We start from the raw sequence: 57671 nt of genomic DNA, 5'->3' as shown, positions 1-57671 counted from the left end.
ATAATTCCTTCATTGACATAGGTAAAGGCTAAGTATATTTACTTAATGGTTCTAATGAAAAGTTACCAATTAAAAGGAGGTGATTTTTGTGAAAAAGGTATTATCTCTTCAAGTTTTAGATTCAAAGAAAGATGTAGAACTACGCGCAGGTTCATCTTTGAGTGTTAACTGCAAAGTAGTAAGCACAATTAGCGTTGCTGTTTGCTAATTCTATATTCTCTATCGGGGGTCTATGAATATTCTTCATAGATCCCTAATTCAGTTTGCTTACATAAAGTATTAAGATACTCAGTATAATTTATTATTAATGATATGTAGAATAGGCATATTATCAGAGTTAGGAATAATAGCTAGTTCCTATATTTTCAATTACAGCTTACAAAGAGCTAATATCTGAAAAGAAAGGAAGGAAAAATATGATCACACAAAACAGGAAATCTTCAATAATACTAGTCACTATAGTATCAGCAATTCTCCTTTGTTCTTTACTAATAGTCTCTTCCCTATCTTCACTTTCTGATTCTGGACCTAATGTTAATAAATTTGGTGATGTGGGAATGTGGACATCTCTTGGGACAATATTAGCTTTTTACTTTCTACCTCTAATTATTTATATACTAGGGGTTAAATCCATGAAAATTGTAATGGCAGTTTTCTGTGGGCTAGGAATGTTAATAGTTATTACAGTGCTCTTAGTCATGGCATTTATGGACATCTTCTCTTCTAATAGCTTAATTATTTCTATAGGGGCATTTGGCCTAGGGGTTGCTGCACTTATATCAAATATTATATGGTATGTTGTTGCTTTTAGAGCAGGTACTACATTATATGAATCGTGAATATATAGACCAACATCATTAGTTGAATCCCTATTACAATATTAAATTATTACTTCACAGAAAAGCAAAGCAGAAGAATTATTAGAACAATCTAATATTAGGATTCTCTTTTAATTTTAAAACTAGTTTATTGAATGACATAAATATTAACAATAAACTAAAAATACCCTAGGAAATCAAGGGTATTTTTAGTTTATTATTGAAAATTATTGTAGCTAAATATGATATTATATCTATGAAATTAATATACATAGTCTAAGAAAGGATTTTTTTATGGAAATTCCCAATAAAGATCAATTAACTTTTATTTGTAAACAAATGGCTGATACTTTTAAGCTCCCATTTTTTCTCTTTGATTCGAAGAAAGAATTAATTTTTCAAACTTCCCCTAATTCCCCTCAGTCTCCCATTATTTTTTATGAAATAGAATACATTAAGATACTTCTCGATGAGAATATGTGTAATAACTATCCACTAATTAAATCGACGAAACTTCTTGAAAATTTCTTAGTCATTAACCTGAAACATAATGATAATTGTGAAGAAGCAATGGTTGTTGGCCCCTTTATATATGAGAAGTATCCGATTGAAATATTAAAAGAATTAATTAGTAATTTTGGTTTATCTAATGAAATAAAATCACTTCTTGCATACTATGAGTCTATTCCTTTAGTAAAAAGAATAGATTTAATGCGCTATGGAATTATTCTTTATTACATGATTTATCGAAAAGAGCTTGATTTACAACAAATGTTAAAATTAAATAAGTTGAAAATAGAAAATGTAATTGAAGATGAAAATATTTCTTTAGTTACTTCTGAAGATGATAGTAAGCATAAAAAATTACTTGAATTAATCAAAGAGGGTAACATTGAAGAGCTAGCTAATTTAATATATGTTTTAAACGAAGAATTTGAGGGTGATTATTTTTCTAATAAATATCAATTAAAAATCATAAAGAGCCTAGCTATTTCGAACGTTACTCTTGCAACAAACTCTGCAATAAAAGGTGGGTTGTATTGTGAGATCGCTTATGATTTAAGTAACATATATATTGAAAAAATTGAGGACTCAAAAGACTTAGAGTATATAAAAAATATAACAAAAGAAGCATTTATTGATCTCGTGCAACGTGTTCGTACTAGTAAAAGTGATATATACTCTAAGGAAATTACTATCTGTATAAACTTCATAAATGACCATATTTATGACATTATATCAGTGTCCAAGTTATCTAAATTAGTAAATTTACATCCTAGTTATTTATCAAGATTATTTAAAAAAGAAACAGGAATGTTAATGAATACATATATTCAAAAAGTAAGGGTAGAGGAGTCAAAAAAATTAATTACTTATTCATCGTATTCTCTTTCTGAAATTTGTAACTTGTTACATTTTGCCCACCAAAGTTATTTTACAGAAGTATTTAAAAGATTTGTTGGAATAACACCTTATAAATTTTCAAAAGCAGAAAATCGTAGGCATCTGTAAATTTGATATACCTTTAACGCACCAAAATTTCCATTAGAAGCCTACCCATAACGAACGGGTTATATTTCTACGAATTTATTTATTTCTTAAAAAACATATAAGCTATAGAACTTGACGTTATACCGACATGCTTGCAATGAAAATGTTGAACAGATTCAGCTTTTGACTGAAACAGGTCAGTCAAAACTAATATGCCGAGAAAATTACTCTCGGCTCTTTGTATATAGAGAATCATCCGTTACTTATACTTGCTTTTTTGGAAATCTCTCTATTCTACATTAATTTAATAATGACTATAACTGCTAAGCTAAAGCTTCATAATATAAAAAAGAATATGTCTTTCCGTAAAAGGGAGCTATTAATCTTCTTAAATTTCATTCACTTTGTTTTGATTTAATTCTCTTTAGGATCTAGAACATATAGGTTATCATGCTCTCCTTGCTCCTCATTACGTTCTACTTTATTCCTTATGACTTCTCTGAATATCTCCTTCATTTTATGGAAAAAAATACTATTAGACCAAAACCCAGCATTAAAAAAACCATTACCTCTTACATAATCAGCTACCCCTCATCTACTTAGGTAAGGGATCTTTGTTATTTTTTAATTGTACAGGCAAGCTTACTGCAGTAGCTACATAGTATCTAAAGAATCACGACTTCCTTACCTAATCAGTAGCTAGTTTAGTATCGCTACCCCATTAATACAAGCTGTGTACGCCTAGTGAAGCCCTTTATAGAACCTGTAAGGGAGCTGAGCCGAAGAGGCGAAGGGGGCGACCGGATGGGTTGAGCTGAAATAACTGAGACATGTAAAGCGAAAAAATAAAAAGAATGAAAGTAGGTACCAACATGAGAAAAACTCATTATATTACGTTTCGAAACTTCCTCCATAAACTATCCTCTAAACCTTCAACAAAACCTCGTCCTTTTAAAGCTTATTCGTTTGTTCCATTTAGTCCACTCGCCATGCTTGATCCCACTATTCTGACCATAGGAGGCATTGTCTTAGGAATTGCCATTATCGAACGAATATTAGAACGATGGGGTGTCATTGATCTCGTTGATCAGTTCTCAAAAGTAATGCGATTTATCTTACCTGTAACCTTTTATGGGGCCTTATTTTACTTCTTTGCGTCATTTATGTTTTGAGGAGGGATTTAGATGTTTGAGAAACTAAAACTGCGTGGAAAGCTTATTAAAGCGTTTCGTACAGCAGAGATTTACCGAGTGATTAAACGTGGAAACCGTACCTCCTATCTGTTTCCAAAAATTCATCAAATCGATAACCATCATACGTACACTCGGTACGCTTTTTCCTTACTGAATGGCATTGATCCTGAGCTTTTAAACAAAAAGAGATGGGCGTTACGCCAAGTGTTAGGCAGCAACATCGAAATAAATGGCAGCTTAAAAAACTTTAGTATTACTGTTCATCACAAAAGCCTCCCTAAGATGCTTAATTATAGTTATGAAGTCATTCATCCTTATATTGAGAAAATGGAACTTCCCGTATGCATCGGTCAAGATATCTATGGAAACCCGGTTTCATGGGATTTTGCCGATTTAGAAACCTTACTGATTTCTGGCGAAATTGGAGCCGGGAAAAGCAGTCTTATGCGGGTTATCCTCACCACTTGGGTGAAATATGCCTCTCCTGAAGACTTGCGTTTAGTGTTAGTGGATCTTAAACGAGCTGATTTGGGGCTGTTTCACGGGATTGAGCATGTGGATGCGCTTTGTTTTGAGGCCAAAGATATGAGAAAACCTTTTGCTTTATTACGAGCTGAAATGTACCGAAGAGGCGATTTATTGTTAGAGCATGGCGTGACACATATCAGCAGGCTACCTTTTAAGCTGCCTCGTATCGTTGTGGTAATTGATGAAATGTCCATCGTAAAGAGAGAAACAGATCTTGTGGAAATGATTCAACAGTTTGCGAGTCAAGGTCGTGCGTTAGGTGTTCATACGATTATTGCCATGCAGCGTCCAGATGCCGATTTGTTGAATTCCGCACTCAAAGCAAACTTACGAGTTCGGATCTCTGGAAGGCAAGCCGATGCCACAAATGCAAAGGTGGCAGGTGTACTTGGGGCAGAAGAAATCGATGCCGCAGCCAGGGGACGCATGAAAATTAAAATTGATGAGGTCAAAGAGTTTCAAGCCTATTTTTTAGATGAAGAATCTTGTAAGGAAATACTTTCACCTTATAAAACGCTCGTGAAAGATCCTGAACCAGAACTAGAAGTGGTATCACAGTCCATCTTTGGCTTATTAGAGAAGGAGGAGCAGCGATGAGTTTCCGGTTATCTCAGCGTGATAAAGACATCATAGCGTTTATTAATCAATTTAGAGCCGTGGATCGAGGTTCATTAGTTGACCTCTTCTTTAAACAACTTAAATCGCCCGTAAATGCGTGTAATAGTGTGATGGTACGTTTATATCGATTAGGACTCATTGAACGCACTCAGCAGTATTCTCCAACGGTCTATTTGCCTGTGGATGCAAAAATCAAAAAGAACTCTCAAAAAATATTACATTTCCTTTCTATCTTGGATGTCTATAAACAAATGTGTACGTATAGCACACCTAAACAGGTTATTGTCGAAGATAAGCCCACTGGAAGAAAAGGAGGCATTGAACCGGATCTCTTTTGTATTTTTAAAGGATCTCCGTTTTGGATTGAAATTCAGAGAAATCAGTATTCCGAACAGAAAATGCAGGAAAAGATTAACCTTTATGAAGAATTCTTCTTTTCAGATCAGTGGAAAGCCTTGCATTGGCAGCCTGAGGACCGATCATCCATCTTCCCTTCTGTCATTTTGGTTACGCCTGTTCGGTATGCTGTTACTTCCGACCATATCCGCATTATACAAGTACCCAGTATTCATGGGCTTATGGAGAAATACAAGAGTTCGGCAAAATCTCAAAAAGAAGCAAGAACAAAAACAGCTCCTTCTTCTGGCGGGATTAGAATTAACTTAACATAAACTATTCTAGGGTATGCAAAATTTCTAATTCAGTTATTATTAAGGGTGCAGTAAAATATTACAAAGGATAGGGTTTTACGGAGGGTACTTATTTTGTTAATTGTAATTAGAAGTACTTTGGTAGTAGCTATGAGTCTTTACTTATCCATTATTTTTCTACCTGAAGTTTTACATGTAAATGAAACTGTTGCAAAATACTTATATATACTATTTGTTGGCTTATGGTTTATCAAGTCAAATAATAGATGGTGGATTAATATGATTTCTCTCATTTTAGGGACTATAATAGGCCTTTTTATTTTCATTGCTTTACTTGAATTTACAGAAAACGTATAAAGTAGTTAAAAAGATTTGGTTCTTTCAACTCTTAAGGAAATTTAAGAGGAGATTAAACATCATGGACCTTAAGTAGAACATTAAAGTTAGTCTACAGCTATAGATTTTCTATAACTGTAGACTAATTTCTTTTTGCTTCTTTAATAAATTTGATTAATAAAAAGAATAACGTAATTAAGATAAAATAATTTAGGGGATTTCTAAAAATATTTTGATCTAGAGCAAATTGTAACAAGATATATAATGAGAATATGACTAATATTGCGGGTATTATCAACTTATTCAATGTTTAGCACCTCTCTTTGATTTGAAATACTAAGAAAACAAGAAACAAACGTTTCTGTTTTCTTAGCGTGCTGTTTATATCATTTAAAACAAGATATGGAAGCTCCCGTTAGGCCACCGCCAACTGCGCCAGCGATACCACCTATTAAACCACCACCAACAGTACCGATTCCAGGCACTGTAACTGTACCTGCAGCTGTGCCAGCTAACCCTAGAGTGCCTCCGCCTGTGATAGCTCCACCTGCAGTACCTGTTATACATTTACCTACTGACATAGTTTGAATTGAATTTTGATTATCTGTTACAGCTGCTACCCAAAATCCATCTTCAGTCTTTTTATATTCCAAATTTACAGGATTATTATCTTTATCTGTACCTGTTTTAGGTAAGGCTTTTTCAGTTCCATTGACCTCTTCTTTAATTATAGGGTTACCGTCTTTATTAAAGTAAAATTCAGCATCATGAAGTTTAATTTCAAGGACGCTATCATTTACATTTTCTAACTCAAAAGTTCCTTGATCCTCTTTCTCTGCTGCATTAGCTGTAGAAGACATCGTAGGAATTGTAATTGAGCCTAGAAATAACACAGCAATCATGACTCTTACTATTTTCTTCATATTGCTTCCCCTTTCTTTCCATAAAATTAGATCCATAAATATCTTTCAATTCATATTGATTGAATGTCTGTAAGAATATCACTTTTTAAGATAAAATTTAACAGTTGTTATCATAATTGATATAAATGTATGAATGTCATTTGATTTTTTTGTAATAACTTAAAGAAAAAAGTAACCGTTATTTTACATTTTTTAATAATAAAAAACAGTCGACTCTTACGACTGCTTTAACTAGTTACTACGAAATGTGAGGTTCTTATATGCTGCAATATATGTATAAATTCAAGATTTTTATGCAGCCTCCCTTCATTTACAATCCTCATAAGCGTTTGTATGCATGGGATGTATAAAATGATGTATACACAATAAATTGAAAAAGCGAACAAGCCTTTGTATGTCAAAGACTTGTTTTTGTAACATCTACCGGAAAGAGACGCTATGTTAACTAACTTTGTATATGATATTCACAATCTTTTAACTCAGTTCTGATATATAATCAGATAGAAACAAAATTATAATTTAGTCTATCTGAATAGAGGTTAGAAATTGAAAAAACGGTATATAGTGTGCTTGGCTGCATTAAGCGCTCTTCTAGTTATAGGATTTGTTTGGTGGTTTCTTTTTGCACCTAGTTATCTACGATTTGCTCCAAAGGGAGAATATATTTCTCAAAGTACATCTCCTAACGGTGATTACATAGTAAAGATTTATCGTTCAAGTGGTGGAGCGACCACACCTTTTGCTATTAGAGGAGAAGTGACTTATACAAATAAAGTTTTTAATAAAAGGAAAAATATCTATTGGAATTACCCTCAGGAAACAGCCAAAGTTAAATGGGTAAATAACAAAACAGTTAACATTAGTGGTCACATATTGAACGTTACAAAAGATACGTTTGATGCTAATAATGTAGATAATTAAATTCTACTCTTAAACAACAAAAAGCTCTTATGAAAGAGCTTTTGTTGTTTAACTACCTATAGTCTTGATTATGGTAACTAGATACTCACAATCGGTTTTCCTCAAAAGACACCATATATCGTTTTTTTCTAGTGGTATAATAAGGTAATTAATATGATTTAAAAAAGTTGTTTTCTACAACAATTTTTTTAAATCATATTTTTATTTCACTGGTTTTTTTATTAAATAGTGTTCTTTTTGTGAATGTAAACCAAGCGTTGTCATATGCATACCAAGGGTTTATCGCTTTATATTGATTAAAATCATAAACTGAATGTGAAGGAGGTAGCTAAGATGAGACTTGCTGAACAAATTAAAAAGATACGTAAGAACGAAAATCTTTCACAAGAGCAATTAGGCCAAAAAATGAATGTTACTAGACAAGCAATTTATAAATGGGAAAGTGGAAAAGGATACCCTGACATTCAAAATCTAATCATGTTAAGTGAACTATTTGAAATTAGTCTTGATGAGTTAATAAAAGGAGATCGTTCTTTGCAAGGTAAGATTAAAGTAAAGGGAGGAACAGGTATGTTTTCTAATCGTAGTCTTTTATCTGCATTAAACTATTTTAGTTTGTTTTTTGCCCCAATTGTTTTTCCACTTATTACACTAATATTTGGCTATAAAGAAATGAAGCAACATGGAAAAAGAGCGTTTATATCTCATTTGATACCAACTGCGACTCTTATCGTAATAGGAATTAGTTATTACATATCTGCAAAACTAGCTGGAACACAGACACCTAATTCCATATTAGTTAGTGGTGGTACTATTTTAATCATTCTGATTATGTTTGGTGTTATTGTATGGAACGTAAAAGAAGGCGTTAAGCAACTAAAAGCATAAATATTTAATCAGGAATTATTAACTTAAATAAAAGCACTCATCTTTCATTTAAGTGAGGGCTTTTATTTTTTATATGGTTCGTATAATATGTTTATATAGCCAGTTTAGATTATGTTTATTTTGAATAAGAATAGAGACGCCTCCTTCCTAGGGTTGACTAGTGACAGGCAGGCAGAGATCAATGACCTTCTATTAGTTAGTACATAGGGTCATTACGTTTAAGCGCAGATGATAATAATTAAAGGCACAACTACTGTGCCTTTTTATATGTCAAAAAAATCTTTGGATTTTTTACTATTGTCTATACTCTTTACAGTATCCATTACCTTTCTTAAGATAGCAGCACTGGGTATGTAGTTTTTATCGTTGCAAATTGTCCATATTGTTCTTCTAGAAACACTACTTTTCATTGCGAAGTCAGTTTGCTGTATACCTTCTTTATCTAACCATTTTCCGAATTTCGACCTTTTGGGATTTTTCCACCAGAACATTATGAAAACCTCCTTGATGTTAACATCATCTCCGGTATGAAAAAATATATACATAGATTTGCTCAAATTTGCTCATGAAATACAAGCTATAGTGCATATACTTAATTAAACAAATACAGCTATAGCATTTAAATAGTTTATTATAAACAAGAATACTGTCGAGATTTTTGTCATAATCATATAGCATGAATATAGTTAAGACCGCCTTATACACTAATACATAATGGGCGGTCTTTGTTATAGATATTCGTATTCAAATAGAAAAGAGCCTGATTTCTAAAATGGAAGAAAAACTATTATTTACTTCATGAATTGAAATCTTGTTTGTAGCATTTTTTATCCCCATTCTGTGAACGTAACTGTAACAGGATTAGAACGCTCTTCTTCGCGAACACTATATGTTATTTCTGCGTTCGCTCTCTCTACAATCCTTTCCACTGCTGAATTTACAGCGTTCTCGACACTGTGTTTAAAGTAATAAATCCTTTTGTTATATGCGTATATAAAATTCTTACTTACGATTAAAAAGACGACTCCAAAAGCTAGAAGCAGGTTCCTCTTGTGCCGCGGCAATTTCTAACCGACGTTGTTCCATACTCTCGTTCATTTGATTTATTAATCTATGATCTCGTTGTTCTATAAGGTTTTCCATTTTTTTATACACTGCCTCTGCCGTTTGCGCTGAAACTTCAGCTGCAACCTTTGCTGAAGTTTCTTCGATAATCCCACGAGTGTATTGCTCTAATTCTTCTCTAGTGAACGTAACTGTAACAGGATTAGAACGCTCTTTTTCACCACGAACGCTATGTGTTATTTCTGTGTTCGAACCCTCTTCAACCCTTTTCATTAGTAGCTTTGCAGTGTTCTCGACACTGTGCGTACGCTCTAATAACACCTTGAATTCTGATATAATGTTAATATCGCGTTCGTAGTAGATTCGTTGACCGTTCGTCCCCTTATTATTCCGTTCAAATTTATAACCGTTTTCCTCTAATTCAATCGCCCACTTGCGTAAAGTGTTCGGATTCAGATTTAATTTTTCGCACACCTGTTTAGCAAAATAACCTAATTGTTCGCTCAACAGTCTCCACTTCCTTTCTTTGTTACTTATTCGTTCTTATAATGATATTATCCTGTTCTTCTAACGTTCATATTATAGTAATTTCACGTTATAATAGTTTTTAAGTTGAACCTAAGTTAAATTAGGTTTTGTGAGTTTCCAAATCTCTTGGAATCCCTTCACTTTAAGTTCAACTTAAGTTAAATTTGAAGTTGTTTAAAAGCTTACTGATTGATTTCTTTAAAAAATGCCTCTGTATAGAATAACATACAGAGACATTTTAAGATTATTATATATTTGTAGCGTGACCTTGTTTAATTGTAACCTTAAACTAAGTTCCTTTTAGCTATTCGAATGTGAAAGAGAAGAGATAATACGCTCATTTGATAGGTATGTCTTTTCCTTTGAGAATAGCTTTAATCTCATAATATCAGGGTGGATCTGTACAGTGGCGGAACGATATTGTAACTCGTGATCTTCTATACTAAGGAAATCAATGTTGAACTTTTCATTGTACTCAGGTTTGAAATAATTAATTAAAGCTGCTTCCGTTACATATAAGATTTGATTATTTAATTCCAGAGGCGGATTCTTTGTAATCTCTTGTAGTTCGAGTAGATCCTCGTCTTCACTGTCTATTGCCTCTAATAACTGTGATTTGAACTCCAATAATAGAAGAGCTAGGTCTTTTTCTGGATAGTCACGTAAAATAGCTTCTTCTACCTTCTGTAACGTAGGATCTGACATTAACTCTTCAGCAGGAAGACGCTCTCCATATTCTCCAAATGCCTGTCCAATATAAACAATCTCTGTATCTAGGTAATACTTTGAATCCTCACGGTAGACATGAAGGAGATTTAATTCGACAGGGCCTTTTTCCCAACCTGTGAATACCATCGCTTTACGTGGCTTCTCATACTCAAATTCAAATTTTCTGTGATCAAATTCTGGCATATCATCCGAAAAAATAGAAATGTCCAGTGTCTCTCTTGAAGTATGTTCTCCTGTCCCAACGATTACGTCAAAACGTATATAATCTTCAAAGAATTGAACAGAATCTTCATCTATATTTAATTTTGGGATGAGTGTAGCCACGTAAATATTATATCTTCGATCATCTGGCGATAAATAATCTAGATCAAAAGGGTAACTCATGCTTAGATGATAAGCCCATGTTTGGAGTCCAAACTCTGACATATATTTGGTATTCATAGCTACCTCCTTAGATCGTACGTTATTTTTGATGGTCATAGACAACCGGAACGTTGTCCATTTTCAAGGTTTTGGCCACAATATAACGACGATAGCCATCCTTTAAAACCTTCGATCCTTTCTCAATCGTTAACGGCTTGTCAAGGTGTCCTGTACGTTTCACAAATTCAATGACTTCTTCTGTTTTCACAGGGTTGGGACGTGTCTTTAAGAAGGCTTCAGGAACGATAATATCGTCAAAACTCACGACATCCTTTGTCCCTTTTGGCTGAATAGGTTTCTGCTTCTTTTGTGGTGCAGCCTTTTTCTCTTGAACAGGTGTTTCGTTCATTTCTGGCTGTACAGTTTTCGCTTCTTTTGCTACAGGCTCTTGTTTTTCTTCCTGCTTACTAGCTGCAACCTCTTGTTGAGCCTTAGAAACCTCTTGTTTGGCTTCTTTCTTATCTTTTGACTCATTGGCTTCTTTATCGTTTTTATTCGGGAGAACGGTAATCTGAAAGCAGATGATCCCAATTTCCCCAGGGCACTCGTCAATGGGAATATCTAACGTTGGTTCCCCTTGAATCAAGATTTTCTCATGCATAATACTCTTTTTTGTTAGTCCGGTTTTATTAAAGGCTTTCTTCGCAACAAACACGGTATACGAAATAAACGTACTCTTCTTCAGTCCTTTAGGAGCAGCAGGTGAACCTTTTTCACGCATATCAAAGGCAACGTAGCGATCGTATTCTCGTAAAGGTCCTGTCGCAGATCCTGTTATTGTCATTTTATGTGGCATCGTGATCTCCTCCTACGTAGGTTTATATATTGATTATTTAGAAGTATGTTCTAAATAATAATACTCTTAGTAAACATCTGCTTCCAAGGGATTTCTTCACTTTTGAATTAGGAAACTGAGCTTTTTAACTGGTCCTGTTGGTGCAATAAAGCTTGTTCCTGTGGTGTTAAGGCTTGTCCTAGATCCTGTTTTAGCTGCGCCATTTCTAACGAACTGTACGTAGAACTGTGCTCTTTGAGTAAGTTTTCTTCTTCTGGCGTTAGTTCTTGCCCTAAATCTTGCTTTAACTGAATCATTTCAAGCTGTTGATCCAAAGAAATAGTTTCTTCTTGTGTACACTCATTTTGCTCCTGTTCAGCTTGTAACCAAGCAGGAACCAATTCCTTGCGGATGATATGTTTAGGCGTAAATAAAGCTGTCTTAGCTTCAGTATGTATGTCTAACTCAGATGTTTGTTGTTCTGTATTCCCTTTTAGTAGATTTGTAAATTGATTGAATGCAATTTGATAAACAAGACGGCACATTTCATCCAGTGATAGGGTAGTACCCTTGTGATTCGCTTCATGGACATATTTATCTAAACCAACAATGGTTGTATAAGCAACTTCATGTACGTGTTCTTTGACAATCTCAATCTCTGTATCTCGTTTTACTGCTTTTGCTGCATTTTGAATACGAGCATAAAAATCTTTTAGTTGATGACCATATTTGCCTGCGTAAACTTGATTTACTTTTTTAGGCACACCTTTGATATAAGCAAATGACTGTGAAGCAGATATTAAATGATTAGTTAAATGATTTTTAGGTAAATCAAGGTTAATAAAGGGTGACGATGCTTTTTCGTCTTCTAAGCTTGGTGTATCAACGTTTTCAGCACTTCCTGGACTTGTCACAGGAGTTGTCACAGGAGTTGTCATTTCTTCTTGCTGAAGCGTTTGGATGCCAGTTGTGTCATGGTCAAAAAAGATTTCCTCACAAATTTGATCAAAATTCGTATGACTTTTAAGGATAAACACATAGCTATCAGGATGAGCACCTGTTGTATCTTCTTTGATATAACGGGCCACGATCATAAACGGTGTTGCCTTTAACGATTTCACAAAGCGAGAAACGGTACTTTGGGATACATCAAATTTTTCCATAAGTGTTTTGGAGTGAATCGCTTGAATGCCTGTGGCAACAAGGTTATAAATCACGTAATCTAACATTTCCATCCGTTTTTTAGGGAATACTTTATGTAGGGCTTCTTGTTGTTGTTTAAAGTATGTACGAAGGGTTTCTAAAAACACTTCTTTCTTTTTACGAAGGGCCGGCTTTTCTTTCCATAACCATTTGAATCGTCCGTTGAAGGTATTTACATCGGGTAAATAGCAAGTCAATATCTTTGTCATTTGTTCATCTTCTCCTTTAAGGAACACAAAAAAGACATTATCTCCCTTGTAAAAGGAAAACAATGCCTCAATTAAGATAAACTAAGCCCTTGAAATAGCTGTCAATTTCGTATAAAATAAAACCATAAGTTTTATTTTGTACAAAACTAACTCTATTAACAAGAGACTTCGACAAGTGTTTTCCCTACCGGGTTTAGGGGGAACGGTTTAAGAGTGTTAGCGCACTACTTAAACAGTTGAAGTCTTTTTTCTATCCGCACGTTTTTGTTAATTCAATTATAGCGTTAAGTAGTCTTATAATTCAATAAAAAATTAGCAAAATATATCAAAACAAGTATTTTTAGCTACGATCCGTTTGTTATTTCTTTAGGAGTCGACTTCATCATAGCTGAATTTGTGGAATCAGGGGAGGGGTATTTTTTTACCCCTCCCTAAATAGTTAAAAATGTGTTATACTACTGCATTTTTATAACGTTAAAGGCTTGGTAATTCGTACACTTTTAATAATAAGGGTAAATAGCTATTCTGGGTAGGGTGATTTTTTCTAATCCTTTTTTGGTAGAGGGGGTGAGAAAAAATCACCCTATTCAATATGCTCATAATATGATACGGGTAGCTTTTAACTATAAAAGCAGAGGGATAGTTTTGGCTTCAAAGATCGTACAGGAAATTCTTATGCTTTGTATAAGCTTCTTTAATGTCTTCTGAATAGTTTTATGCTTTCTTTATCCCCTTAGAAGCTCACAAGGGCTGTTAAAAGTGTCAGCAACGAACTATATAGTTTGCTATTGATAAAACAAACGTAATGTATCTATCAAGACATAGGTATGAAAGCTATTTTTACTCATCAATGGCCTTTTTGAACTTAGCTACTCCAAATCTTCATTTCACTATACTATAGAAGCAGAAAAAGCAGGTTAAGGCCTGCTTTTATAAACTCTACGATTAATCTTCAAATAAATGGTCCATTTCTTCTGCTGCTTCCCGTTTTCTTTTTTCCCTGAACTGCATTTTTTCTTCTTGAATTTTGTGTAGCGCAACTCTTTTGGCTTTCTTAGTAGCTTCTGTTTCATTGAACTGTGTGGACTTAAACTTTTGAATATTTAAATGGTCGTATAAATTATTAACGAGTTCCATTAATACCCGAGTGTCTATCTGTGTGTTCTTTGTCGTTTCTTTTATCTCACTTAACTCATCGTCTAAGTATTGGTAAAACCCACTTGCTCTTTTCAGGTAAGCCTGACCTATTGCGTCAATTGTAGCAGCGTCTAAAAATGTTTCATCAGGCTCATTATTTTTTAATCGTTCATATTTTCGAATGATATCTGCAATGGCATCCCCTGGAAAACGATAGCCTCTTTCTTTCATATGTTTATGAAGATATTCATCAGCCTCTTCACTTAAAGAAATCATTCTTCTGTGTTTGCTTGCTGTCATTATTCTTCATCCCCCCAAAAGAGTTTATTGAATGTGCGATCCATATTTGCCATCGCATCTGAGCATCTTTGCATGGTATCTATCGTTCGATCATACAGATCATCAATAGCTTGTTCTTGCTTTTCTACTTCTTTCATAATGAATAATGTTTCAATTTGTTCTTTCAAAAAAGCTTGTCGAGAAAGGCCTTTTTCTTTGGCTAAACGATCTACTTTACTCACAGCAACCGGACATACATTTCTCACTTTAATCTCCATGTTTGTTCTCCTTTTCTGTGTTTTTATTGCATCACCATAAAAAACGTAAAAAACATCTTGAAGAGCATAAGGGGTTTTTGCCCCCACAGGCTGTGTGGGGTTAGGCAGAGCCTAACAAAACCTTGGGTACAAGGAAATGTTTGCAAGAACCCCCTCAGCGCACCCTCAAATTGAAGGACAGTCCCTTCACCGCACCTTCAGTGATCACAACATTTGTGCTAGAAACCCCTTCACCGACCCTTCATAGTTGATAAATGTCCCCTCAAGGGTCACTTCATTTCGAGGTGTTTTTTGATAAAAATAAGACAGAAGCAAACGATCTTTTTTATTTCTTTCGCACGTTCATGGTCAAAACGGCCATCTGTTTTTGCTTACAATGCAAGTGATTTACGCGTGCTTTTTTACCATCTATGAATCAATTTTTATTCTATAAACGATTACCGTTCTAAAAAAATACACGTTCACAAGATGTCGGTATTTATTTTTTTCATGTTTACATGAGTTAGAAAAACATTTTATAAAAAGGAAAATGAAAAGCCAAGACAGAATGAAAATTGTGATAAAAAAAGATGCGATTCAATCTAATGATGAAAGCATTCAATTCTATGAAGGTGACCAAAAAAGTCTATAAGAAAAGATCCAAAAATTAAGTGAAAAGCAACAAGATTTAGCCGTGAAGTGAAAAAACACATGTTAACAGTAGGTCAACATGTGTTTTTTTGAGGTTCACAGTAGGTTCACATCATTAATTTTTCATGTTCACAGTAGATTCACATAGAGGAATTTAGGTCAACAGTAGGTTCACACTTTAGAGGTTTTCGTGATATCACGGTTTTGCTAGGCTCTGCCTAGCCTATCATCCCGTGTGATAGCAAAAACCCCTTATGCTCTTCTCTCTTTTGTAGTAGGGAACCACAATCTACAGGAAAGGAATAAATATTATGGATTTGTTCTTAAAAAATATTGATCCAATTGTGGTTAAAAAAATAGATGAAATTGAAAAGAAAAAAAGATTTCTTGCAAGGACTTCTTTAAAAGTCAGTTTAGAAAGGAGGGAGGTACTGAGAGAGAGAAAGGATTATGACAAAGAAAGAAAAGAGAAATCATAAAATAGATTCACAAAATTTTTTGCACGGAATAGTGGAGCACATTCTAAAAAAACGGAGTACAACACAGGAAATGGAACGTTAAAAAAAGCAAAAGTTTGAGAGCAAGAGAAGGAATGAAAAGTCCTCTTTTTCCATACTACGATGGTAGAAGGGGGGAAGAAGTAGCAAGCAAAATAAGGCGAAGTTTTTTTAGTTATAGAGGATCTATATTTATAAATTCATAATCAATCAATCGAATAGTATAAAGACTTTTTTCTCTTTCCAGCTTGCGAGCAATGCATATAATCATTACAGAACTCACAATGGGTTAAATCATCCTTTATAATTGGGAGATTAACAATACTCTCACAATAAGGACAAGGTGGTGTAATCACTATAAATCTCTTCTATGTTTTAAAATAGGAGAGCATTAATACTCTCCCTTAAAACTCACGATTCATATTCCTTTTCTTCATCAATCCATCTATCTTCAGTCAATAGCCCACACTTAGGACATTTATATTTTGGATCTAGTTGAGTTGTTATTGCCTCAAAATTACAAGGTTCACATAAATGAATTAAAAACAAGTATTATCACACTCCAAATAAATAGAAACCACATCATCTTTATAGGTTTCATAAGTGATAATAACATCTTTTCCATCCTTTTATATTTATTTTGCACATCCAATTATTTATAAAACTATTCGGATCCAACCAGTAAAAAAGCGACTGCTCATTGTTCAGCAATCGCACCCGACTGTGGAAAATCTCATCTATATGTCTTATTGAACTAAAGCACCCTTTAGCTAAACAAGCAGCAATAGTTATTATATTTGTCCTAAATCTTTAACACATATATCGAATAATTTGTTCGATTTGTCGAGTTTACTTTAACGCAACCCATTCATAATCATTTGAGTGAATTGAGGGCTATATTTTATCAAGTTATCACTATTGATCGCTTGACTCTTCAGTCCCTCCGTGAAAATATGCATAAACATCAATAAAACCTCATCAGAATATGCGGGATTAATTTTCCCTTCTTTACGCCCTTTTTGAAACAGTCTTAAAACTAATCGATCACTTGTTTCTTGTGCATCCTTATCAAAAAAAGTCTGTTCACTTGCAAATTGCTGCATCACATTATGAAAAAATATTGATGTCGTACTTTGGATTTCTTTCATTTTATATTGCGTGAGTTCCATATACGTTTGTTCAAAAGATAAATCACTTTCAATCAATCGTTCGTATTCTTCATGAATAGAGGCAAATGAATTCTGTAACGCAGTATTTATTAAATTATCTTTTGTATTGTAATAATTAAATAAGGTTACTTTACTCACACCCGCCCTTTTTGCAATCTCGTCCATGGTTATATTTGAAATGTCCTTTTGATTCAGCAATTCAAGCGTAGCTTCTTCAATAATTTTCATTTTCTTTTCACGCCTTAGATCAAAGCCATTTTTTTTCGTCATCTTCTCACCACATTTTTTCCGTTTTTTAATTACTTTCTACATATATATAGTATTTCATTTTTTGAACTAATTCAAACATTTTAGTTAAAAATAGTTTGAATTAATATAGATATGAGCGTATATTATGAACTATAAATGTGTTTTTAGTAAAAAATTCGTAGAATAGGGGATGAGACGAATGGTTATAGCAGAAATTAAGGGGCTACAAAAAAAATATAAATCAACCCCCGCCTTAAAAAATGTAACGATGGAATTAAAAAGAGGCGAAGTATTAGGTTTTATAGGACCAAATGGAGCCGGAAAATCGACGACCATCCGCATCCTTCTGGGTATTATAAAGTCTAGTGGAGGAACAGCCAAAATCTTCGGGAAGGATGTCTGGAAAGATTCGATTGAAATCCATAAACGACTTGCCTACGTTCCGGGTGATGTAAATCTTTGGCCAAATTTAACAGGTGGAGAAATTATTGATGTTTTTATGCGACTGCAGGGAACGAAAAACGATGCACGACGCGATGAATTAATTCAAAAATTCCAACTGGATCCTAAGAAAAAAGCACGGACTTATTCAAAAGGAAATCGCCAAAAAGTTGCCCTTATTGCCGCGTTTGCTAGTGATGCAGAACTTTATATTTTTGATGAACCAACTAGTGGTCTTGACCCTCTAATGGAAGCTGTCTTTCAAGAGCAAGTAGAAAATTTAAAGAATCAAGGAAAGTCCATCCTTCTTTCCAGCCACATCTTAAGCGAGGTAGAGCGCTTATGTGACCGCGTAGCGATTATTCGTCAAGGAGAAGTAATTGAAACCGGAACATTAGATGAATTAAGACATTTAACCCAATATCAATACAAGGTTACGACCCGTGACGTACCGATTGGATTAAAACAGGTGAGGGGTGTGCATGACCTAGTGATCAATGGTAAAGAAGCTGTTTTCCAAGCTGATAGTGATCAAATTGAGTCCATTCTAGAAGCAATCATTCCTTACCATGTAACAAAGCTCGAGAGTGTACCGCCGACTCTTGAAGCGTTGTTTATGCGCCATTACACTGGAAAGTAGGTGAGAAAAATGAAAAATCGCTTTAATATGACTGGAATGCTCTTTCTTCATACATTACGTAGAGATTGGTTAAAGCTTCTCATTTGGGCAGTGGCCTTAAGTCTTTTCACAGGCGGCTTTGCGAGTGCAATGTATGAAATCTATGGAAAAGACCCTGCTGGATTGATGGCTATGTATGAAACCTTAAAGAATCCAGCAATGATTGCCATGCTTGGACCAACATCAGCTGCTGCCGAAACGTATACAGTGGGAGCAATGTACGCACATGAAATGATCCTCTTTACGTCACTCGTATTTGCCATTGTATCGATTATGCATGTAATAAGTCGAACAAGAAAAGAAGAGGATGATGGAACAACAGAGCTTATTCGTTCTTTTCAAGTTGGTCGACTGGCCAACACGACAGCAGTCGTTATCGAAATGTTCCTTCTACATTTGGTCATAAGCGTTCTTTCTACAGGCTTGCTACAAGTCCAAGGTGTACCTGGAATGGATTTTCATAGTAACTTATTATATTCCTCTTCATTAGGTATGCAAGGGTTCTTATGGGCGATGATTGCACTCATATTTGCCCAATTAGCTGCTGGAGCTGGAAGTGCAAGGGGACTGAGCTTCTTTACTCTCGGCTTTTTTTACATTCTTCGAATGGTAACAGATATGAAAGCACCAGATGGTTCTTGGTTCAACCCGTTAGGGTGGAGTTATCTAGTAAATGTTTACATTAGTGATAGCTGGCTTCCAATCGTCATTGCTTTTGTTGCCAGTATCGTTTTCATTGCAGTTTCTTATCTTTTGGAACAAGTTCGAGATATGGGAGCTGGATATTTACCAGAACGCGCTGGTCATGCACATGCAAAAGAACGTATGTTGAGTCTTCCTGGTCTTGTATTACGACTGCAAAAAATATTTATTATTGGCTGGCTTTTTGCCCTCTTTATATGTGGAGCTATGTATGGGTCCATTTTTGGAGATATGGATGATTTTGTAAGTGGGAATGAAATCATGAAGCAAATGTTCCTTCATAATTCAGATTACACCATACAAGAACAATTTATGAGCGTTCTCTTCGTGATTTTATCTCTATTGACTACGATTTTTATTGTAGGAAGTCTCATGAGGCTCGTAAACGAAGAAAAGAAAGGGCGCTGGGATCAGCTTTATGCCACTAAATTAAGTCGCACCAAATTTTACTGGTACCACATGATAATAGCTTCCATACTAGGAGTGGTTGGACAATTTTCTGCAATATTAGGGCTCTATTTGGCCCAACGAAGTGTCATGGAAACACCGTTAAGTTTCTGGGAAATTACTAAGGATGGGATTGTGTGGATACCTGCGATTTTCTTCTTTATCGGCATTTTGTCTGTCCTAATTGGTTGGTTGCCGCGCTTTACGATGATTATTTGGGCTTATCTAATATTTGCTTTCTTTATCAGTTATTTTGGGCAAATGATGGAGATTCCAGAATTCGTAACCAACCTAGATGTATTTAGCTATATTCCAAAAATTCCAATTGAAGAATGGAAATGGGGAGCCATCTTCCCCATCAAATTATTGGCTCTCTTCATAATCGTTATTGGTTTCATCGGCTATAAAAAACGGGATTTAGTAAGTGAGTAAAAAAGAAAAGGATTTTAACGAAACCACTGAAAAAGTGATCGTTTGTAAAAAATTAAAGATTTTAGGGATATCTAAATGTATCCTCAAGCAAGAAACGGGCCTTAGAAGCAACTCTAGAGGTCCGTTTTTTTATGACTATATAATGAAGAACATATCTATTTGTCGACAATACAATAATCCAAAAAGGTACACCTTTTTAGACTGTGTAGAATAAAATAAAATAACGTCTATTTAGTTAATAAAATAAGCCTTTATATACGTATAAAAAAGCTATTTACCTTTATAGACAATATGTCATACTCAATTTTAGTTACTATAATCACGATTATCAGCAGTTTATTTCATATTTAGCTTTCTGAATAACATCTGTTATAAATGGTGCTTTTGCTTCTGTATACGCAACCCGATCAAAAGTATATTTTTGAGCCAATTTAAGTTTTAACTGATTATATTGATCACGTATATCTGTATATTTCCTTAGATAATCTCGAAATAAAATATTGTTATTCCATTCTTCACTTTCGTATTTATATATGTGTAAGTGATGTGTTCCAGCTCGCCATAATCCCTTTCTAAAAAACCTTCTATTTGGAAATTCCCTGTGAAATACATGCTCATATCCAATATTACTTAGTGGTTCAATAAAATCGTCTACTTCTTCTAAATTACGAACTCCAACCATAATGTCTAATATTGGTTTAGCTCCTAACCCTTTAACAGATGTACTTCCAATATGCTCAATTGAAATAGCCTTATTACTCATAATACCTCTTAAAAACTTTTGCTCTTCCTTAAAAGATAAAGCCCAATTGGACGTATATTTCTCAATAACTACTTGTTTATCCATATGTATGTCTCCTTATTTCTCTTTTGAATATAATACCAATTTTAAATATATCAAAAGAATTTAAGTTATCGGAATACAAGTAATAAAAATAATACATGGTCCTTACCAGGTGGAGGAGTAGAAAGAGGGGAAACTCTAAAACAGGCAGCGATTCGAGAAACAAAAGAGGAAACTGGATACGACATTGATGTAGACAATATCGTTAGCTTAAATGAAGCATTTATAGATCATCATCATGTCTTTTTTGTTGTATTTAGAGGTCAAATTATAAAAGAACCAAAGCAAATCCCAGAAGAAGAAAATATCCGAAAGGTGGAATGGGTTGATCTAAAAACAGCAGATAAATTAATGTCTTATTACCCTAACGGTATCAGTAATCTAATTAGTACAACTGGTGCCCAATACATAGTGCAAAGATAAAGATTAGTTCTAAAACTACATTTAATCCAGTGTATATCATATACAAAGTTAGCTCATGTTCTAGGAAATTAAAAAGCTAGCGAATGCTAGCTTTTTAAAGAACCTATCTTGAAATAACTGTTTCCTCTTGTAAAAATAACTGATTAAGAGTTTGTGTAATCATATTCGCTGTTTCTTTTTTATTGGCACACTCGTGTATGTCATTATTTTGATTAATTATATAATGTGTAGCTGAATTAACATGTAAAGAATCAGAAGTATTCGCCACCATTAAATTAGCCTTGGAAGTACCCATTCTTATTTTAGCTCTCTCTATTAGGGTTTCTTTATCTACATCACTTTCCAGCTTAAATCCCACTAGTATTAAATTAGAATTCCATTCTTTGATTTGTTTTAAAACTTTAGGTGCTTTCTTAAAGTGAATAACTGGGGGATTATCGCTTGATATTTTTCCATTCTGGGGAATAAGGTTCCCCTCTTGGTCCAACATCTTGTCTACTATCCAATCCGATCCTGCAGCAGTCATAATAACAGCATCTATCTTTCCACTTAAGATAATGGCTTTCATTTTGTCTTGAAGATCTACTATTCCTTCAAAGCTTTCTAACTTTAAATTCCCTGAATCCTTATCAGAGGGTTTTTCTGCAAAATAGCCGTGTAAATATATAACCGTTGCTCCTTGTGCTAATGCGTCCTCTGCGATCATTTTTCCTATTTTACCTTTAGCTAAATTAGTGTGTCCCCTAACCTCGTCCCATTTTTCTATACATCCACCACTAGTAATAAGTATATTTTTACCTAACATTGTTTTTCCCCTTTTTTAATTCTATTTTATTACATAAGTAAATATTAAAGAATCCATACCTAAATTAGAATACATAAATGTCATCAAGGGAACTTTAAAGGTTATTTTACAATATTTTCATATGAAATCATTGACATTATTGGTACCTAGTACTAATATCAAATTATATATCTTGGTATAAAAGAAGGGTGAATAGTATGAATTCAACTGCGCGTATTACAGCTATTGGTACATATGTACCTGAAAAAAGACTTACGAATGATGATTTAGAGAAAATAGTTGATACAAATGATGAATGGATTGTGCAGCGAACTGGCATGAGGGAAAGAAGAATTGCTGATGAAAACGAATATTCTTCTAACTTAGCTATTAAAGCAATTGAAAACTTAGTGGAGCAATATCAGAAAGAGTTGATTGATGTAGATTGTATTGTTGTTTCAACAACAACACCTGACTATGCGTTTCCAAGTGTGGCCAGTCAGATACAAGACTACTTCGACATTCCTCAAACAGGTGCTCTAGACTTCAACGCTACTTGTGCCGGCTTTACATATGGATTACATATGGCAAACGGGTTTATTACATCTGGACTTCATCAGAAAGTTTTAGTCGTTACAGCAGAAACTTTATCAAAGGTTACAGATTATACGGATCGTACTACTTGTATCTTATTTGGGGATGGAGCTGCGGCTGTTTTAGTGGAAAAAGATGCAGAGCGTCCAAGCTTTATAGCTACACACATTGGGACAAATGGAAAAGGAGGTAAACATGTATACCGTACAAATTTATCTACTACTATGCATGGGCAACCTTTAAGTGCTAGTGGCAAGATGGTTCAAAACGGAAGAGAAGTGTATAAGTGGGCAGCTCGCACAATCCCCTTAGGTATAAGTGAATTACTAAATGAAGCTAATTTGCAAAAAGATGAAATAGATTGGTTTGTTCCACACAGTGCCAACTTACGAATGATTGAGTCTATATGTGAAAGATCAGACTTTCCACTAGACAAGACTTTGACTAGTGTAGAATATATGGGTAATACTTCTTCTGTTTCAATTCCACTAGCGTTGCAAATAGGGATAAATAAAGAGAAATTAAAAAATGGAGACGTCCTCTTACTTTACGGGTTTGGAGGAGGCCTTACACATGCAGGGCATATTATTAAATGGGATTTAGCAAAGTAATAAGAATTCATGAAAAGCTCTTTTTTACTAATTAAGGGCTTTTCGATATTCTAAAAATGTATACTCTATACAAAATTAGTTAACATAACCATTATTACAGGAACCAGAACAAGTAAAACCCCTTTTCAAAGAACATTGTCTTGAAAAGGGGTTTTTACTTATAAAATCTTTTTAATTTTTAATACTTGTTTCGAAATAATGAATGAAAAAGTTGCTGCTATGATAGAACCTAAAAATGTATAGTTGGGAGATTCATTTCCATAGATATTGACGGTTGAACTACTGAAATGTTGTGAAGCTTCAGGTACATATGTAAGTGTAAGAAATAGACCTAAAACAGTTTTAAAAGCAAACAGTAACCCTATAAAGCTAAGAATGAATACGACATAGCTTTTCAAAATAGTGCCTCCTTTAGTTCATCCATCTTTCATTCAACTCAATTTAAATCCAATTATAACATTATTTTCAAAATATTAGTATAAAAACCACTTACCATAATGTAGTTTATAGTCAGTAAATAAAAATAAAGTGGTTATTTACTTAAGATGCTAATATAAATAAAAAAACTCTATTAGAAGATGGCATAATGCGACTGTTTATTGCATGCATAGTAATTATTCCGCAAGCAAACTATATAAGAAAAATAGGAAGGGTTACTCTATGAAAAAAAGCTTAATGACTCTTTTTTTATGTAGTATGTTTACAGTTATAACCTCTTTAGGCAGTCCCACGAATCTCATAACAGTAAAGGCAGACAAGGCCATTCCCTCACATGCAAAATGGGGAAGGATTGCTATGCAAAAAGCCAACGAAGAATATCCTAATGCCAAAATTTATGATTACCTTCATGTAAAACGACAAGAAAAAGGACAATACTCACTTGAAACATTTAAATTGTGGCTTAACGAAAATAATAACAAGTTTGAAGTCATGGTTCACATTAAATTTGAGACAACTACAGAAAAAATCTTAAATGTGAGGATAAAGAAAAACATTTCTTCTAGTATTGCTGCTCCAATTCCTGCTAAGAAATACAGTCATATTGTTTATTATTATACAGAAGAAGGAATCTTATATAATCAACAATTTCAACGGGCTTTTGAACAATTAGAAAGACCAGACATGATAAAATGTAAAATTTCATTAGAGCAAAACGGTCAAGAAAGTGAAGTAGTATTTGGAGTAAATAACGTAGAAAACGAGAATGGGAAAAAATTACACACACATATGAAAAGGCATATAAATGACCTTATCAAAAGAGAGAAATCTAACTCCAAGAAAATAGTATCTATAAGGGTTCTTGAACTTTCTTATGAATACAACGAAAGTGAGAAAGAAAACCCTGGAGGTGGAAAAGCGATAGACATTTTATTCAAAGGTTTAAAAGATACCAAGATTAAAAAGTTCAATAAAGAGAGAAGAGAAAAAGCACTAAAAGAGTTTTTTAACAACCGTTAAAGAATGATGTTAAGGTACTGAAGATTGAATAGATACAGGGCGAATAAAAAGGGCACCTCAAATGAAGTGCCTTTGATTAAAACTGTATACTAAAGCCCTTAAACTCATGGATTCCTGTACCAAATGTAATAAGTTCTTTTTCCCTTAAAAATTCAACTGCATATTTTACTTCTTCTAAAATCGTAGGCTTAAGACCCAGCGTATTATGAGAACCAAAAATCATATTAACATTTTTTATGTTTGCTATCTTCTCTAATGAATTCACTAAATCAACAGGACTCGTTGAAGGATAAAATGCATAAATAGGAGTTTTATCATAAAGTAAGTCCCCCGTAAATAGATATCCATTTATAGCATCATAAATAGATAAATGTCCTGGAGAGTGTCCTGGAGTATGATAAATAATCAACTTTCGATTCCCTAAATTAATAACATCTTGATCTTTTAATAATCCAGTTGGAACTCCTTGAAAAGGCTTATATGTTTCAGGGTTAAATGTTTGAGGTGTGGGAAGTGTAATATCTCGATTAATGTCTTTTCTTATTTGCTCTATAGGCAACCCTTGAATACCATTAATTAACCAATCTTTATCTCCTTCATGAACGTAAATTTTATCAAATTCTCCATGACTCCCAATATGGTCGACATGAACATGAGTAGTAATAACCTCGATTGGTAGATGGGTTAGTTTATCTGTAATTCTCTTTATACTATCAATTCCAAGACCTGTATCTACAAGTGCAGCCTTCTCTTCTCCAATAAGCAAAAAAGAATGGACTTTTTCCCAATGTCCATATTCACTAATAGCATAAGTCTTGTCATCAATTTTTTGAGTTGTAAACCAAGGATCTTTAATCATAAAAAAACCTCCAACATAGTGACTTACTACCAAACTTCTCTATGCTTGTAATTATGTCCTCTTAAAACCTTCAATCACCCATAAAATAGAGTGCATACTATATAAAAAATCAGTTTACATAACCATTATTCTCAGAAACCATAAGATAAACTTATGGTTTCTTTAATTTTTCTGTAATTTTCTTACATGTCTATTATATATAAAATTAAGATGAAGAACTTATCTAATATCTTAATTTTAGGAGGGATTGGATGTCTTTTACTTTTAAAGCAATTGATCATATCCAACTAGCTGCTCCACAAGGTACTGAAGAAGAAGCAAGAAATTTTTTTATTAAAATATTAGGATTTAAAGAATTAGAAAAACCAGAAAACCTTAAAAAAAGAGGGGGAGTATGGTTTGGATTTGCTAATTACCAAGTTCATATTGGAATAGAGAATCCATTTTCACCAGCAAAAAAAGCACATCCAGCATTCGAGGTCGAAAATATCAACATATTAAAAGATCATTTAAGAGCCAATAATGTCCATTTTATTGAAGATGATAACCTTCCCGGAGCAGAAAGATTTTATATGAACGATCCTTTTGGTAACCGATTAGAAATCTTAGAATGGAAATAATCTGAGGGTGTATACGATATACACAGCTCCCTCTATAAATTGAGTAATATCAAGGGTTTATAGGAGAAAAATAAAGCCTTTGCTTTTTAGCAAAGGCACAATCATCTTAATTAGCTGGTTCTTTAGGATTTACTGAACTAACCAAGCTTTAAAAAACTTATCATTCTTTAAATTAAAGTAATGCTTAGTAAATCGAATAAATTCCTTTGTATCTACTTCCTTATACTTATATTCTTTATAATAACTTCTTAAAAATTTCTCTGCTTCTTTTTTTCCTCCTCTCTTCTCAAATAACTTCCATAACATTACGTTTGATTTTCCATAAACATATGAACTACTGTTATTACCGTATTGGTCTAGTGGTAAATTTACTGGAAGAGGTTTAAGATTCTCTATTTGTCTGTCCATCAATTTATATGGTATATCCTGCTCTGACTTAGAGAACAGATACAAAGTTGTAGCAAAATCAGCAAATCCTTCGTCTAACCAAGCATTATGATAAGGATCATTACTAATAACACCGTAAAACCACTGGTGAGCTATTTCATGCACCACCATTCTCTTCAACGATTCATCACTAACTGAAGCATTGTAGATTGAATGGGCTGTTACTACACCTGGGTACTCCATTCCTAACTGATCTACTATAATATCTAATTGTTTGAAGGGATATGGACCGATATTTTTTTGAAAATAGTCGAGAGCAGATGAAGCTTCTGTGCTTATTTCTTTATACAACGTATCATCTTTATTTAGTCCTAAAACTCTAATGTTTACATTCCCTTCATTTTTTTCGGTAATTAAAGGATTCTTCAGTAATGCTATGAAAATTTCTTTAGTGTTTTTAACTTCAAAAACACCTTTTTTCTCACTTGGGAACTTGTCATTTTCACCTGTTGAAACAATTGTATAATCATCAGGAATGTTATATGTTACCTTAAAATCACTAAATGCAGTATGGTAGGTTTCTCCCTTAAAACGATATTCTTCCTTATTCCATTTATGGTCTCTATAGGTTGCAACCATTGGGTAGAATTGAGCCAAATAATAATTTTCATGACTTTTGGTAAACCTTAAGCCGTTCTCAGGAAGAGTAAAATCATAGTTGAATTTAACTTTTATTTCTTTACCTTTCTGTAATTCTTCTTTTAGAGGAACATTTAAGGTATCTTTCTTTAATTCAAAACCGGACGTTTGCCCATTAACACTAACTTCATTTAAATGAATAGTGGATGGTTGATCTAATTGAGAAGAAATACTTTTTGTAAACATATTTGGAATAAAATAAAAAACGATATTTCCCCATGAATCTTCAGAAATGTTTTTTATAGTTACGGTTGATTCTAAGTGAAATGTTCCTTCTTCATTCATCGTTAACTCCATGTCATACTTACTGTCACTTCCTGATGCCACACTTTTCGGAGTAAAACTTATTTTATGATCTTTTTCAAGTGAACTAGAATTCACACTCTCCATGTTTTTAATAGTTCCTAGGAAAATTACAGGTATTAAAACTAAAATGAGTATAAGTAATAAAATTAACTTTTTGCTTATGACAACCACCTCTTCTTTTTATAAGTGCATTATATTCTGGTTATTCAACACCAATATTTTGTATACCTTCCATGAATTTGAAATAACAAGTCTGTCTGAATAGCGAAAAAGAGTTGCTAATCTTAGCAACTCTTCTCACATCATTAAGTTATAGTATCTAAGGGCAGTTCATATAAAAGAGGATATTGGAACCAAAATAAAAACAGAGCATTGATATACAAGGGCTCTGTTTTTTCTTTTAGGGGTTGCGTCAGGAAAATGCGGATTTACAATGCTAAGGAAATGTCACCTATTAAAAAAGCCGATTTCCATCCAAGGAATCGACTTTTTTAGTTATTCTTAATCAACTAACGCATCCGTTAGCTGAAAAAGGAGTCAATTTACGAAAAAAAGACCCATAAAGCGAAGGCACCTATTACAATTGGAATGATGGATGACAGGATAAGAATTATTTTTGCTGCGATGTATGATTTACTCGCTATTTTGTGAAAAAGAATCATATCCTGTTCTGACCAAGAAGCATAGGTATCATTTCTTATCCATTTCCACTTCTTAACTTCCTTCCAATGTTCCTCTTCCGTATATTTTAACAAAACCAATATGAAAAAGATTATTCCTGGAATTAAAAACAATAATCCAACAACCAAAGCATCCAATCTTTCTCCTCCTAAAAGGCTGTAATACACATCATTTTATCAGAAAACAATCATTTAGCCTTTAGGTAGAATATGGACATTCTTCTTCAACAAACCTGCCCCGTTAGTTTAAGTCACTATCATTCACAATTTCAATAGAGTAGAACCTATTGAGACACATTCAAAGTACCTCTAAATTAGGCTATATAATGTCTCATAAGACTTGTATCAAAATGCTTATCGTTGTAAATGCGCATTTTCCTGACTCTACCCCTTTTAACCACTGTAAAACTCATTTTTAGTTTTATCCCGAGTACGATTGGAACTAATCTTAGAATCAACAAAAATAGAAAAAACTAATGTAAAAGTACATAGACCTAACAATAACATCAAACTTTGATATCCTATTTGATCAAGTAAAAAACCAATTATCACAAGACATAATTGCATAATTGTTCGATCAATCATTGTCTTAAAGGAAAAGAATCTTCCATGGATATCTGAGGGCACTTTTTGTTGAGAATATGTATATAATAGAGGGTTAAACATACCATACGCTAAACCAAATAGAGCGAATGCCAAAACTGTTATATAGACATTTGATATGGATAATAAAAGTTGGGCTATTCCCATTAAACAGCAAGCAAGCAACAGAATTAAAACATGCCTTTTATATCGTTTTATTATCCTTTTGATGAATAGTCCCGCAACTAATATACTTGTACCTTCTACAAAATAGAGAAGTCCCATAATAAAACCAGGCCGGCCTTCGCCCACTTCAATAACAAATAAATTAAATCCTGAAATAAAAATGAGAGGAATAATAGATACTCCTAGAACAATTTTTATTGAATGATTTCTTAGAATAATAGGAAAGATATCTTTAAATTTAGTCTTAGCCTTTTTAACATTCAGCTCTAAGTCTTCAGGAATAATAAGCAAAAAGTTGATGAAATACAAAGTAAGATAAGCAATAAGAGCAATTAGAAACAATACATGTAAAGGCGCAACAGTTAGTAATAAACCTGCTAATACAGCACCAAAGATCCTTGATAATGTAATGATGTTTATATTAATTGCGTTAACCGTAATCAAATCCTCTTTATCAACTATTGAAGGCAAAATCGTCTGTATTGTGGGATTGAAAAATGACGCAGAACAACCAATTCCTATGCTATATATAACCATCCAATAAATTGATCCTGTATATATAGCAATTAACATGGCTATAACAGAAACAATCCTCATTATCCCCACTAATTTCAAGACTTTCACCTTGGACGTCACATCTATATAACGTCCTGCATATGGACCTATGATAACACCTATAATCCCTCCAATAACAAGAAAAAAAGCCTGGAGAACATGAGATTTAATATGCATTTGTAAGAATTGCAAATTACCAATTGTACCGAACCATATCCCGAGTTGAAACACTAACTGACTTCCTAATACAATACTTAAATTTTTATTCTGTAATATAGTTTTAAAGAAATTCACTTCTACCCCCTAAATATAAAATTCCTATTAATTCCATTTTATCAAAAATTAGATTTTAAGGCATCCTGTATACTGTATTCAATTTTAGTTTACATAGTTCATGTTCTAAGAAGCTACAATAACAACAAAATTCAAAACTTCCTTATAGGAGTATCGTGAGACGAAGGCGAATTTACAACGACAGTCCATTAAAAAGTCGATTCCTGAATGTTATCAGAAATCGACTTTTTATTTTATCTTGTTCAACTCAAGCACCATTTAATTAAACAAGAATCCTTGTACATATTACATTTATATCAAAATAAGGAATTATTTACGCTGGTTAGCAGTATCGAAGAAGAGTAAATGTTGCTTTATAATGTTAAACAGAAAGGCGTGAAAATACATATGAAATATTTAACCATTGGCCTTATTATAATACTTTTAGTTGGAGGAACTATTTATATGTTCAACAAAAAAAACAATACAAACAGCTATGAAGAAGCACCATTTGCAGCTGGAATGAATTTTAATCTTGAGGAAGTTGATCCTTTTTTAAAAAATTTATCATCCTCAGTATTAGATTCAGATTTTAGTCAAGACGAAATCAATACTATTCAATCTGCAATTGGCACAATGAAAAAGGACAACGAATTAAAAGAAATTGGAACTTTTGATGTTATTTATAAAGGTAAACCGACAAAAATACGTATCACAGCTGAAATTCATATTGAAGATGATGCAAAAGAGGTTGTTCTATATATGTATAGTATTCAAGAATTAGTTGACATTATAGATGAAGAAATGCTGAAAACTGAAGACAAAAGAGATATGTAAGTATAAAGAGATGTTGTAATTCACATCTCTTTCTTTAACTCCTCTCCCTTTTAGACAATAAGAAAAAGGATACAACAATACCTTACTCTTGAACTCAAGCACGATTAGCTCAAGAAGCTATAGGATATAAAATTTTAGTTAACATAACCATGATTATATTTAGTTTATTTTCTTCCATACCACTAAGTAAATCTAAACTTACTTTATTAAAAATAACGTTAATTATTACACACTTTGTAGAAAAACCCACAATTTGTCGTCATAAAGAGTAAATAGTTAAACTAATTATTTTTATAAAATACTTTACTATTTACTCATATATTCAAGTTACTTTTATATAAGTTATAAATAACCTGAATACGTTATATTTCTAATTAATACATCAGTTTAAAATGAAAAAACTGAGTGATTTAATAAATTCCATTATAATTCTTCCATACAACCTTTATTTCTAACCTTATCGTATTGAAATATCCTCCCTCACCTAAAATGTAATATATTACTAATGAAAACAATAAAAAGCATATTGTACACTTAATGGGTATGTAAGTAATATTTTATGGAGGTTTTAAATTGAAAGCTACTGGCATCGTTAGGAAACTAGACAACCTGGGAAGAGTAGTCTTACCCATCGAACTAAGAAGAACATTAAATATTAAAAAGAACGAACCTGTTGAAATTTTTGTAGATAATGAGAACATTGTGTTGAAAAAATATTCACCTAATTTAGCTTGTAAAGTGACAGGTGAAGTTTCTGAAGATAATCTAATCTTGGCAAAAGGAAAAGTAATTCTAAGCCGTGAGGGAGTAAAGCAACTGCTTAAAGAGTTAGAAGTAAAGTTATAACTCAAATATGAAGAATGAGAGCAGACTCTTTTCGACTTTCATACCTTGTCTTTTAATTAAAATGTCTATCCGATCATTTTGAGCAAGAATACTGTAAAGTATCTTCTATGATAAATATGCTAAAAGAGATGGGAAAACAATTAACTTTAGCATGGTTGGAAATGTATAATTTTTCATATCTTGAGCAAACTACTAAAGTCAACGTGATCTGTTCTTTATAAGAATAGATTATAAAAAGCCACTAACGTATCAGTGGCTTTTTTTCGTTTTAAGCTGTATATGCTATTCATTCTTAGTTAACGTAAAACACGTTATGTATAAATCATTTATCTAAACACAGAAAAAAATGTCAAAATAGTAGAGGAATGTCTTTTTTATTATAAAAATATACGATTAGAGTATTACTACATATTCTGCTTGTGGCCCTTTTTGACCCATATATTCTACATAAGAAACTTTCTGTCCTACTTTTAAAGATTTGGTGTTATGAATAGAACTAAAATAAACAAATAGGTCTTCACCACCATTATCAGGTGTAATAAATCCAAAACCTTTTTCATCATCAAAATATTTTACTGTGCCTGTTTTACTTTCCAATATAGATAGTCTCCTAAAAACTTCATTTAATAATTAATTATATATGAATACAAAAATAAAATTCTTTATGTAACTAAAAAAAGCCCCATACGCCAGTGGTTTTTTCTATTTTGATGATGAATACCCTATACATTTTTAGTTACCATAATGTTCCTTATAGGAAATGATACATTTAAAGAAGCCTCTCTTATTTAGAAAGAGGCTTCTTTTGATTTTGCACTATAAAACTTCTAACATCCTTAATCGCTAAACAAACATCATTAGGAGTATAATAGATAATGAGAGTAAAATGAGTTTTTAGCTAGGAGTGGGAAATACCAGTGAATAAGAATGAACAATTACGTACCTTTTTATTAAACAATGCCAAACGATTAACGGAAGAATGGTACGATTCATTAGATAAAAACAACGCTGTAGGGGTGTATGCTTCTACTGACTCTAAAGTTATTCAAATATTAAAAGAACAAAATTATGAATTTCATTTATATGTTTGTAATGTATTCATAGAAGATGAAAAAACTTTTTTTGAAGAATTTGAAGTGTGGATTCATAAAATTGCAAAAGACAATGAGCATACCAGAACACCGATTTCGTCTATTATTAAAGAGTTTATGCGTGTTCGAGAGCAATATCGCGATCTTATAAATGAATTTGTATATACATACGAAGGGCACATTGAATCTACATTGATAAATGCATGGGAACAGCATATAATTCGAATCTTTGACATGACAATTTTAAAATTTGTCACGGCATCTGAAGAAACAGCTAGCATTCAATTAAAAGCACATCAAGAAATGATTCATGAATTAAGTTCACCCGTTATTGTAATCAAAAAGGATGTAGCTCTTTTACCATTAGTAGGAGATATTGATACAGCAAGAGCAAAGATGATTTTAGAAAGTACATTACAGCAATGTGCTGATAAACATATTGCTCACCTTTATATTGATTTATCAGGAGTCGTAATGGTGGATACAATGGTAGCTCATCAAATCTTTCAATTAATTGATACGCTTAATTTATTGGGTGTAAAGTCTACTTTATCGGGTATTCGACCGGAAGTCGCTCAAACGGCTATTCAACTTGGTCTTTCATTTGAAAATATACGAATTAAATCAAATCTTGCTCAAGCATTAGAGTCGGATATTAGCATAACAGCTCAGTAAAAAAATCAAAAGCCAAGGAATTTAATCCTTGGCTCTTCATCTATTGTTGTATGTAAAATATAAATAACTGTAATGGCGTTATCTAGTATGGTAGATAATGCGAAAGATGGGGTAAAGTACTAAGCTGGATTGGGATTTGGAAAGAAACATGTCTTCTTTAGATATGTTTCTTTTTTCGTCTGAAAATCAATAGCCAGCACTTCGAACAACCTAAAAAGGGTGGCTATGACCTATTTTCTAGTGATTATTTTTCGAACTATCTTTACGTTCACTAATAGGATCAGAAAGATAACCGGATAGACCATAGCTGAATACAATAAGCCCCAGCCATTATAATAAAAAAAATCCGTTTTAACGGCAAACCATTCAAACACAACTGAAAAAATGGTCCAACTTAAAATATAACCTAATTTTTTTCTTGAATTTTTAGTAAAGGGATAGAAGTTTAAAAATAAAAAGCTAATAGATGGAAAATACATAATAATGGCTAAGAGTGACAGCCATTGAAAGCCTTCTTGAAAATAACCATATAGATTATAATGTAAATCAAGAATCACGTCTGTTGTCATTCCATAAGCGTAAGCAAAGAAAGATGTCGCATATATTTCAATAGGAGTTAACTTCTTAGGAACAAAGAATGCAAGTAAATTAAAAATTATAAAACAAATAAAAATAGCAACCATTGTCAGTCACCTACCTTTAAACCGTGTAAAAATTAATATATTTTCTATCATTCCACTTTCACTACATTTTAATCCCTTTAAAAGAAGTCATTGTAATAATCATTTGCAGTGGCTTTTTATTTGCTCAAAGGAAGGTTTATGACATGTGTATTCTATTGCACTCAAAAATTATTGAACTTATACACTCTATTATTTTAGTAGAGCAGCAGTAAAAGACCATTGTTCTGGGAGATAAATTTTCAACCCTTATTAAAAATAGAAGATTAATTACTGAAAGGCTGTCAATACTAGTACGGTTACATACTATTTTGATAGAGAGGGGAAGGCATGAGAAATTTCACGAATAAAAATTATGCACGGCGCTTTAAAGCTGATGTCAATTCCTTTGGGACAGTTATTATCCATCGAAGAAACCCCTATATAACTGCCTGTTGGTCTATCGCTTTCCCTGGATTCGGGCATCTTCTTCTAGAAAAATATGTTCGGGGAATGCTTTTAATTCTATGGGAAGTATTTATTAATCAGCAAACACAATTGAATCGGGCTATGGTTTATTCCTTTACAGGTGAGATAGAATCAGCAAAAGCAGTTTTAGATGTGAGGTTGTTATTTTTATATATACCAGTTTATCTTTTTTCCATTTGGGACAGTTATCGAACGACGGTCGACTTAAATAAAATTGCTGTACTCGTTGAAAGAGAGAATAGCCCGTTTAATACCTTTAGTATCAATGCTATAGGAATTAATTACTTAGAAAAGCGCAATCCACTAATGACCTTTTTATGGGGGTTGACGATTCCCAGCATGGGACAGCTTTACCTTCATAGGATTATATTATCTTTCTTTACGCTCATATGGACAGTCGTCTTTATTTACTATTCCCACTTGTTAGAAGGTATTCATTATCTTATCTTAGGAGATATTGAAAAGTCGACAAGCGTGTTAGATGCCCAATGGTTATCCTATATCCCTTCCTACTATTTTTTTACTATATATGAGGCGTATACGAGTACGGTGGAAAACAATAAATTATTTGAAAAAGAACAGAAAAACTATTTAAAAAGTCATTATCAATCTCCTAATTTTAAACTAAAAAAGGGACAGAAGGTGATGTGAATGCAAATTTTTGCAACGTTTGAACATTCAACTAATATCGAACTCGCAATTAGTGAATTAGAGCAAAAAGGGATTAATGATTTATTTGCGGTCCCTCTTGATAATCGAACAGAAGAGAGAAAACTTTTTGATACTATTCATCGCTCAGACGGCGTTTCGTTGAGCCAAACAGGGCTATTTCTTGCGGTTATCTTTTCAACGATTGGTGCAAGTAGGGGCTTTATTTTAGATTGGGGCCCCATTTATTGGGGATTAATTGGTGCATTCTTTGGCTTTGTTCTAGGCTTTTTATTTGATTTGTTTATTCAAAAAAGGGTTAAGAAAAAACAAAGAGTTCTTAGAGGCAAAGCATCTGAAGTCATTATCATCGTACAATGTGAGGAAAATCAAAAAGAACAAGTAGAACACATTCTTTGGGGACATTTAGCTCTAGGTGTAGCTATAACCGCATAAATACTACCTAATCAAGATGCAATAAAGCAGCAAAAGATGACAATAAAAAAACAGAAAAAACTATCTCCTTTACGCCAAGATAGTTTTTTTCTGTTTTTAGCTGTATATGGTATGCAAACTTAGTTAATATTGTCATCGTTCTAGCTACATACAAAACATACTTAGATATGGTATGGTGAGTAAGAAGATTCATTCATTAATGTAAAGGAGCTAAAATATGGATACTAGCATAGCTAAATGGATTCCGGTTCCTTATTTTCAAATCAATCAAGAAGGTACAATTCTAAATTCTTCACACATAACCCATTCACATTTCCCTCCCACATCTAATATATGGACTATTATTTATAAAGAAGACCGGCATAAAGCTATATTAATGCTGTCACAGAGTACTAATTCTCACCCTGTAACAAAACATCTAATTTTACAAACAAGCAACAAGTTATTTGGGAATTTTAAATGTACGATTCAATGGAAAGATGGTATAGGTCACCTGGTATGTACAGAAGGAAAGAGCATTAAAGATCTTACACCTTTATCTGTTCAAAACTCTTTAGTGAACACCCAAAAACGGTTAGAAGAATCAGAAAAACAGTTAAACAAAGTTGCTAAAATATTAAATATAAGAAAACACTAATCCTTTGTTTTTTTTCTTACATGAATTTTATAGGCAATCAAACATTACGTCTTTAGTTTTAAAGAAAAAAATACATCTTTGCGAACATAACTAGCTAATTAACAATAAAAAAGTCAGGGGTACCCCCCTGACTCATAATATATGGGTTTCCGTAAAGAATATATTTATGTCTAAAATTATTCTTTTGGAGGAAACCATGTATGACTAAGCATCACACACAACTTACCTCATCCGAAATAGCTTCTATTTGGACAGGTTACATGAATGATAGTATGTCCAAATGTATATTGAGTTATTTCCTAAAACAAATAGAAGATGAGGATATTCGTCCAGTTATTCAATTTGCATATGACATTTCGATTAAACATTTAGAAAAACTGACGAATATTTTTAAGAAAGAGAAATTACCCATTCCAACAGCTTTCACTATGGGACATGATGTTAATCTGAATGCACCACGCCTTTTTACAGATTCTTTTATGCTCACATATATTAATCACATGGCGAAGGCAGGCATGTTAGCATACAGTGGGTTTGTTTCAATGAGTGCTCGGGAAGATATCCGAACGTATTTTATGGCAGGACTTCAAGAGGTATCTGCTTTGTTCAATCAAAGTTCAATTGTTGCACTTTCAAAAGGAGTATTCATTCGATCTCCCTATATAGCCTATCCCACAACAACCGATTATGTAGATAGTAAACAATATTTAAGTGGTTTCTCTTTTTTTAGTAAACAACGACCATTAAATTCAATGGAAATTTCTCATCTATTTATGAACATTCAAACAAACCTCATAGGTGCGAAGCTTTCACTGGCATTTGCCCAAACATCCCCTCGAAAAGACGTTCAAGATTGGATGATAAGAGGGAGTAAAATCGCAGAAAAACATATTCAGATTTTCACTAAAGCTCTTCTTAATAATGACATACAATCACCTATATCATCAGATATTGCTATTAGTGATTCAACAATACCAGCATTTTCAGATAAGCTTACCATGTTTCATATGAGCTTTTTAACTGCAGCAGGAACAGGAAACTATGCAACAGCAGCTGTAGCAAGTCAAAGAAGTGACCTTTTTTTGAATTATGAAAGATTATCGTTTGAAATTGCTCAATATGCTAAAGATGGCGCTGATATCATGATCCGTCATAACTGGCTTGAACAACCACCTGGAACAAAAGACAAGGAACAATTAGCTAAGAAAAAAGAATAAAGCTATCTATTTAGAGCAGGCCACTCAAGATGCTATAAAGCATCCTCTCATAGAACCCAATTGCATAAAGTCCAAAAAACAGAAAAAACAACCTTTAGGGCTTAAAGGGTGGATTTTCTGTTTTTTGAGCTGTATACGATATACATGTTTAGTTAACGTAATGGATTTTATCGGAAATTACATGCTAAAAGCTTTTTTATGAAGAAAGAATTCATATCTATTAATGAGTTGGTAAATATTATCCAAGAGGTGATAATTTGGATAAGAATAAATTAAAGCTTACATCTTCCGAAATAGGAACACTATGGGGAGAGTATGTAAACGGAACGATGACAGATATAGTAAATAGATATATGTTCTCTATTATTGAAGATGAGTCAATAAAGACCGTTTTTGAAGATGCAATTAAGACCTTCGCAAAACAAAAAAAACAAATTGTAGCTTTTATAGAAAACGAAGGGTTTCCAGTACCAATTGGATTTACTGATTCTGACCTTAATAAAGGTACCAAGAGGTTGTTCACGGACATATTCTGCTTGAATTATTTACATATTATGACGTTACATGGCTTGCTAGGACATACAACCTCATTAGGTGTTTCTGTCAGAGAAGACTTACGCCATTTCTACGATACATGTGATACTGATGCAAAAAGGATGTATCATCAAACGATTGAATTATTACTTGAAAAAGGGGAATTTCAGAGAGACCCCTATTTTTACCCAGCTAAGAATCCTGAATTTATTTCTAGTCAGGATTTCACGGATGGTTTTTTCGGGAAAGGAAGACGTTTAACTGCAATAGAAATCATAAGTATTTCTTTCAACCTTAAAAAAAGCATTATGGCTAAAACCCTTTCTATTGGATTTAGTCAGGTCGCTCAATCAAAAGAAGTAAGAAAATTTTTAGAGGCTTCGGAGAAAACAGCTGATGATCAAATACAGTCCTTTTCAAAAATCATGCACGCAGATAATTTACCCATTCCCAAATCGTGGGAAACAGAAGTAACAACTTCAACAGATTCTCCTTTTTCTGATAAACTAATGATGTATCATATTGGTTTTTTATTCCAAGCTGCACAAGCGTATCACGGATCAGGTTTAGCATCAGCCATGCGAACAGATCTTGTAACAACTTATGAAGGTACCATTCTCAAAAATCTATTGGTAACAAAAAAATGGTTTAACATTATGGTGAAAAATAAATGGTTAGAACAACCACCACTTGCTCCTAACAGAAAAGAAATTGCAAAAGAAAAATGAGTAAATTCTTATATATTGAGCAAACTACTCAAGATACGTGAGGTATCACTTTTAATACCTTGATACGTTATTGAAAAACTCCTGGCCAACAGCAGGAGTTTTTTCTCTTTTTAGGCTGTATATCATATACAGATCTAGTTTACATAATCACCGTTACAGGAACAAATCCTCCTTGTTTTAAATAAAAATCGTCAATATAACTAAAACTATAGATATTTAAAATAAGAGGGTGCAGATAATGAGCTTAGATCGTTGGCTATTATTAGCTTCTTTATTATTTGGAGTATTCTTGATATGGAAGTTTATTCCCAGAGAGAGAGCAAGAGAAGCTTGGATTATAGGTTTATTTCTTCAAGTTATTACGTGGGTTTCAGGACTTTTTGTTGTAGAAATGAGATGGATTAGCTACCCAGTAGCATTATTACCACGGATAAATGAAGTAAATAGAGCTAGCTTTAGTTTTGAATTTTTCTTATTTCCTGTGGTAGCTATTTTATTTAGCTTGAATTATCCTTCTAAACAACCATTATGGTTCAGATTTCTTTATTATACGGTTATCATTGGTTTTTTCACGCTTATGGAAGTCTTATTGGAATGGAAAACAAACCTTGTTCAGTATCATGAATGGAAATGGTATTGGACTTTTATCACGGTATGGGTGTCCTTATTTTTAAACCATCAATATTATATGTACTTTAAAAAAACATGGTTAAAAGGGTGAATTATGAAGAAAGAAATTATAATATTAACTTTTTCATGGATAGTAGTAATTAGCCTGTATTTCTGGAAAGTTCCTTCTCGCTTAAAAGGAAGAGCTCAAATTGCATTCTTACTTGGGCAAACTATTGCATGGATCTATGTTTTTTTATCTGTATATTTTAAGCGTGTTGAATTTCCATTCAGAGAATTTCCCTATGCAACAAAATTAAGTTTTTCTCTTCATTATCTGATTTACCCAGCTTTTGCTATGTTTTTTGAAGTAACATATCCATCGTCAAATAGCCGAACAAAAGTTATTCTTCATTATGCTTTTTTTGTTGTTATAACCAATCTATATACTTTTTTCATTGGACATTATACAGAAATTGCAAGGCCACTTAAAAATGAGTTTCTGAATATCCCTATATTAGCTTTTTTGTTATTTGTTGCGCATCAATTTAATAGGTGGTTTCAAAAAGGAATGAAAGAAGCAAATATCTAACTATATTTTTATGTCTACGCTGTATAAACTTAGTCAATATAATGTGATTTATCAGCAATCAGCATATTAAGAAAAATCTTATATTACTAATAATTACTTTCTAAGAACTTCATTACCTTATCCAATTTTGAAGTTCTTAGAACGACTTTCTTGTCATTAAGATTAATAAAAAACGGCGAATTCTTTATAATTAAGTTAGGATATTCATTCTTTACTTCCTCTAAGGAAGAATAATATCTAACTTTCTTTAAACCAGTTATCTTTTCTGGATCATCAATTTCTTCTCACACAACTAAAATAGAATACTCTTCCCCTTCAGATAATAATTCCTTTGGAATAGAGCTTGCATATTCTTTCTTCCAAGTTAAATCTGAGCATGCTGCGCATAAGCTGATTATCAACGTCATAAAAGATAAACATAGCCATTTTCTCATAGTATCCCCCCTCTCTCTATCCCATATATGACCAAAAAAGAATTAACATAATAGGCATTATCAAAAATAAAAGAGAATGTAACAATTACATAAAACATAAGCTAGAGTGTCATATAGAAGGGGGGAATTAAAGAGTTATGCAGAAGAACAATCAGGAACAAGAAAATGAACTAAATACTACTAGAAAAGAAGCAACCAGCAAAACGCGTTTAATTAATAATCAATTACGTAGAGAAATTAACTGGAAAAATTTAAAAATAGAGCAAGATTTATCTGAAAGAAACACATTAATTAACGTTCCATTTCCCATTATCTACAAAAAAAATTCCCTGTTCCCTGTATGGGATTTAAGCAAATATTCTTTTTTGTTACAGAATCCATTACCGGATACAGTTCATCCAAAGCTTTGGGAACAGGGAAAACTAAATCTTCATTCTGGATTATATAAAGTGACTAATAGGATTTATCAGGTGAGAGGTTACGATCTTGCCAATTTAAGTTTAATAAGAGGACAAACTGGTTGGATTGTGATTGATTGCCTTACTTCTAAAGAAACAGCAGAAGCCGCACTTCAATTAGTAAATGAGCGTTTTGGTACTATTCCCATTAGTACAGTTATTTTCACTCATTCCCATGTAGATCATTATGGAGGAGTTTTAGGAGTTTTACATAAAAATGCTGAAACAGAGATAAAGGTTTATGCTCCAGTAGGTTTCATGGAATCAATTATTGAAGAGAATGTAACTGCTGGAGTAGCCATGACTAGACGAAGTCAGTATATGTATGGAGAATTCTTGCCTCATGATGAAAAAGGTCTAATAGATAATGGAATAGGAAAAACAGTCTCTATTGGTACTACTACTCTCATTAGCCACATTCAAGAAATATATCCCAGTAGCAACCAACCATATATTGAAAAAGAGATTGATGGAATTAGAATACAGTTCCAACTTACTCTAGGGACAGAAGCCCCTGCAGAAATGAATATTTATGTTCCAAGCGAGAAGTCTTTATGTATAGCCGAAAATTGCACGGTTACACTTCATAATCTGTACTCTTTGAGAGGAGCACAAGTGAGGGACCCTGTAGCTTGGGCCAAATATCTACAGCAAGCAATTGACTTATTTGGTGATGAACTGACCAGCTTATTCGGTGTTCACAATTGGCCTCGTTTTGGTAATAAACAGTGTGTAGATTATCTGGAAAAACAAAGGGATATCTACCAGTACATTAACGATCAGACGTTAAGATTAATAAATAAAGGTTATACCATAGAGCAAGTCGGTAGATTAGTAAAACTGCCATCCACGTTAAGTAACGAATGGTATAGTAGTTCATTTTATGGAACAGTAAATCATAACTCCAAAGCAGTTTATCAAAAATATATGGGGTGGTATAACGGAAATCCGGTAGATTTGAATAATCTATTGCCCGAAGATTCAGCAAAAAAATATGTAAGCTATATGGGAGGAGAGGATAATGTAATTCGGAAAGCGAAAGAAGATTTTCAAAATGGTGAATATCAATGGGTAGCAGAAGTCATGAAACAGGTTATTTTTTCAAATCCGGACAATACAGATGCTAGATTATTGTGTGCAGATGCCCTGGAACAACTAGGTTACATTGCGGAATCTGGTCCCTGGAGAAACGAATATTTAATGGGCGCCCAAGAGTTACGTTTAGGTAATAAACCCCTCCCTATTTCAATCATTACAAAAGAAGTATTGGATATATTACCCCTTAAAGATATTTTGTATTTGTTAAGTATAAGAGTTCATGGAGTAGAAGCAGGGAACTATGATTATAAAATAAACTTTGTTATTCCAGATCGAAAAGAAGTAGCATCAACAGAATTGAAGCGCGGAATATTCCGATATTTAAAAAATGAATTAAGTAGAGATGCAGAGGTAACAGTTACTATGTGGAAAGAAGCGTTATATAGACTAGTGAATACTAATGATAAGACTAATGAATCCCTTGTTATTGTTCAAGGAGACAGAGAAAAATGGGGTTTGTTCTTAAATTTACAAGATGAGATAGACCCAAATTTCAATATTATGACACCTCTCCTACACAAAGAAAAAAACTAATAGTTGAGAATTATCGCTCTTCTATCATTTCCACTAAATCGCGAAAGCTGAGAATGTTTCCATTTCAGCTTGAAACATAGGAGCAGGAATTCTATAATATAAATTATTAAAATAATTAAAAGCTGTAAAAGTTTGTTTACAGCAGGTGGATTTTTTGTTTAAATTTATTATTTTACATTTCGCCACCCATCTCATATTTGAGATGGGTGGCTTTATTGTGTTGTATGGAGGATTCAATAATGAAAATGTGGAACTATGCTTTACTTGTTTTTCTTGGTGGTTGTTCTTATGGAGTGGTATCAACGTTTGTTAAATTAGGGTACAGCAAGGGATTTAGCCTATATGAAGTAACAGGAAGTCAATATCTTTTCGGTGCTATCATGCTGTGGGCTATTGCAATCTTTGTTCCAAAGGACCGTTTAAAATGTAAACAATGGCTAATTTTGACCATAAGTGGCATACCAATGGGACTAACTGGTATTTTTTACAATCAAGCGCTTAGCTATATTAATGCTTCATTTGCCATCATTCTTCTACTGCAATTTACATGGATAAGTATGATTCTGCAATATATTTTTACTAAGAAAGCACCAGATCGAAAAAGCTTAATGTCAACAGTAATTATTCTTCTCGGTTCGGTCCTTGCTTCTGGCTTTTTGAAAAGTGACATCATTTTTTCGTTTGCTGGAATCAGCTGGGGGATGCTTGCTGCTTTGTCATTTGCTTTCTTTATTTTTATAAGTGGGCGTACAAATATACGGGTACATCCTATTTATAAAAGTGCCATTATGACAACAGGAGCGTCATTGCTTATATTTATTTCGTTTCCACCGGTATTCCTTATAAACGGTGCACTTACAAATGGGCTGTTCATGTATAGTCTTCTTACCGGGTTGTTTGGTTCACTGGTTCCGCCTATTTTATTTAATATTGGCATGCCTAAAGTAGGCGGAAGTTTAGGAACCATTCTAAGTGCATCAGAGCTCCCAATGGCCGTAATTATGTCTACCATTGTTCTCCATGAAACCGTAACTTTCTTCCAGTGGATCGGTGTCGTCATCATTCTAGGAGGAATTGCTTACCCAAACGTTCAGAGTCATAAGGCTACTTATTCAATAAAGAAAAATGAATAATATTTAATATGTTTACCAAACTAAGAAAAATATAATAAAACGCATCACGTATATACTTCCTATTCTAATAATAGAAAAGCTATCCTGCCAACAAGCAATGTTCGCAAAGGGTAGTTTTTCTACTTAATGATACATATAATATTCAATTCTAGTTCACATTTTAACATTACAGATAGTTAGTAATTTTATAAACAAACACAATAGGTAAGATAAAGTAACTACACCTTTCCCAAAAAAATTAGCTATATCATCATCAATGTTCTTATATGAGCCTCGTTTCTTCTGTTAACCTGTTGGTATCTTTTTAAACCCTATATAAGATATAAGAACTTTATTTTCCTAACTATTATATACATCGCATAAAAATAGGTGGATATGTACAGATTAAATAATAAAACTAATTTAAAGGTGAATATAATGTCTTCCTCATCAAATAAATCTTCTCAAAATATTTCAAAGAAACTTGAAAAGCAATTTGAAATAACAAGCGATTTTGAGAAAAGAACCATTTTTAAAAACAAAATTTCAATTTTTTATTTAAATACAATTGTAGATAAAGATCAGATACAAAACTATATTATTGAACCTTTACAGCAAACATGGGAAATAGCTAATGAAGATAGTCCATCTACCCAACAAATAAAGACTATTATTTATTCGGCTTCTCTGAAAGAAACTCATTCAATTGAAGAAATAAAAGATGCTTTGGTTAAAGGAAATACATTTCTCCTCATAGAGGGAGAAACAAGTGGATTACTTATACCTACAACTAAATGGATAGAGCGAAGTTTAGAAGAAACATTAGGAGAACGAGCTTTAAGGGGACCTGCAGTAGGTTTCACAGAAAATCTAACGACAAATATTAATATACTAAGGCGTATTATTCAGACACCACAATTAATCATTGATACAAAGCCATATGGAAAAGTTTCAAAAACAGATATATCTGTCGTTTATATAAAGCACTTAGTGGATCAAACTATTTTACAAGAAGTACAGCATCGTATTTCTACTATAGATGTAGACTATATATTAGCTTCGAAAATAGTCGAAGATGCTATAGAAGGAAAGCCTAAAACTTTTGCTAACCTTGTTATGACAAAAGAGCGTGTGGATACAACCACTTCAGCTCTTTTAGAAGGTAAAGTAATTGTATTAGTAGATGGGGCTCCTTATCCGATTATAGCCCCGAGTTTGTTTGTTGATTTCTTTCAAGCCCCAGACGATTTTCATTTAAAGACAAGACGTTTTGTCAATCGATTAATTCGCTATTTTGGCTTTATTAGTGCCATTCTTATCCCTGGTATCTATGTGGGGTTAGAAAAATTCCATAGTGATAAATACAGTAAAAAAATCCAAGAAGATCTATTTAACCATGGAGAATTATTACCTACGTTTTGGGAAATTACCATTTTTCTTATTTTATTTCGCATATTAATTGATATTGGCTCACGTGCTCCAAAAGGGACAGCTATTATCGTCACACTACTAGCTACTATCTTTGTTGGTGAAATGTCTGTTTCTGCTAAACTTATTCATCCTGCAAGCTTAGTAGTAACAGGAACGAGTACTTTTCTATCTACTTTAGTTATTTATCGAGGACAGATCGGACTATTGTCCTTGAGGTATTTATACCTTATCACTTGCTATTACTTTGGTTTACCAAGTATTATGGTCGTTTCAACCATAATTATTCTATATCTTGTACAGTTAAAGTCAGTAGGTATACCATACTTATCACCCCTTATCCCATTCAGATGTGATGAATTTCAAGATATATTCTTTCGTGGAAACTTACGTAAACTTCAAAGGAAGTCTCATGACTTTCCAAATGTTGAATGAAGAAAACATAAACTCTTGATATTTCAAACAAACTACTCAGGATGCAAGCGATGGCATCGAAAGAACATTCTGTTGATGTAAAGAGAAAAACTCCTGTCCAGACACAGCAGGAGTTTTTTCTCTTTTTAGGCTGTATATCATATACAAAGGTAGTTAACATAATACCTCTTCAAGGAACCAAGCAAGCAAAAGAACCCTTGCGGCAGTAGGGTTCAGCTAAGGATTCTTTTGCTTGAGTATGCAACTTTTTATACATCGTTGATATAACGGGGTTTCCTTGGATAAGTGGATAGGATGTGATGTATAAAAAGTGTACATTTTATTCATATGCCATAGAATGAAAATACTTTACTTTATTATCCAAATTATTTATAATTTACAAGTCGATTAGTAAGCTAATCACCACTTACTGAAAAAGCTATCTTATTCCATAAGATAGCTTTTTATTTTTAGCTTTTATAGCATGCTTTTAGTAAATTCGAAAATAGAAGGGAAAAAATATCTGATTACTTCTTAATTTTGTACTTTCTAAAAGCTTTAACAGGAACTTTAGGTTTTTCAAAAAATTCGTGGTCATGATAAGGCATTCCTACCAAGTCCCAATCAAATTTATCCTCTACACAAGAAATAAATAAGTCATATCCCTCATTATCAGAAGGTGATAAAGTTGTTCTTATTTCTCCATATTTTAAAGCAATATCAATAGCATTACGCATTTCTTCTAGTGCTGTACGATTGGCTACGATAAAAGCATCTCCGTGCCACATATCTTGACCGTATATATGACATATTGGCATAGGCGTGTCTTCATCATAATCACTATTTATAGTCTTATTTAATTTTTCAAATATGATTTCAGGGGAATCGGTATCTAAATATGTATCCATTCCAAATTCCCAATAACCTCCTTGAACGCCTGCTACTCCAAATTGAGATGTAAATTCATCATATAATTCGTTATTTTCTACAAAGAGATAACGATAAGGATCTTCCCAATCATCAACTATGTAAAAATAAATTATTTGTTTTTCATTTTTGCTATAAACAAAACGGTAAAGGGTAGTTTCTAAACGTTCACTTTCTTCTAACTTAAATTTAAATTTTCTAGCATTCTTTGGTTTTAGTACTTCATCTTGAAAAGGTGTATATGGTATATAAATAGCTGTAAACAATTTTGCATTTGTCATTTTAAATCCACTCTTCTCCATGTTCACGAATGAATTTAATATCATTCTGATAGTGTTCAAGATGCCCTTCATCTATCATCTTTTGAAAAGCAATGTCACCTTCACCGGCTTTTCTTGTAATTGTTTTACATAATCCTTCTAATCGTAGCAATACCATTTCTAAATAATCTTCTTCAAATTCCTTGCCATAAGCCTCAAAAAATAATCTAATTCTTTGTTTTACGAGGTTAGCGTTTTGTAGTGAATGATAATAAACTTTTTCACCCGTTTCAGAAAGATAAAATCTACTTAAGGGGACACAAGTGTAAAGTGTATAAGCTATGTCCCACAGTCTTGGACCAGGTGCGGCCACATCAAAATCAATAATACCTACTGGAATCTTGCGATTAAAAATAACGTTATATATGGCAAAATCATTATGACAGATTATTTCAAATGGTTTTGGGGTATTATCTATTGCTCTCCAATCGTCTTTAATTGGAAAATCACTCACAGAATCATGATAAAGGCGGAGCATTTTTCCTATTTCTATTAAGGTATCATCAGACCACATGTATTCTTTTAAAGGATAATTACCAGTTTCTCCATCGATAAATGAGAGTACCTCTCTTCCTTTCTCATCAATACCTAAGAATTTTGGTGCATAACTAAAACCTTTGCTTTCCAAATGTTTTAATAAATCATGAATTTTGTGGCTCTCTGGCTTTAATTCTCGTCGGACGGTATCTCCCGAACGATAAACGTTAGAGACATTCCCTCCTGTTAGTATTTCTTCGTCTTTATGGTTTGTCATATACATATTCCTCCCTGATATAACTTTCTATGACTCATAAAACAAATCCTTTTTAACTAACATTTGTTACAAGTAATTCAAAAGCACAATTAAAATCACGTATATTAGCTCTAATTGGAAGAATAATACTCTTATCTTTTAGTTTGGAGGAATCTATAATGAAGAAAGCACATATCTTACTTGTTGGTAGTTGTTTATGTTCCATCATTTTTGGTTCTGTTAATACTTACGCTTATACACCAGAAAAGCTTCCTACGTCTCAATCATCAGACCACTGGAAAGTAAAAATAGACAAACCCGATGTTAACAACTTGAAGGGTAATGATGAGTTTAATACCTATAGTATCGATGTGAGAAATTTAGGTGCACAGGTTTATGACGCTACGGTAGAGATCTATAGGGATGAGCCAAATACAAATACTAAAGCAGAATTAATCACATATAAAATACCTGATTCACAGAATTTCTTCCATCATCAAAATCAACCTATTTCGGTTGACTCAAAAAAGATTGAAGTAGTTGTGACATGGAAAGAAGAACCCTTTAGAGTTACGAAGGACGGAAAGAAATATCCTGCACGAAAGTTTAAACAAGCATTTTTATTTCCACAAAATTAAACTTAAAAGCCCTCTTTGTTTAAAAGAAGGCTTTTATTTATTTACTCTTTATTTAAGGAATTACCATTTTAGGAAGGAAAATATGTATAGAAACTTCAATCTCTTAGATGTAGTGGGATACTGTATGATTTTAAATGCTTAAACTCAATAAGTTTTATACTATCTTTCTCTGATAAAGAAGGACTTATTTGAAATGTGAAACGATCCTTTCCGACAGAGTTATGAGCCCCAATTGATGGTTGCGTTTCAATAGTAATTAAAAAATTAAATCCACGAAATCCATTTAGTCTTTTTACTTTCACCACATTCATATCATAGGGGTAAACAGCAACTCGTTGTTTTAACTTCTTAAAATAATATTGATTAGCTATTTCTTCAGTTTTCTCGTTTAATATAACCATTAACATATCATTATACATTAAGGCTCTTGAATCCTTAGCTGTGTCGGTTTTCTGTGAGATAGCATAAGACATTGTTTCCAACCCAGTATTGAGCAAAGAGATAAAACAAATAGATATCATCAATCTTTTCAACATAGATTTCTCCTGATGTTTTAATTTTTCTTAGTGTCTCTTTGCTCAGGTAATCTATACAAAATCAAATTATAAACAAAGGTATATTTTTATTAATCTTTAAAGTATATAATGCAGTATATCGTTTATTTCTGATTTAACTTGTGGAGGGAATTGTGTATAAGATCAAATGTATTCCAGTTTTTATGTTTATCATTTTGTTCCTGCAAGGCTGCGAAGACTCATTAAATAAAAAAAGTAGTCGTGAACAAGAAGAAACTACCTTAATAGAAGATATAGAGAAAGAGGAAGAGGCCATGACAACCGTCTATGATAAAGCTAAATGGCATTATGAAGGAGATTTCCCGAGTAACTTGAGTGAAAAGCAGGCATTCGTTCATACTGGAATGTATCTCGGTTGGATTATTGAAGAAAACTTATATAGCAAAGAATTTGAAGAAGAAGCTGCGCAGGAAATTATAAAGTTTAAACAAAGGAACATAACCGGAACTGAAATATATATGGAATGGGATGGCGTCTTTGCCAGCGATATGCTGAATGCGGAAGGAAGGGCCTTTACAAAAGATTACTTTGATTTCGATAAAGGAACTTATTTAGATGATTATGAAGCTATATTTCCTCATATAAAATCCCTTTATGAGGTACAAGATACGTGGAATAATTATGAGGCGATTAATACAAAGATTAATGAGAGTTTTGATACTTGGAAGCATACAAACGAAGAAAATAAAGGTGATAAGTTATTTACGGTTGATTCATATATAAGTTCATTAAAGAAAATACTTGAACAAAATGAAGATAAGTTAATTAACAATATCGAAAAAGTACATACTTTTCATTATTATAAGGGCATTGATTTACTGGACTTTGAAATCTTCATTCAGCCATTTGATTTGTCTATTAGGATGTTTTCTATGGACAATGAAGCGAACGAAGTTTTCTATGAAGGAAACGATCGTGCCATTTTTTCAGGTAGTTATGAGCTACTTGAAGAGTTTGAATACTATGAGCTAGCCGACGAGCATTCAGATGAGTTTTGGGATTTTTATGAACAAAATGAAGAAGAAATATCTGCAACTGAGAAAGAATTGATTTCAAACTGGTTTATTTCTTGTTGGAATAAAGTTGGCGATAATGGAATAAAGCTGCCTGTTTATCTAGACTTTCATGATGATATAGAATCTTTTGATTTAAAGAAGAACGAATGGATCGATAGTGAAGACAAATGGTCTGACGAAAATAGCAACTAAATTCATTGTACACGTAAAAAGAAGCCAAACAATTGTAGTGGCTTCTTTTTAATATCAATACTCACATTCTAAAAAACAAAAAAATATATGTTCGTAAAAGTATACTTTTACGAACTCTTATTATTTATATGAAATCTATCTTCTTTAATGTTCGTTTAAGTTTTAAAACAAATTACGAACGTATTATAAAACATTGACACTTTTATGAACGTTTTTATTAGAGTTATAGGTGTATAAATGAATAATAATATAAGTGTGTAAATTAAGTAATGTTTTTGTGATTTATCATCAGAGAGAGTAAATAATAGAACTATTATTTTATAGATCATTTTATTTATTTACATGAAAGCATAAAATTTATTTAATCAAATTTACATATAAAGGATAATAAATCTGTAGATAATACCAATATTAAATAAAATAAATTTTTCAATATCAGACTCCGGACGTATAGAAATAAAAAAGAAAAAATGTTAAAATCTTCTATGTAAATTAATGGATTTAAATAGGAGGTATGTTCATGAAAAGGTTTTATTTTTTATTTATAGCAATTTTATGTATATCCACATTTCTGTTTGGATGTAGTGCAAAAGAAAAAGATATGAAGAATGATTTAGACGTAGGAATGGATCAAACTCAGAAAATTGAAGTTGCATCAGCAAAATCTCCAAATTCAGCTTTAACTGTAATCGATAAAAAGGAAGATATAAATAATTTTATAAGTAAATTAAAAGTAAATGAATGGAATATTGCTGAGATTCCTTCAAATGCTACTGAAAATAATATTTATAAGTTATATCAAAAAGAAACAGTTAAACTAGGGGATGGATCAAATAAAGATAAAAAGAACCTTCAAAAGGTAGCTACAATTACAACTTATAAAAGTAGTCCATATATTAATTTTCAAACTAAAGGGTTAAACTTGAATCTTAAAGTTCCAAAAGATGTAGCTAAATATCTTTCTAACCTGGGTCATTAGAAAGGTTAATTATACATAGAAAGTAAAGTCATAGCTAATTACTAAAGTTCCTGTTAATAACGAACAATTATAACCGTTCATTTGTACTAAAAAATTTGAACTTTGGATATCTTAATAAATATTTTTCATGTATTAAGTGGTCTTCGTATATCGAAGCAGTTTAAAATTATGAAACAATAAGAATAAAACATTCTAGGGTATCTCTCTTGTGCTAATTTTATCTTGGTAAATTACTTCTTAAACTTATTGAAGGCTGTCTAGTTACTACTTGTAATAAGTATATTTTTCATAAAAATAAAAAGAATCATTGGCAAGATTGCCAGCGATTCTTTTTATTTGCTAACTAATTGAAGTTCATTAGTTTGCCACTCTAGAGAAAGTTGTTGTTTAACGAGGTCATTGTAAAGAGAATGAGATTCTAACAATTCCCGATGCGTACCCATTCCTGTCACTTTACCATCTTCTAAGATTATTAGTTTATCTGCATTTTTTATAGTTGCTAAACGGTGCGCAATTACTAATGTCGTTCTTCCCTTCATCAAAGATTCCAATGCATCTTGAACAAGTTTCTCTGAATTGCTATCTAAATGTGCAGTAGCTTCATCCAATAATAAAATTTCCGGATCACGAATCATGGCCCTCGCAATAGCTAACCTCTGACGTTGCCCACCTGATAGTCTAACTCCTCTTTCCCCTACCTCTGTTTCATATTGCTTTGGCAACGATTCTATAAAACTTTTCAAATTTGCGTTAGCTACAGCCTGTTTCACTTTTTCTTCTGAAAATTCTTCCAAACCATAAGTGAGATTTGAAATAATAGTCCCCGACATAATTGGGGAATCTTGTGATACATAAGCTATCTTCTTTCTCCACTCAGATAATTTTATATTCTCAATTGATTGCCCCTTGTATACAATCGTTCCCTGAGTGGGTTTATAGAAACGTTCGAGAAGAGAAAAAAGTGTTGTTTTCCCAGCACCACTCGGACCTACAAAGGCAGTTGTTTGACCTATAAGAGCATCGAAATTGATTGCTTTTAAAGTTTCTTTTTCCTCAGAATAAGAAAAAGATACATCTTGGAATGATAATAAATAATCTTTGGCATTGATACTAACTGAGGTATGAGTATCAGGTTCTAAATCTGCTAATAGAATTTCATTTAAACGTTCACTTGCCCCTAAAGCTTTTTGAAAATGAGTAAAAAAGTTAGCTAATTGTGAACAAGGCACAGAGATTTGAAATAAATAAAAAATGATAGCCACCAAGGCACCAGCAGATATTTCACCTGAAGCAACCCGACTGCTGCCATAACCAAATATCGCTACCAACAACACAAGCATGATAGTCATTGTTAGTGGTTGAATAACAGCAAGAATTTTTCCTTCCTTTAGCCCATATTGAAACAGCAAAGTCATTCTATACAACCCTGTCTTCTTTTCTTGCTTCTCTGCTAAAGATGATTTTACAAGACGAATATCTGATAATACCCTCCCTAAATCTCCTTGAAATAGCGCTGTTTCATCTTGAAGCGATTTTGATACTTTATACATGTTTCTTCCTAGAGGCGCCATTAAGAGAACTGCAAGTGGAACGGCTGAAATCATTAAAATTGTCATTTTCCAATCAATAATTACTAGTAAGACCACAGATCCAACAATAGAAATAATACCAGTGACAAAAGGAATTAAATGTGACGTAATAAAGTCTTTGATTACTAATGTGTCATTGGTCATTCTACTCATCGTCTCTCCAGAAGAATTTCGGTCAAAGAATGATATTGGTAAATGTAAAACTTGTTTCCACATAGTTTCACGTAGAGTAAGTACCACACGTTGACCAATGTACGTCATTGTATAAACAGCGAACCCAGACATAACCAATTGGCCTAAAAAAACAATTGATAAAAGCATTATAGTCTTTGTATTGAGACCATGAAAATTCATCTTATCTACAAAATCTTTAGTAAGGAGAGGAACAATCAGAGAGAATGCCGTTTCTATTAGAATGAGTATAATTGCTAAGGTTAGGATCGATTTTGCTGGCAAGAAGCTATGAATAAATTTTAAAAAGCTTTTTACTCCTATTTTTTTTTTATTATTGTGACTCAACTTCTTTCTCCTTTCTACAAATCTACGAATAGGTTAACTATGTATATAAGTTTTAAAAATACAAATGGATAATTAAATAGTTTGAATTTCATAGTTACTTTAACTATATCTTTAGTCTACATTAGTTACTTAATTTTCCATTTTCAATTCCTAATATTGTATTATAAGGTTGATCGTCCCAAAAATCTACAAAAAAATACATTTTTATAAATTTTATAATATTTTCCGAAAAATCTGTTGACTTATTCATTGGGTATATTATACTTTATTTGTAAATTAATAACTTGTTTAATTTTGACATATTAGTTCTAAATATCTTTTTTATCCTTATTTAGGTAATAAGAAGAGTGGATGGTGGTGTCAATAGTTGGATAAATTAAACAAATATGATAATAATTTACTACAATGCTTAGGTAAGATAGAATTTTGGGTTAATGGAAAGCGATCTTTAGGAAGTGCAAGTATCTTAAAATCTTTGAATGCCCCAGTTATCGCAACTGCTGCTCATTGTTTATATGATTGGGAATCTAAACAGTTCTATGAATGTATAAGATTTTTGCCGTATTCCGAAGATTTTAAGGTTGCGTTTAAGCCAGTATTAGCATCAATCCCTAAGGATTGGGCTCAACATGGAGTAGTAGATTATGATACTGGCTTTTTAGTACTTGAGTCAGAAGCTTCAAATGTAATTAACTTTGAAGAAAAAGGGATTCCAGTCGCTTTTAATATGTCACGCAACCTAGAATATGTTATATCAGGTTTTCAGAACGTGTTATTCCCATCTAAAAAACCACTTGTTAGTAAAGGAATAGCCTGTACAGATTCATTTAAGAATTCGTCGCTACAAGGAGTAAGAAGCAAAGGGAAGAGTGGTATGTCTGGAGGTCCTTGGTTTACAGAATTTGAGGGGAGATATATACAAAATTCTAATTCTAGCCTTAGCATGAAATCGGTAAAAAATACGCTTTGGGGTCCTTACTGGGGAAAAACTATTGAGGCTGCTTATCAAGTAGCTTCTGGAGAAATAAGTGAGGATTCTACGGTAATGGTTCACAAGTATTAATTAATCTTATGAAGTAAAAAGGAGAGAAGAAAAATGTCTTATCATAAACAAATGTCTAATATTCTTCAATTGCAAAAAATGAAAAACTCATCTTCATTAGATCTTACTTCAAACTTAAGTATGGCATGTAAAGAAAAGAGTACTATTAGTTTGTTCTTATGTATTCCTAACCAGCAATAACTTTCTATTAATTTTTTGAATATAAAGGAGAAGAGAAAATGTCTTATAACAAACAGATGTCTAATATTCTTCAATTGCAAAAAATGAAAAATCCATCTTCATTAGATCTTACTTCAAACTTAAGTATGGCATGTAAAGAAAAGAGTACTATTAGTTTGTTCCTATGTATTCCTAATCAGCAGTAACTTTCTATTAATTTTTTTCAATATAAAGGAGAAGAGAAAATGTCTTATAACAAACAGATGTCTAATATTCTTCAATTACAAAGTATGGATATCACAAGAAATTCACTAACTAATCCTGCTATGTCAACTTCAAGTGCATTTGCATGTTGGCCAAATACAATAGCAAGTACAATGAGTATTGCAGTTTGTTAAGTTTAATTAATATATATAAACAGACCTTTTAATTTATTTGATTGATATTTTTCTAGGTTAATCATTGGAGATGGAAAAAATGGATATGAGATATTTAAGGTATGTTACGCCTGGAGAAAAATATTATCAGCCACCTCAAAAGAAAGCAGATGAATCAGCTTTAAAAGTTTCCACTGTACCAAATTCTTGGAGGAAAAAGGCCGATGATCATTGGACTTATTATTTTCCTAGTAACATCATCCTGCCAATTCAAGGGTGGAAAATTCACGTTACTACAAATTCTGATGAAGCCCAACGTACATTAGAATTAGTCTCTAATTTTCTTTTTAGCGAATCTATACCTTTTAAACATGTATCTAATCTTTGGGAGCTAGTTTTGAAAAACTCAAAGTATGGTGATAGAGGGAGCTCGGGTAAATTTATTACAGTTTATCCTAAAGACGAAGAACAATTTATATTTCTGTTAAATCAGCTACATAGAGTCTTAAAAGATATACCTCAGGGTCCTTACATTCTGAGTGATAAGCGATGGCTTGACGGAAATGTTTATTTCCGATATGGGGCCTTTGGGGAGATGTATGTCCATGAGGGCGCAGCTAAGATTCCTGCAATTAGGACACCTAATGGAGAATATATTCCTGATTCTCGAGGTGCGTACTATGTAGTACCCGATTTTATTCAGGAACCAAAAGTAATCCAAGAGATGACAGAAGCACAAGAAAAAATACAAGCAGAACGTTCCCAACTTGATAATTATAATATTGAATCAGCTCTTCACTTCAGTAATGGCGGCGGGGTATATCTAGCTAGCCATACGGGAACTAATAAGCAATTTGTACTTAAAGAAGGTCGCCCTGGATCAGGTCTTGATGGGCAAAATAGAGATGCGGTAGCCAGATTGAAACAAGAAGCTCTCATATTAAAACGTCTAAAAGGATTGGATTGCGTTGCCGACTACAAAGAAATATTCCAAGCTTGGGAACATACTTTTCTAGTAGAAGAGTATTTACCTGGAACAACGTTGAATACATGGTTAGCTGCTTATTTTCCTTTTTCTGATGAACAGGACTCAGCATCATATTGTAAAACGGTTATTAATATTCTAAAACAGTTAAAACAAGCCGTTAAAGATATTCATTCGCGTGGAGTTGGTATGGGGGATTTACAACCATCTAATATCATTATATCAGAGTCAGAAGATGTCAAGATTATTGACTTTGAATCTGCAAGCGATTTAACTGATGCTAAACATTCGGGCCTTATGACACCAGGTTTTACCGGTTCGGCAAAGTCTACTAGAGAACAAGCCGATTGGTTTGCACTTTTACGTATAGCTAGACATGCTTTTCTCCCTATTGGGCCTGTACAGGATTTAGCCGAGTGTATACTAAATCAACATGATAAATGGATTGCTAAACAATTTGGCCAAGAAGCTATCGATATAATTAATGAAATTCACCATGAATGCAAGAGAAGAAACGTAAAACCAATGGATAGCGTCCTTAGCGCCCCTAGTAACTACCTTGAAAAAAGCGATCTTCCAGCCATAATTTTAAAGATTAGAGATGGCATTGTTCACGATCTTAGTGAGGAAAAGAGACTTTTACCTGGAGATATTCGACAATTTGAGTCATCTAACGGGCTACTTAACATCCTAACAGGTGGTTTTGGAGTGATAATGGCTCTGGCACGTACAGGTGATTTGCCTGATAAAGCCAAAGAATGGGCTAGAAAGTTTGGCCAAGAAGGATATATAGAGCAATTAGATGACGGACTCTTCTCTGGAAAAGCTGGTGTTGCTGGAGTCCTTTATGAAATAGGAATGAAAACTGAAGCTAAGGATATATATGATTCTATTCAAAGTCATTTAGATTTAGAGGACATCTCCCTCTCAACTGGGTTAGCAGGTATAGGATTAGCATTTTTATCAGCATCGACTTTACCAGATTTCGAGTACCTATTTGATAAATCATTAGCTATCGCTTATCGACTAGAAGATCTCCTTGCACAAGATATTAAAATAAGACCAAGTGACATTGATGCAATTCCAATTGGATTAATCGATGGATGGTCTGGAGTATCTTTGTTCTTTAGTGCTCTATATAACGTTACAAGTGACAAACAGTGGTTAACTCTGTCTGCTTTGGCTATAGACAAAGATATGGAACAGTGTGTTCTTGAAGAATCTGGGTTATATCAAGTAAAAGATGCTTCAAGATTTGTACCTTATCTTGCCGGCGGAAGCGCTGGAATTGGGTTGGCAATGATTGAACTAAGAAATTTACTCCATGAGAAAAAGTGGGAGAGGGAACTTAGTGGTATTGGACTTCTAACTAGATCAAAGTGTTTTTATAGTTCAGGTTTATTTAGAGGATTGACAGGTCTTATTGTTACTGCCAATGCAATTGATAACGAGTTTAATCTCCAGGGAAAAGAAAATCATATAGACAAATCTTTGGAAACACTTAACCTTTACCTTCTTGAAGATGAAGGAAGATTTTATGTTCCGGGAGATTATAGCTACAGAATTTCTGGCGATATTTTCTCTGGATCTGCTGGTATGTTACTTGCATTACAAGATATTAAATCCAAAGGAATGTACTCTTGGTTACCTCTACCAGAGATTGCGAAAATAATTCCTTCATTAAATAACCAAAAGTTAAGTTTATTTACTTAATAGTTCTAATGAAAAGTTACCAATTAAAAGGAGGTGATTTTTATGAAAAAGGTATTATCTCTTCAAGTTTTAGATTCAAAGAAGGATGTAGAACTACGTGCAGGTTCATCTTTAAGTGTTAACTGCAAAGTAGTAAGCACAATCAGTGTTGCTGTTTGCTAATTCTATATTCTCTATCGGGGATTGCGAAAATAATTCCTTCATTGACATAGGTAAAGGCTAAGTATATTTACTTAATGGTTCTAATGAAAAGTTACCAATTAAAAGGAGGTGATTTTTGTGAAAAAGGTA

At 33.0% G+C, this 57671-nt stretch carries 59 protein-coding genes and 1 pseudogene; 37 read left to right on the top strand and 23 right to left on the bottom strand.

Annotated elements, in window-relative coordinates:
- Positions 1-88 precede the first annotated feature (88 nt).
- The 7 genes from AC0C45_RS27750 to AC0C45_RS27720 all read left to right on the top strand — a co-directional run bounded on the left by AC0C45_RS27750 (position 89) and on the right by AC0C45_RS27720 (position 5655).
- Positions 89-208: a class III lanthipeptide gene (locus AC0C45_RS27750; protein ID WP_220457412.1), complete on the top strand. Its 120-nt coding sequence runs from the start codon at positions 89-91 to the stop codon at positions 206-208.
- A gap of 208 nt (positions 209-416) precedes the next feature.
- Positions 417-839, top strand: a complete 423-nt coding sequence (locus tag AC0C45_RS27745) for a DUF5391 family protein (protein ID WP_472929167.1) — start codon at positions 417-419, stop codon at positions 837-839.
- 273 nt (positions 840-1112) lie between these two features.
- Positions 1113-2330, top strand: coding sequence for a helix-turn-helix domain-containing protein (locus tag AC0C45_RS27740; protein WP_472929166.1), 1218 nt, complete (start codon positions 1113-1115; stop codon positions 2328-2330).
- 851 nt (positions 2331-3181) lie between these two features.
- Entirely contained in the window at positions 3182-3481 is a 300-nt protein-coding gene (locus tag AC0C45_RS27735) for a hypothetical protein (protein WP_472929165.1), read from the top strand.
- A gap of 12 nt (positions 3482-3493) precedes the next feature.
- Entirely contained in the window at positions 3494-4627 is a 1134-nt protein-coding gene (locus AC0C45_RS27730) for an FtsK/SpoIIIE domain-containing protein (RefSeq protein WP_472929164.1), read from the top strand.
- A complete protein-coding gene (locus AC0C45_RS27725) occupies positions 4624-5319 on the top strand; it encodes a hypothetical protein (protein WP_472929163.1) in 696 nt (231 codons plus the stop codon). Before AC0C45_RS27730 ends, AC0C45_RS27725 begins: the two co-directional genes overlap by 4 nt.
- A 93-nt stretch (positions 5320-5412) precedes the next feature.
- Positions 5413-5655 (top strand): hypothetical protein, encoded by a 243-nt coding sequence (locus AC0C45_RS27720; RefSeq protein WP_328179325.1) that lies wholly within the window; start codon positions 5413-5415, stop codon positions 5653-5655.
- A 365-nt stretch (positions 5656-6020) separates the two neighbouring features.
- On the opposite strand, the gene AC0C45_RS27715 is transcribed toward AC0C45_RS27720, so the two are convergent.
- Positions 6021-6557 carry a Pathogenicity island protein gene (locus AC0C45_RS27715; protein ID WP_472929162.1) on the bottom strand — a complete coding sequence of 179 codons (537 nt, stop codon included), beginning with the start codon at positions 6555-6557 and terminating at the stop codon, positions 6021-6023.
- Positions 6558-7103: 546 nt separating this feature from the next.
- On the opposite strand from AC0C45_RS27715, the gene AC0C45_RS27710 reads away from it, so the two are divergent.
- Complete coding sequence (locus tag AC0C45_RS27710; RefSeq protein ID WP_263034871.1) at positions 7104-7478, top strand: DUF5412 domain-containing protein; 375 nt, start codon at positions 7104-7106, stop codon at positions 7476-7478.
- 333 nt (positions 7479-7811) lie between these two features.
- Positions 7812-8366: a helix-turn-helix domain-containing protein gene (locus AC0C45_RS27705; protein WP_049817095.1), complete on the top strand. Its 555-nt coding sequence runs from the start codon at positions 7812-7814 to the stop codon at positions 8364-8366.
- A 263-nt stretch (positions 8367-8629) separates the two neighbouring features.
- Here AC0C45_RS27705 and AC0C45_RS27700 read toward each other — a convergent pair whose 3' ends face one another.
- From AC0C45_RS27700 to AC0C45_RS27670, 7 genes are all read right to left on the bottom strand, one after another.
- A complete protein-coding gene (locus AC0C45_RS27700; RefSeq protein WP_029714515.1) occupies positions 8630-8857 on the bottom strand; it encodes a helix-turn-helix domain-containing protein in 228 nt (75 codons plus the stop codon).
- A 511-nt stretch (positions 8858-9368) separates the two neighbouring features.
- Complete coding sequence (locus tag AC0C45_RS27695; protein ID WP_394549344.1) at positions 9369-9938, bottom strand: MerR family transcriptional regulator; 570 nt, start codon at positions 9936-9938, stop codon at positions 9369-9371.
- Between the two features lie 321 nt (positions 9939-10259).
- Positions 10260-11129, bottom strand: coding sequence for a hypothetical protein (locus AC0C45_RS27690; protein WP_472929161.1), 870 nt, complete (start codon positions 11127-11129; stop codon positions 10260-10262).
- 22 nt (positions 11130-11151) lie between these two features.
- Positions 11152-11907 carry a ParB N-terminal domain-containing protein gene (locus AC0C45_RS27685; RefSeq protein WP_472929160.1) on the bottom strand — a complete coding sequence of 252 codons (756 nt, stop codon included), beginning with the start codon at positions 11905-11907 and terminating at the stop codon, positions 11152-11154.
- 107 nt (positions 11908-12014) lie between these two features.
- Complete coding sequence (locus AC0C45_RS27680; RefSeq protein WP_472929159.1) at positions 12015-13298, bottom strand: replication protein; 1284 nt, start codon at positions 13296-13298, stop codon at positions 12015-12017.
- A gap of 945 nt (positions 13299-14243) precedes the next feature.
- Positions 14244-14735 carry a hypothetical protein gene (locus AC0C45_RS27675; RefSeq protein ID WP_472929158.1) on the bottom strand — a complete coding sequence of 164 codons (492 nt, stop codon included), beginning with the start codon at positions 14733-14735 and terminating at the stop codon, positions 14244-14246.
- Complete coding sequence (locus tag AC0C45_RS27670; protein WP_472929156.1) at positions 14735-14992, bottom strand: hypothetical protein; 258 nt, start codon at positions 14990-14992, stop codon at positions 14735-14737. Before AC0C45_RS27670 ends, AC0C45_RS27675 begins: the two co-directional genes overlap by 1 nt.
- A 941-nt stretch (positions 14993-15933) precedes the next feature.
- Between AC0C45_RS27670 and AC0C45_RS27665 the strand changes: the two genes are divergently transcribed.
- A complete protein-coding gene (locus AC0C45_RS27665) occupies positions 15934-16101 on the top strand; it encodes a hypothetical protein (RefSeq protein WP_172802909.1) in 168 nt (55 codons plus the stop codon).
- A gap of 872 nt (positions 16102-16973) precedes the next feature.
- Here the strand turns inward: AC0C45_RS27665 and AC0C45_RS27660 are convergent.
- A complete protein-coding gene (locus tag AC0C45_RS27660; protein WP_034656270.1) occupies positions 16974-17558 on the bottom strand; it encodes a TetR/AcrR family transcriptional regulator in 585 nt (194 codons plus the stop codon).
- Between the two features lie 178 nt (positions 17559-17736).
- On the opposite strand from AC0C45_RS27660, the gene AC0C45_RS27655 reads away from it, so the two are divergent.
- Positions 17737-18618, top strand: a complete 882-nt coding sequence (locus tag AC0C45_RS27655) for an ABC transporter ATP-binding protein (protein ID WP_201773242.1) — start codon at positions 17737-17739, stop codon at positions 18616-18618.
- Positions 18619-18627: 9 nt separating this feature from the next.
- The gene (locus AC0C45_RS27650) at positions 18628-20238 is read left to right on the top strand and encodes an ABC transporter permease (protein WP_472929155.1); all 1611 of its coding nucleotides are present in this window, start codon (positions 18628-18630) and stop codon (positions 20236-20238) included.
- Between the two features lie 328 nt (positions 20239-20566).
- Here AC0C45_RS27650 and AC0C45_RS27645 read toward each other — a convergent pair whose 3' ends face one another.
- Entirely contained in the window at positions 20567-21085 is a 519-nt protein-coding gene (locus AC0C45_RS27645; RefSeq protein ID WP_472929153.1) for a GrpB family protein, read from the bottom strand.
- Between the two features lie 45 nt (positions 21086-21130).
- On the opposite strand from AC0C45_RS27645, the gene AC0C45_RS27640 reads away from it, so the two are divergent.
- A complete protein-coding gene (locus AC0C45_RS27640; RefSeq protein ID WP_472929168.1) occupies positions 21131-21505 on the top strand; it encodes an NUDIX hydrolase in 375 nt (124 codons plus the stop codon).
- Between the two features lie 103 nt (positions 21506-21608).
- On the opposite strand, the gene AC0C45_RS27635 is transcribed toward AC0C45_RS27640, so the two are convergent.
- Positions 21609-22310 carry a phosphopantothenoylcysteine decarboxylase domain-containing protein gene (locus tag AC0C45_RS27635; RefSeq protein WP_472929151.1) on the bottom strand — a complete coding sequence of 234 codons (702 nt, stop codon included), beginning with the start codon at positions 22308-22310 and terminating at the stop codon, positions 21609-21611.
- Between the two features lie 197 nt (positions 22311-22507).
- Between AC0C45_RS27635 and AC0C45_RS27630 the strand changes: the two genes are divergently transcribed.
- Positions 22508-23494: a beta-ketoacyl-ACP synthase 3 gene (locus AC0C45_RS27630; protein WP_472929150.1), complete on the top strand. Its 987-nt coding sequence runs from the start codon at positions 22508-22510 to the stop codon at positions 23492-23494.
- Positions 23495-23652: 158 nt separating this feature from the next.
- Here AC0C45_RS27630 and AC0C45_RS27625 read toward each other — a convergent pair whose 3' ends face one another.
- Positions 23653-23892, bottom strand: coding sequence for a hypothetical protein (locus AC0C45_RS27625; protein WP_472929148.1), 240 nt, complete (start codon positions 23890-23892; stop codon positions 23653-23655).
- A gap of 262 nt (positions 23893-24154) precedes the next feature.
- Here AC0C45_RS27625 and AC0C45_RS27620 point away from each other — a divergent pair, with 262 nt between their 5' ends.
- Positions 24155-24952: a DUF3889 domain-containing protein gene (locus AC0C45_RS27620; RefSeq protein ID WP_472929146.1), complete on the top strand. Its 798-nt coding sequence runs from the start codon at positions 24155-24157 to the stop codon at positions 24950-24952.
- Positions 24953-25028: 76 nt separating this feature from the next.
- Here AC0C45_RS27620 and AC0C45_RS27615 read toward each other — a convergent pair whose 3' ends face one another.
- Entirely contained in the window at positions 25029-25811 is a 783-nt protein-coding gene (locus AC0C45_RS27615) for an MBL fold metallo-hydrolase (protein WP_472929145.1), read from the bottom strand.
- Positions 25812-26062: 251 nt separating this feature from the next.
- On the opposite strand from AC0C45_RS27615, the gene AC0C45_RS27610 reads away from it, so the two are divergent.
- A complete protein-coding gene (locus AC0C45_RS27610; protein WP_472929143.1) occupies positions 26063-26431 on the top strand; it encodes a VOC family protein in 369 nt (122 codons plus the stop codon).
- A 129-nt stretch (positions 26432-26560) separates the two neighbouring features.
- Here the strand turns inward: AC0C45_RS27610 and AC0C45_RS27605 are convergent, their stop codons facing one another.
- The 3 genes from AC0C45_RS27605 to AC0C45_RS27595 all read right to left on the bottom strand — a co-directional run bounded on the left by AC0C45_RS27605 (position 26561) and on the right by AC0C45_RS27595 (position 30120).
- The gene (locus tag AC0C45_RS27605) at positions 26561-27907 is read right to left on the bottom strand and encodes a M1 family metallopeptidase (protein WP_472929142.1); all 1347 of its coding nucleotides are present in this window, start codon (positions 27905-27907) and stop codon (positions 26561-26563) included.
- 458 nt (positions 27908-28365) lie between these two features.
- On the bottom strand, positions 28366-28641 hold the full coding sequence (locus tag AC0C45_RS27600; protein ID WP_062687347.1) for a hypothetical protein: 276 nt from the start codon (positions 28639-28641) through the stop codon (positions 28366-28368).
- Positions 28642-28896: 255 nt separating this feature from the next.
- Positions 28897-30120: an MFS transporter gene (locus tag AC0C45_RS27595; protein ID WP_472929141.1), complete on the bottom strand. Its 1224-nt coding sequence runs from the start codon at positions 30118-30120 to the stop codon at positions 28897-28899.
- Between the two features lie 444 nt (positions 30121-30564).
- Between AC0C45_RS27595 and AC0C45_RS27590 the strand changes: the two genes are divergently transcribed.
- Both AC0C45_RS27590 and AC0C45_RS27585 read left to right on the top strand, forming a co-directional pair.
- Positions 30565-30936: a hypothetical protein gene (locus AC0C45_RS27590; protein WP_472929140.1), complete on the top strand. Its 372-nt coding sequence runs from the start codon at positions 30565-30567 to the stop codon at positions 30934-30936.
- Positions 30937-31509: 573 nt separating this feature from the next.
- Positions 31510-31782: an AbrB/MazE/SpoVT family DNA-binding domain-containing protein gene (locus AC0C45_RS27585; RefSeq protein ID WP_321998969.1), complete on the top strand. Its 273-nt coding sequence runs from the start codon at positions 31510-31512 to the stop codon at positions 31780-31782.
- 393 nt (positions 31783-32175) lie between these two features.
- On the opposite strand, the gene AC0C45_RS27580 is transcribed toward AC0C45_RS27585, so the two are convergent.
- On the bottom strand, positions 32176-32379 hold the full coding sequence (locus AC0C45_RS27580; protein ID WP_430136447.1) for a cold-shock protein: 204 nt from the start codon (positions 32377-32379) through the stop codon (positions 32176-32178).
- A 320-nt stretch (positions 32380-32699) separates the two neighbouring features.
- On the opposite strand from AC0C45_RS27580, the gene AC0C45_RS27575 reads away from it, so the two are divergent.
- The gene (locus AC0C45_RS27575) at positions 32700-33548 is read left to right on the top strand and encodes an STAS domain-containing protein (protein WP_472929139.1); all 849 of its coding nucleotides are present in this window, start codon (positions 32700-32702) and stop codon (positions 33546-33548) included.
- A 230-nt stretch (positions 33549-33778) separates the two neighbouring features.
- Here AC0C45_RS27575 and AC0C45_RS27570 read toward each other — a convergent pair whose 3' ends face one another.
- A complete protein-coding gene (locus tag AC0C45_RS27570) occupies positions 33779-34231 on the bottom strand; it encodes a CBO0543 family protein (RefSeq protein WP_472929138.1) in 453 nt (150 codons plus the stop codon).
- A gap of 327 nt (positions 34232-34558) precedes the next feature.
- On the opposite strand from AC0C45_RS27570, the gene AC0C45_RS27565 reads away from it, so the two are divergent.
- From AC0C45_RS27565 to AC0C45_RS27535, 7 genes are all read left to right on the top strand, one after another.
- Positions 34559-35347, top strand: a complete 789-nt coding sequence (locus AC0C45_RS27565) for a hypothetical protein (protein WP_237894458.1) — start codon at positions 34559-34561, stop codon at positions 35345-35347.
- Positions 35348-35800: a hypothetical protein gene (locus tag AC0C45_RS27560; RefSeq protein ID WP_472929137.1), complete on the top strand. Its 453-nt coding sequence runs from the start codon at positions 35348-35350 to the stop codon at positions 35798-35800. It abuts the gene before it with no gap.
- A gap of 217 nt (positions 35801-36017) precedes the next feature.
- A complete protein-coding gene (locus tag AC0C45_RS27555) occupies positions 36018-36437 on the top strand; it encodes a hypothetical protein (protein ID WP_472929136.1) in 420 nt (139 codons plus the stop codon).
- Positions 36438-36637: 200 nt separating this feature from the next.
- Complete coding sequence (locus tag AC0C45_RS27550) at positions 36638-37654, top strand: DUF3231 family protein (RefSeq protein WP_472929135.1); 1017 nt, start codon at positions 36638-36640, stop codon at positions 37652-37654.
- A gap of 257 nt (positions 37655-37911) precedes the next feature.
- Positions 37912-38916: a DUF3231 family protein gene (locus AC0C45_RS27545; protein WP_472929133.1), complete on the top strand. Its 1005-nt coding sequence runs from the start codon at positions 37912-37914 to the stop codon at positions 38914-38916.
- A gap of 238 nt (positions 38917-39154) precedes the next feature.
- A complete protein-coding gene (locus tag AC0C45_RS27540; RefSeq protein WP_472929131.1) occupies positions 39155-39637 on the top strand; it encodes a CBO0543 family protein in 483 nt (160 codons plus the stop codon).
- Positions 39638-39640: 3 nt separating this feature from the next.
- The gene (locus AC0C45_RS27535; RefSeq protein ID WP_472929129.1) at positions 39641-40117 is read left to right on the top strand and encodes a CBO0543 family protein; all 477 of its coding nucleotides are present in this window, start codon (positions 39641-39643) and stop codon (positions 40115-40117) included.
- 284 nt (positions 40118-40401) lie between these two features.
- On the opposite strand, the gene AC0C45_RS27530 is transcribed toward AC0C45_RS27535, so the two are convergent.
- Positions 40402-40551 carry a hypothetical protein gene (locus AC0C45_RS27530; protein WP_472929127.1) on the bottom strand — a complete coding sequence of 50 codons (150 nt, stop codon included), beginning with the start codon at positions 40549-40551 and terminating at the stop codon, positions 40402-40404.
- Between the two features lie 137 nt (positions 40552-40688).
- On the opposite strand from AC0C45_RS27530, the gene AC0C45_RS27525 reads away from it, so the two are divergent.
- From AC0C45_RS27525 to AC0C45_RS27515, 3 genes are all read left to right on the top strand, one after another.
- Entirely contained in the window at positions 40689-42641 is a 1953-nt protein-coding gene (locus AC0C45_RS27525; RefSeq protein ID WP_472929125.1) for an alkyl/aryl-sulfatase, read from the top strand.
- A gap of 239 nt (positions 42642-42880) precedes the next feature.
- Complete coding sequence (locus AC0C45_RS27520) at positions 42881-43774, top strand: EamA family transporter (protein ID WP_472929123.1); 894 nt, start codon at positions 42881-42883, stop codon at positions 43772-43774.
- Between the two features lie 417 nt (positions 43775-44191).
- Positions 44192-45616, top strand: coding sequence for a spore germination protein (locus tag AC0C45_RS27515; protein WP_472929122.1), 1425 nt, complete (start codon positions 44192-44194; stop codon positions 45614-45616).
- A gap of 506 nt (positions 45617-46122) precedes the next feature.
- On the opposite strand, the gene AC0C45_RS27510 is transcribed toward AC0C45_RS27515, so the two are convergent.
- Together AC0C45_RS27510 and AC0C45_RS27505 are read right to left on the bottom strand one after the other, a co-directional pair.
- The gene (locus AC0C45_RS27510) at positions 46123-46803 is read right to left on the bottom strand and encodes a hypothetical protein (RefSeq protein ID WP_472929121.1); all 681 of its coding nucleotides are present in this window, start codon (positions 46801-46803) and stop codon (positions 46123-46125) included.
- A 1-nt stretch (position 46804) separates the two neighbouring features.
- Positions 46805-47596, bottom strand: a complete 792-nt coding sequence (locus tag AC0C45_RS27505) for a phosphotransferase (protein ID WP_472929120.1) — start codon at positions 47594-47596, stop codon at positions 46805-46807.
- 158 nt (positions 47597-47754) lie between these two features.
- Here AC0C45_RS27505 and AC0C45_RS27500 point away from each other — a divergent pair, with 158 nt between their 5' ends.
- Positions 47755-48213: a hypothetical protein gene (locus AC0C45_RS27500; RefSeq protein WP_472797568.1), complete on the top strand. Its 459-nt coding sequence runs from the start codon at positions 47755-47757 to the stop codon at positions 48211-48213.
- A 95-nt stretch (positions 48214-48308) separates the two neighbouring features.
- Here AC0C45_RS27500 and AC0C45_RS27495 read toward each other — a convergent pair whose 3' ends face one another.
- Positions 48309-48749, bottom strand: coding sequence for a DUF3888 domain-containing protein (locus AC0C45_RS27495; RefSeq protein WP_472797569.1), 441 nt, complete (start codon positions 48747-48749; stop codon positions 48309-48311).
- Positions 48750-49042: 293 nt separating this feature from the next.
- Between AC0C45_RS27495 and AC0C45_RS27490 the strand changes: the two are divergent.
- Both AC0C45_RS27490 and AC0C45_RS27485 read left to right on the top strand, forming a co-directional pair.
- Positions 49043-49456: pseudogene (locus AC0C45_RS27490) on the top strand (DUF7832 domain-containing protein); the annotation flags it as partial.
- Between the two features lie 1060 nt (positions 49457-50516).
- On the top strand, positions 50517-50975 hold the full coding sequence (locus AC0C45_RS27485) for a hypothetical protein (protein WP_182009615.1): 459 nt from the start codon (positions 50517-50519) through the stop codon (positions 50973-50975).
- Positions 50976-51307: 332 nt separating this feature from the next.
- On the opposite strand, the gene AC0C45_RS27480 is transcribed toward AC0C45_RS27485, so the two are convergent.
- The gene (locus AC0C45_RS27480; protein ID WP_259345681.1) at positions 51308-53083 is read right to left on the bottom strand and encodes an ABC transporter ATP-binding protein; all 1776 of its coding nucleotides are present in this window, start codon (positions 53081-53083) and stop codon (positions 51308-51310) included.
- A 367-nt stretch (positions 53084-53450) separates the two neighbouring features.
- Here AC0C45_RS27480 and AC0C45_RS27475 point away from each other — a divergent pair, with 367 nt between their 5' ends.
- From AC0C45_RS27475 to AC0C45_RS27455, 5 genes are all read left to right on the top strand, one after another.
- Positions 53451-54146 carry a trypsin-like serine peptidase gene (locus AC0C45_RS27475; protein ID WP_472929119.1) on the top strand — a complete coding sequence of 232 codons (696 nt, stop codon included), beginning with the start codon at positions 53451-53453 and terminating at the stop codon, positions 54144-54146.
- A 33-nt stretch (positions 54147-54179) separates the two neighbouring features.
- Positions 54180-54326 carry a class III lanthipeptide gene (locus AC0C45_RS27470; protein WP_220457413.1) on the top strand — a complete coding sequence of 49 codons (147 nt, stop codon included), beginning with the start codon at positions 54180-54182 and terminating at the stop codon, positions 54324-54326.
- 38 nt (positions 54327-54364) lie between these two features.
- Positions 54365-54511, top strand: a complete 147-nt coding sequence (locus AC0C45_RS27465) for a class III lanthipeptide (protein WP_328240243.1) — start codon at positions 54365-54367, stop codon at positions 54509-54511.
- A gap of 271 nt (positions 54512-54782) precedes the next feature.
- Complete coding sequence (gene lanKC / locus AC0C45_RS27460) at positions 54783-57380, top strand: class III lanthionine synthetase LanKC (protein WP_472929117.1); 2598 nt, start codon at positions 54783-54785, stop codon at positions 57378-57380.
- Positions 57381-57422: 42 nt separating this feature from the next.
- Positions 57423-57542, top strand: a complete 120-nt coding sequence (locus tag AC0C45_RS27455; protein WP_220457412.1) for a class III lanthipeptide — start codon at positions 57423-57425, stop codon at positions 57540-57542.
- The last annotated feature ends 129 nt before the right edge of the window (positions 57543-57671 follow it).

The sequence above is a fragment of the Priestia sp. VA7 genome (genome assembly GCF_055710015.1).
This window is presented reverse-complemented; position numbering and strand designations above follow the sequence as displayed.

What these genes read in the sequence shown, in the direction of transcription:
- AC0C45_RS27745 (WP_472929167.1), top strand. Translation starts at nt 417, where the DNA reads ATGATCACACAAAACAGGAAATCTTCAATAATACTAGTCACTATAGTA.
- AC0C45_RS27740 (WP_472929166.1), top strand. Translation starts at nt 1,113, where the DNA reads ATGGAAATTCCCAATAAAGATCAATTAACTTTTATTTGTAAACAAATG.
- AC0C45_RS27735 (WP_472929165.1), top strand. Translation starts at nt 3,182, where the DNA reads ATGAGAAAAACTCATTATATTACGTTTCGAAACTTCCTCCATAAACTA.
- AC0C45_RS27730 (WP_472929164.1), top strand. Translation starts at nt 3,494, where the DNA reads ATGTTTGAGAAACTAAAACTGCGTGGAAAGCTTATTAAAGCGTTTCGT.
- AC0C45_RS27725 (WP_472929163.1), top strand. Translation starts at nt 4,624, where the DNA reads ATGAGTTTCCGGTTATCTCAGCGTGATAAAGACATCATAGCGTTTATT.
- AC0C45_RS27715 (WP_472929162.1), bottom strand. Translation starts at nt 6,557, where the DNA reads ATGAAGAAAATAGTAAGAGTCATGATTGCTGTGTTATTTCTAGGCTCA.
- AC0C45_RS27705 (WP_049817095.1), top strand. Translation starts at nt 7,812, where the DNA reads ATGAGACTTGCTGAACAAATTAAAAAGATACGTAAGAACGAAAATCTT.
- AC0C45_RS27700 (WP_029714515.1), bottom strand. Translation starts at nt 8,857, where the DNA reads ATGTTCTGGTGGAAAAATCCCAAAAGGTCGAAATTCGGAAAATGGTTA.
- AC0C45_RS27690 (WP_472929161.1), bottom strand. Translation starts at nt 11,129, where the DNA reads ATGAATACCAAATATATGTCAGAGTTTGGACTCCAAACATGGGCTTAT.
- AC0C45_RS27685 (WP_472929160.1), bottom strand. Translation starts at nt 11,907, where the DNA reads ATGCCACATAAAATGACAATAACAGGATCTGCGACAGGACCTTTACGA.
- AC0C45_RS27680 (WP_472929159.1), bottom strand. Translation starts at nt 13,298, where the DNA reads ATGACAAAGATATTGACTTGCTATTTACCCGATGTAAATACCTTCAAC.
- AC0C45_RS27675 (WP_472929158.1), bottom strand. Translation starts at nt 14,735, where the DNA reads ATGACAGCAAGCAAACACAGAAGAATGATTTCTTTAAGTGAAGAGGCT.
- AC0C45_RS27670 (WP_472929156.1), bottom strand. Translation starts at nt 14,992, where the DNA reads ATGGAGATTAAAGTGAGAAATGTATGTCCGGTTGCTGTGAGTAAAGTA.
- AC0C45_RS27665 (WP_172802909.1), top strand. Translation starts at nt 15,934, where the DNA reads ATGGATTTGTTCTTAAAAAATATTGATCCAATTGTGGTTAAAAAAATA.
- AC0C45_RS27660 (WP_034656270.1), bottom strand. Translation starts at nt 17,558, where the DNA reads ATGACGAAAAAAAATGGCTTTGATCTAAGGCGTGAAAAGAAAATGAAA.
- AC0C45_RS27655 (WP_201773242.1), top strand. Translation starts at nt 17,737, where the DNA reads ATGGTTATAGCAGAAATTAAGGGGCTACAAAAAAAATATAAATCAACC.
- AC0C45_RS27650 (WP_472929155.1), top strand. Translation starts at nt 18,628, where the DNA reads ATGAAAAATCGCTTTAATATGACTGGAATGCTCTTTCTTCATACATTA.
- AC0C45_RS27645 (WP_472929153.1), bottom strand. Translation starts at nt 21,085, where the DNA reads ATGGATAAACAAGTAGTTATTGAGAAATATACGTCCAATTGGGCTTTA.
- AC0C45_RS27635 (WP_472929151.1), bottom strand. Translation starts at nt 22,310, where the DNA reads ATGTTAGGTAAAAATATACTTATTACTAGTGGTGGATGTATAGAAAAA.
- AC0C45_RS27630 (WP_472929150.1), top strand. Translation starts at nt 22,508, where the DNA reads ATGAATTCAACTGCGCGTATTACAGCTATTGGTACATATGTACCTGAA.
- AC0C45_RS27620 (WP_472929146.1), top strand. Translation starts at nt 24,155, where the DNA reads ATGAAAAAAAGCTTAATGACTCTTTTTTTATGTAGTATGTTTACAGTT.
- AC0C45_RS27615 (WP_472929145.1), bottom strand. Translation starts at nt 25,811, where the DNA reads ATGATTAAAGATCCTTGGTTTACAACTCAAAAAATTGATGACAAGACT.
- AC0C45_RS27610 (WP_472929143.1), top strand. Translation starts at nt 26,063, where the DNA reads ATGTCTTTTACTTTTAAAGCAATTGATCATATCCAACTAGCTGCTCCA.
- AC0C45_RS27605 (WP_472929142.1), bottom strand. Translation starts at nt 27,907, where the DNA reads ATGGAGAGTGTGAATTCTAGTTCACTTGAAAAAGATCATAAAATAAGT.
- AC0C45_RS27590 (WP_472929140.1), top strand. Translation starts at nt 30,565, where the DNA reads ATGTTCAACAAAAAAAACAATACAAACAGCTATGAAGAAGCACCATTT.
- AC0C45_RS27570 (WP_472929138.1), bottom strand. Translation starts at nt 34,231, where the DNA reads ATGGTTGCTATTTTTATTTGTTTTATAATTTTTAATTTACTTGCATTC.
- AC0C45_RS27565 (WP_237894458.1), top strand. Translation starts at nt 34,559, where the DNA reads ATGAGAAATTTCACGAATAAAAATTATGCACGGCGCTTTAAAGCTGAT.
- AC0C45_RS27560 (WP_472929137.1), top strand. Translation starts at nt 35,348, where the DNA reads ATGCAAATTTTTGCAACGTTTGAACATTCAACTAATATCGAACTCGCA.
- AC0C45_RS27555 (WP_472929136.1), top strand. Translation starts at nt 36,018, where the DNA reads ATGGATACTAGCATAGCTAAATGGATTCCGGTTCCTTATTTTCAAATC.
- AC0C45_RS27550 (WP_472929135.1), top strand. Translation starts at nt 36,638, where the DNA reads ATGACTAAGCATCACACACAACTTACCTCATCCGAAATAGCTTCTATT.
- AC0C45_RS27540 (WP_472929131.1), top strand. Translation starts at nt 39,155, where the DNA reads ATGAGCTTAGATCGTTGGCTATTATTAGCTTCTTTATTATTTGGAGTA.
- AC0C45_RS27535 (WP_472929129.1), top strand. Translation starts at nt 39,641, where the DNA reads ATGAAGAAAGAAATTATAATATTAACTTTTTCATGGATAGTAGTAATT.
- AC0C45_RS27530 (WP_472929127.1), bottom strand. Translation starts at nt 40,551, where the DNA reads ATGAGAAAATGGCTATGTTTATCTTTTATGACGTTGATAATCAGCTTA.
- AC0C45_RS27525 (WP_472929125.1), top strand. Translation starts at nt 40,689, where the DNA reads ATGCAGAAGAACAATCAGGAACAAGAAAATGAACTAAATACTACTAGA.
- AC0C45_RS27520 (WP_472929123.1), top strand. Translation starts at nt 42,881, where the DNA reads ATGAAAATGTGGAACTATGCTTTACTTGTTTTTCTTGGTGGTTGTTCT.
- AC0C45_RS27515 (WP_472929122.1), top strand. Translation starts at nt 44,192, where the DNA reads ATGTCTTCCTCATCAAATAAATCTTCTCAAAATATTTCAAAGAAACTT.
- AC0C45_RS27510 (WP_472929121.1), bottom strand. Translation starts at nt 46,803, where the DNA reads ATGACAAATGCAAAATTGTTTACAGCTATTTATATACCATATACACCT.
- AC0C45_RS27505 (WP_472929120.1), bottom strand. Translation starts at nt 47,596, where the DNA reads ATGACAAACCATAAAGACGAAGAAATACTAACAGGAGGGAATGTCTCT.
- AC0C45_RS27500 (WP_472797568.1), top strand. Translation starts at nt 47,755, where the DNA reads ATGAAGAAAGCACATATCTTACTTGTTGGTAGTTGTTTATGTTCCATC.
- AC0C45_RS27495 (WP_472797569.1), bottom strand. Translation starts at nt 48,749, where the DNA reads ATGTTGAAAAGATTGATGATATCTATTTGTTTTATCTCTTTGCTCAAT.
- AC0C45_RS27485 (WP_182009615.1), top strand. Translation starts at nt 50,517, where the DNA reads ATGAAAAGGTTTTATTTTTTATTTATAGCAATTTTATGTATATCCACA.
- AC0C45_RS27470 (WP_220457413.1), top strand. Translation starts at nt 54,180, where the DNA reads ATGTCTTATCATAAACAAATGTCTAATATTCTTCAATTGCAAAAAATG.
- AC0C45_RS27465 (WP_328240243.1), top strand. Translation starts at nt 54,365, where the DNA reads ATGTCTTATAACAAACAGATGTCTAATATTCTTCAATTGCAAAAAATG.
- lanKC (WP_472929117.1), top strand. Translation starts at nt 54,783, where the DNA reads ATGGATATGAGATATTTAAGGTATGTTACGCCTGGAGAAAAATATTAT.
- AC0C45_RS27455 (WP_220457412.1), top strand. Translation starts at nt 57,423, where the DNA reads ATGAAAAAGGTATTATCTCTTCAAGTTTTAGATTCAAAGAAGGATGTA.